The organism is Streptococcus thoraltensis DSM 12221 (assembly GCF_000380145.1).
Lineage (GTDB): Bacteria > Bacillota > Bacilli > Lactobacillales > Streptococcaceae > Streptococcus > Streptococcus thoraltensis.
This window is the reverse complement of the sequence record NZ_KB904586.1, coordinates 230,686-282,663: the sequence shown is the minus strand read 5'-3', so window position 1 is coordinate 282,663 and position 51,978 is coordinate 230,686. Positions and strand designations below refer to the sequence as shown.

The 51,978-nt window shown below is 38.3% G+C and carries 63 protein-coding genes, 2 pseudogenes and 1 other annotated feature (1 of these 66 only partly in view); of the genes and pseudogenes, 49 read left to right on the top strand and 16 right to left on the bottom strand.

Translation table 11 applies throughout. The features are described from left to right. A partial coding sequence (locus tag A3IA_RS0101460) for a transposase (protein WP_018379572.1) occupies positions 1 to 273 on the bottom strand: 273 nt, incomplete at its 3' end. 121 nt (positions 274 to 394) lie between these two features. Between A3IA_RS0101460 and A3IA_RS0101455 the strand changes: the two genes are divergently transcribed. The 6 genes from A3IA_RS0101455 (at position 395) to fni (ending at position 6,904) form a co-directional block, all read left to right on the top strand. After that, the gene (locus A3IA_RS0101455) at positions 395 to 1,666 is read left to right on the top strand and encodes a glycosyltransferase family 2 protein (protein WP_083902700.1); all 1,272 of its coding nucleotides are present in this window, start codon (positions 395 to 397) and stop codon (positions 1,664 to 1,666) included. A gap of 906 nt (positions 1,667 to 2,572) precedes the next feature. Then, complete coding sequence (mvk, locus tag A3IA_RS0101450) at positions 2,573 to 3,448, top strand: mevalonate kinase (RefSeq protein WP_018379569.1); 876 nt, start codon at positions 2,573 to 2,575, stop codon at positions 3,446 to 3,448. Further along, positions 3,430 to 4,362, top strand: coding sequence for a diphosphomevalonate decarboxylase (mvaD, locus tag A3IA_RS0101445; RefSeq protein WP_018379568.1), 933 nt, complete (start codon positions 3,430 to 3,432; stop codon positions 4,360 to 4,362). The genes mvk and mvaD overlap by 19 nt, the downstream gene beginning before the upstream one ends. 1 nt (position 4,363) lies before the next feature. Further along, a complete protein-coding gene (locus tag A3IA_RS0101440) occupies positions 4,364 to 5,359 on the top strand; it encodes a phosphomevalonate kinase (RefSeq protein WP_018379567.1) in 996 nt (331 codons plus the stop codon). A 2-nt stretch (positions 5,360 to 5,361) separates the two neighbouring features. Beyond that, positions 5,362 to 5,910, top strand: coding sequence for a GNAT family N-acetyltransferase (locus A3IA_RS0101435; protein ID WP_039827246.1), 549 nt, complete (start codon positions 5,362 to 5,364; stop codon positions 5,908 to 5,910). Continuing rightward, positions 5,894 to 6,904, top strand: coding sequence for a type 2 isopentenyl-diphosphate Delta-isomerase (gene fni, locus A3IA_RS0101430; protein WP_018379565.1), 1,011 nt, complete (start codon positions 5,894 to 5,896; stop codon positions 6,902 to 6,904). The genes A3IA_RS0101435 and fni overlap by 17 nt, the downstream gene beginning before the upstream one ends. Positions 6,905 to 7,277: 373 nt before the next feature. Here fni and A3IA_RS11600 read toward each other — a convergent pair whose 3' ends face one another. Next, a complete protein-coding gene (locus tag A3IA_RS11600; protein WP_018379564.1) occupies positions 7,278 to 11,849 on the bottom strand; it encodes a collagen-flanked surface repeat-containing protein in 4,572 nt (1,523 codons plus the stop codon). Between the two features lie 126 nt (positions 11,850 to 11,975). Continuing rightward, positions 11,976 to 12,110, bottom strand: a pseudogene (locus A3IA_RS12865) (IS982 family transposase); the annotation flags it as partial. A 185-nt stretch (positions 12,111 to 12,295) separates the two neighbouring features. Here A3IA_RS12865 and A3IA_RS0101415 point away from each other — a divergent pair. Beyond that, the gene (locus A3IA_RS0101415; protein ID WP_026217495.1) at positions 12,296 to 13,501 is read left to right on the top strand and encodes a YSIRK-targeted surface antigen transcriptional regulator; all 1,206 of its coding nucleotides are present in this window, start codon (positions 12,296 to 12,298) and stop codon (positions 13,499 to 13,501) included. A gap of 244 nt (positions 13,502 to 13,745) precedes the next feature. On the opposite strand, the pseudogene A3IA_RS13530 reads toward A3IA_RS0101415, so the two are convergent. The 3 genes and pseudogenes from A3IA_RS13530 to A3IA_RS0101400 all read right to left on the bottom strand — a co-directional run. Beyond that, positions 13,746 to 14,035 (bottom strand): annotated as a pseudogene (locus A3IA_RS13530) (transposase); the annotation flags it as partial. A 594-nt stretch (positions 14,036 to 14,629) separates the two neighbouring features. Continuing rightward, positions 14,630 to 15,910 (bottom strand): hydroxymethylglutaryl-CoA reductase, degradative, encoded by a 1,281-nt coding sequence (locus tag A3IA_RS0101405; protein ID WP_018379561.1) that lies wholly within the window; start codon positions 15,908 to 15,910, stop codon positions 14,630 to 14,632. After that, a complete protein-coding gene (locus A3IA_RS0101400; protein WP_018379560.1) occupies positions 15,903 to 17,078 on the bottom strand; it encodes a hydroxymethylglutaryl-CoA synthase in 1,176 nt (391 codons plus the stop codon). Before A3IA_RS0101400 ends, A3IA_RS0101405 begins: the two co-directional genes overlap by 8 nt. A gap of 200 nt (positions 17,079 to 17,278) precedes the next feature. On the opposite strand from A3IA_RS0101400, the gene A3IA_RS0101395 reads away from it, so the two are divergent. The 6 genes from A3IA_RS0101395 to A3IA_RS12845 all read left to right on the top strand — a co-directional run bounded on the left by A3IA_RS0101395 (position 17,279) and on the right by A3IA_RS12845 (position 21,795). Next, complete coding sequence (locus tag A3IA_RS0101395; protein WP_018379559.1) at positions 17,279 to 18,118, top strand: thymidylate synthase; 840 nt, start codon at positions 17,279 to 17,281, stop codon at positions 18,116 to 18,118. A gap of 69 nt (positions 18,119 to 18,187) precedes the next feature. Beyond that, the gene (locus tag A3IA_RS0101390; RefSeq protein WP_018379558.1) at positions 18,188 to 18,691 is read left to right on the top strand and encodes a dihydrofolate reductase; all 504 of its coding nucleotides are present in this window, start codon (positions 18,188 to 18,190) and stop codon (positions 18,689 to 18,691) included. Between the two features lie 189 nt (positions 18,692 to 18,880). Further along, the gene (gene clpX / locus A3IA_RS0101385) at positions 18,881 to 20,110 is read left to right on the top strand and encodes an ATP-dependent Clp protease ATP-binding subunit ClpX (protein WP_018379557.1); all 1,230 of its coding nucleotides are present in this window, start codon (positions 18,881 to 18,883) and stop codon (positions 20,108 to 20,110) included. A gap of 8 nt (positions 20,111 to 20,118) precedes the next feature. Next, a complete protein-coding gene (gene yihA, locus A3IA_RS0101380) occupies positions 20,119 to 20,718 on the top strand; it encodes a ribosome biogenesis GTP-binding protein YihA/YsxC (protein ID WP_018379556.1) in 600 nt (199 codons plus the stop codon). Positions 20,719 to 20,725: 7 nt separating this feature from the next. After that, entirely contained in the window at positions 20,726 to 21,370 is a 645-nt protein-coding gene (locus A3IA_RS0101375; protein ID WP_018379555.1) for a deoxynucleoside kinase, read from the top strand. A gap of 254 nt (positions 21,371 to 21,624) precedes the next feature. Further along, positions 21,625 to 21,795: a hypothetical protein gene (locus tag A3IA_RS12845; protein WP_018379554.1), complete on the top strand. Its 171-nt coding sequence runs from the start codon at positions 21,625 to 21,627 to the stop codon at positions 21,793 to 21,795. A gap of 100 nt (positions 21,796 to 21,895) precedes the next feature. On the opposite strand, the gene A3IA_RS0101365 is transcribed toward A3IA_RS12845, so the two are convergent. Then, positions 21,896 to 22,858 (bottom strand): NAD(P)H-dependent flavin oxidoreductase, encoded by a 963-nt coding sequence (locus A3IA_RS0101365; RefSeq protein WP_018379553.1) that lies wholly within the window; start codon positions 22,856 to 22,858, stop codon positions 21,896 to 21,898. 318 nt (positions 22,859 to 23,176) lie between these two features. Here A3IA_RS0101365 and A3IA_RS0101360 point away from each other — a divergent pair, with 318 nt between their 5' ends. The 3 genes from A3IA_RS0101360 to A3IA_RS0101350 all read left to right on the top strand — a co-directional run bounded on the left by A3IA_RS0101360 (position 23,177) and on the right by A3IA_RS0101350 (position 25,755). Continuing rightward, positions 23,177 to 23,608, top strand: a complete 432-nt coding sequence (locus A3IA_RS0101360) for an Rrf2 family transcriptional regulator (RefSeq protein ID WP_018379552.1) — start codon at positions 23,177 to 23,179, stop codon at positions 23,606 to 23,608. Between the two features lie 80 nt (positions 23,609 to 23,688). After that, on the top strand, positions 23,689 to 24,687 hold the full coding sequence (locus A3IA_RS0101355) for an NADP-dependent oxidoreductase (RefSeq protein WP_018379551.1): 999 nt from the start codon (positions 23,689 to 23,691) through the stop codon (positions 24,685 to 24,687). Positions 24,688 to 24,918: 231 nt separating this feature from the next. Further along, positions 24,919 to 25,755 carry an alpha/beta fold hydrolase gene (locus tag A3IA_RS0101350; RefSeq protein ID WP_018379550.1) on the top strand — a complete coding sequence of 279 codons (837 nt, stop codon included), beginning with the start codon at positions 24,919 to 24,921 and terminating at the stop codon, positions 25,753 to 25,755. A 421-nt stretch (positions 25,756 to 26,176) separates the two neighbouring features. Here A3IA_RS0101350 and A3IA_RS0101345 read toward each other — a convergent pair whose 3' ends face one another. After that, positions 26,177 to 26,548 (bottom strand): winged helix-turn-helix transcriptional regulator, encoded by a 372-nt coding sequence (locus tag A3IA_RS0101345; protein ID WP_018379549.1) that lies wholly within the window; start codon positions 26,546 to 26,548, stop codon positions 26,177 to 26,179. A 160-nt stretch (positions 26,549 to 26,708) separates the two neighbouring features. On the opposite strand from A3IA_RS0101345, the gene A3IA_RS0101340 reads away from it, so the two are divergent. The 4 genes from A3IA_RS0101340 to rplL all read left to right on the top strand — a co-directional run bounded on the left by A3IA_RS0101340 (position 26,709) and on the right by rplL (position 30,198). Continuing rightward, on the top strand, positions 26,709 to 28,037 hold the full coding sequence (locus tag A3IA_RS0101340) for an NtaA/DmoA family FMN-dependent monooxygenase (RefSeq protein ID WP_018379548.1): 1,329 nt from the start codon (positions 26,709 to 26,711) through the stop codon (positions 28,035 to 28,037). A 319-nt stretch (positions 28,038 to 28,356) separates the two neighbouring features. Further along, on the top strand, positions 28,357 to 28,968 hold the full coding sequence (locus A3IA_RS0101335; protein ID WP_018379547.1) for a CadD family cadmium resistance transporter: 612 nt from the start codon (positions 28,357 to 28,359) through the stop codon (positions 28,966 to 28,968). Positions 28,969 to 29,081: 113 nt separating this feature from the next. Then, positions 29,082 to 29,219: a sequence feature (ribosomal protein L10 leader region), on the top strand. Between the two features lie 32 nt (positions 29,220 to 29,251). Beyond that, positions 29,252 to 29,755 carry a 50S ribosomal protein L10 gene (gene rplJ / locus A3IA_RS0101330; RefSeq protein ID WP_018379546.1) on the top strand — a complete coding sequence of 168 codons (504 nt, stop codon included), beginning with the start codon at positions 29,252 to 29,254 and terminating at the stop codon, positions 29,753 to 29,755. Positions 29,756 to 29,829: 74 nt separating this feature from the next. Then, positions 29,830 to 30,198 (top strand): 50S ribosomal protein L7/L12, encoded by a 369-nt coding sequence (gene rplL, locus A3IA_RS0101325; protein WP_018379545.1) that lies wholly within the window; start codon positions 29,830 to 29,832, stop codon positions 30,196 to 30,198. 99 nt (positions 30,199 to 30,297) lie between these two features. Here the strand turns inward: rplL and A3IA_RS0101320 are convergent, their stop codons facing one another. After that, the gene (locus A3IA_RS0101320) at positions 30,298 to 31,449 is read right to left on the bottom strand and encodes a tyrosine-type recombinase/integrase (protein WP_018379544.1); all 1,152 of its coding nucleotides are present in this window, start codon (positions 31,447 to 31,449) and stop codon (positions 30,298 to 30,300) included. A 124-nt stretch (positions 31,450 to 31,573) separates the two neighbouring features. Next, positions 31,574 to 32,137, bottom strand: coding sequence for an Ltp family lipoprotein (locus A3IA_RS0101315; protein WP_018379543.1), 564 nt, complete (start codon positions 32,135 to 32,137; stop codon positions 31,574 to 31,576). A 247-nt stretch (positions 32,138 to 32,384) separates the two neighbouring features. On the opposite strand from A3IA_RS0101315, the gene A3IA_RS0101310 reads away from it, so the two are divergent. After that, positions 32,385 to 32,567, top strand: coding sequence for a hypothetical protein (locus A3IA_RS0101310; RefSeq protein ID WP_018379542.1), 183 nt, complete (start codon positions 32,385 to 32,387; stop codon positions 32,565 to 32,567). 10 nt (positions 32,568 to 32,577) lie between these two features. On the opposite strand, the gene A3IA_RS0101305 is transcribed toward A3IA_RS0101310, so the two are convergent. The 3 genes from A3IA_RS0101305 to A3IA_RS0101295 are packed head-to-tail and all read right to left on the bottom strand — an operon-like array spanning position 32,578 to position 34,457. Further along, positions 32,578 to 33,168: a TIR domain-containing protein gene (locus A3IA_RS0101305; protein WP_018379541.1), complete on the bottom strand. Its 591-nt coding sequence runs from the start codon at positions 33,166 to 33,168 to the stop codon at positions 32,578 to 32,580. Between the two features lie 2 nt (positions 33,169 to 33,170). Next, positions 33,171 to 33,599: a DUF4231 domain-containing protein gene (locus A3IA_RS0101300; RefSeq protein ID WP_018379540.1), complete on the bottom strand. Its 429-nt coding sequence runs from the start codon at positions 33,597 to 33,599 to the stop codon at positions 33,171 to 33,173. Positions 33,600 to 33,650: 51 nt separating this feature from the next. Beyond that, positions 33,651 to 34,457, bottom strand: coding sequence for an XRE family transcriptional regulator (locus tag A3IA_RS0101295; RefSeq protein ID WP_425314534.1), 807 nt, complete (start codon positions 34,455 to 34,457; stop codon positions 33,651 to 33,653). Positions 34,458 to 35,134: 677 nt separating this feature from the next. On the opposite strand from A3IA_RS0101295, the gene A3IA_RS0101285 reads away from it, so the two are divergent. The 7 genes from A3IA_RS0101285 (at position 35,135) to A3IA_RS0101250 (ending at position 37,674) form a co-directional block, all read left to right on the top strand. Beyond that, the gene (locus tag A3IA_RS0101285; RefSeq protein ID WP_018379538.1) at positions 35,135 to 35,332 is read left to right on the top strand and encodes a helix-turn-helix transcriptional regulator; all 198 of its coding nucleotides are present in this window, start codon (positions 35,135 to 35,137) and stop codon (positions 35,330 to 35,332) included. Between the two features lie 175 nt (positions 35,333 to 35,507). Beyond that, positions 35,508 to 35,645 (top strand): hypothetical protein, encoded by a 138-nt coding sequence (locus A3IA_RS12840; RefSeq protein WP_018379537.1) that lies wholly within the window; start codon positions 35,508 to 35,510, stop codon positions 35,643 to 35,645. Between the two features lie 172 nt (positions 35,646 to 35,817). Beyond that, positions 35,818 to 36,129, top strand: coding sequence for a hypothetical protein (locus A3IA_RS0101275; protein WP_018379536.1), 312 nt, complete (start codon positions 35,818 to 35,820; stop codon positions 36,127 to 36,129). A 3-nt stretch (positions 36,130 to 36,132) separates the two neighbouring features. After that, on the top strand, positions 36,133 to 36,273 hold the full coding sequence (locus tag A3IA_RS13200; RefSeq protein WP_018379535.1) for a hypothetical protein: 141 nt from the start codon (positions 36,133 to 36,135) through the stop codon (positions 36,271 to 36,273). Further along, the gene (locus A3IA_RS13195; protein ID WP_018379534.1) at positions 36,273 to 36,446 is read left to right on the top strand and encodes a hypothetical protein; all 174 of its coding nucleotides are present in this window, start codon (positions 36,273 to 36,275) and stop codon (positions 36,444 to 36,446) included. Before A3IA_RS13200 ends, A3IA_RS13195 begins: the two co-directional genes overlap by 1 nt. Positions 36,447 to 36,894: 448 nt before the next feature. Beyond that, positions 36,895 to 37,059: a hypothetical protein gene (locus A3IA_RS11585; protein ID WP_039827267.1), complete on the top strand. Its 165-nt coding sequence runs from the start codon at positions 36,895 to 36,897 to the stop codon at positions 37,057 to 37,059. Positions 37,060 to 37,233: 174 nt separating this feature from the next. Next, the gene (locus A3IA_RS0101250) at positions 37,234 to 37,674 is read left to right on the top strand and encodes a hypothetical protein (protein WP_018379531.1); all 441 of its coding nucleotides are present in this window, start codon (positions 37,234 to 37,236) and stop codon (positions 37,672 to 37,674) included. Positions 37,675 to 37,836: 162 nt separating this feature from the next. On the opposite strand, the gene A3IA_RS0101245 is transcribed toward A3IA_RS0101250, so the two are convergent. Beyond that, positions 37,837 to 38,028 carry a hypothetical protein gene (locus A3IA_RS0101245; protein ID WP_018379530.1) on the bottom strand — a complete coding sequence of 64 codons (192 nt, stop codon included), beginning with the start codon at positions 38,026 to 38,028 and terminating at the stop codon, positions 37,837 to 37,839. A 262-nt stretch (positions 38,029 to 38,290) separates the two neighbouring features. Here A3IA_RS0101245 and A3IA_RS0101235 point away from each other — a divergent pair, with 262 nt between their 5' ends. From A3IA_RS0101235 to A3IA_RS0101180, 11 genes are all read left to right on the top strand, one after another. Beyond that, complete coding sequence (locus A3IA_RS0101235) at positions 38,291 to 38,512, top strand: hypothetical protein (protein WP_018379528.1); 222 nt, start codon at positions 38,291 to 38,293, stop codon at positions 38,510 to 38,512. Next, positions 38,512 to 39,369, top strand: a complete 858-nt coding sequence (locus A3IA_RS12400) for a DnaD domain-containing protein (protein ID WP_018379527.1) — start codon at positions 38,512 to 38,514, stop codon at positions 39,367 to 39,369. Before A3IA_RS0101235 ends, A3IA_RS12400 begins: the two co-directional genes overlap by 1 nt. Beyond that, a complete protein-coding gene (locus A3IA_RS0101225) occupies positions 39,350 to 39,583 on the top strand; it encodes a hypothetical protein (RefSeq protein WP_018379526.1) in 234 nt (77 codons plus the stop codon). Before A3IA_RS12400 ends, A3IA_RS0101225 begins: the two co-directional genes overlap by 20 nt. Further along, the gene (locus A3IA_RS0101220; RefSeq protein WP_018379525.1) at positions 39,570 to 39,911 is read left to right on the top strand and encodes a hypothetical protein; all 342 of its coding nucleotides are present in this window, start codon (positions 39,570 to 39,572) and stop codon (positions 39,909 to 39,911) included. The genes A3IA_RS0101225 and A3IA_RS0101220 overlap by 14 nt, the downstream gene beginning before the upstream one ends. Then, positions 39,908 to 40,093, top strand: coding sequence for a hypothetical protein (locus A3IA_RS0101215; protein ID WP_018379524.1), 186 nt, complete (start codon positions 39,908 to 39,910; stop codon positions 40,091 to 40,093). The genes A3IA_RS0101220 and A3IA_RS0101215 overlap by 4 nt, the downstream gene beginning before the upstream one ends. Further along, the gene (locus A3IA_RS0101210) at positions 40,090 to 40,296 is read left to right on the top strand and encodes a hypothetical protein (protein ID WP_018379523.1); all 207 of its coding nucleotides are present in this window, start codon (positions 40,090 to 40,092) and stop codon (positions 40,294 to 40,296) included. The genes A3IA_RS0101215 and A3IA_RS0101210 overlap by 4 nt, the downstream gene beginning before the upstream one ends. A gap of 151 nt (positions 40,297 to 40,447) precedes the next feature. After that, on the top strand, positions 40,448 to 41,425 hold the full coding sequence (locus A3IA_RS0101200) for a recombinase RecT (protein WP_018379521.1): 978 nt from the start codon (positions 40,448 to 40,450) through the stop codon (positions 41,423 to 41,425). A gap of 6 nt (positions 41,426 to 41,431) precedes the next feature. Next, the gene (locus tag A3IA_RS0101195; RefSeq protein ID WP_018379520.1) at positions 41,432 to 42,262 is read left to right on the top strand and encodes a PD-(D/E)XK nuclease-like domain-containing protein; all 831 of its coding nucleotides are present in this window, start codon (positions 41,432 to 41,434) and stop codon (positions 42,260 to 42,262) included. 147 nt (positions 42,263 to 42,409) lie between these two features. Then, a complete protein-coding gene (locus tag A3IA_RS0101190; protein WP_018379519.1) occupies positions 42,410 to 42,796 on the top strand; it encodes a RusA family crossover junction endodeoxyribonuclease in 387 nt (128 codons plus the stop codon). Next, on the top strand, positions 42,796 to 43,005 hold the full coding sequence (locus tag A3IA_RS0101185) for a hypothetical protein (RefSeq protein ID WP_018379518.1): 210 nt from the start codon (positions 42,796 to 42,798) through the stop codon (positions 43,003 to 43,005). Before A3IA_RS0101190 ends, A3IA_RS0101185 begins: the two co-directional genes overlap by 1 nt. Continuing rightward, on the top strand, positions 42,995 to 43,303 hold the full coding sequence (locus A3IA_RS0101180; RefSeq protein WP_018379517.1) for a hypothetical protein: 309 nt from the start codon (positions 42,995 to 42,997) through the stop codon (positions 43,301 to 43,303). Before A3IA_RS0101185 ends, A3IA_RS0101180 begins: the two co-directional genes overlap by 11 nt. A gap of 19 nt (positions 43,304 to 43,322) precedes the next feature. Here A3IA_RS0101180 and A3IA_RS0101175 read toward each other — a convergent pair whose 3' ends face one another. Both A3IA_RS0101175 and mazE read right to left on the bottom strand, forming a co-directional pair. Next, positions 43,323 to 43,667, bottom strand: a complete 345-nt coding sequence (locus tag A3IA_RS0101175) for a type II toxin-antitoxin system PemK/MazF family toxin (protein ID WP_018379516.1) — start codon at positions 43,665 to 43,667, stop codon at positions 43,323 to 43,325. Next, positions 43,660 to 43,872: a type II toxin-antitoxin system PemI/MazE family antitoxin gene (gene mazE / locus A3IA_RS0101170; RefSeq protein WP_018379515.1), complete on the bottom strand. Its 213-nt coding sequence runs from the start codon at positions 43,870 to 43,872 to the stop codon at positions 43,660 to 43,662. Before mazE ends, A3IA_RS0101175 begins: the two co-directional genes overlap by 8 nt. 140 nt (positions 43,873 to 44,012) lie before the next feature. Here mazE and A3IA_RS0101165 point away from each other — a divergent pair, with 140 nt between their 5' ends. The 10 genes from A3IA_RS0101165 to A3IA_RS13185 all read left to right on the top strand — a co-directional run. Then, positions 44,013 to 44,441: a DUF1492 domain-containing protein gene (locus A3IA_RS0101165; protein ID WP_018379514.1), complete on the top strand. Its 429-nt coding sequence runs from the start codon at positions 44,013 to 44,015 to the stop codon at positions 44,439 to 44,441. Positions 44,442 to 44,788: 347 nt separating this feature from the next. Then, entirely contained in the window at positions 44,789 to 45,658 is an 870-nt protein-coding gene (locus A3IA_RS0101160; RefSeq protein WP_018379513.1) for a hypothetical protein, read from the top strand. Positions 45,659 to 45,716: 58 nt separating this feature from the next. Next, on the top strand, positions 45,717 to 46,247 hold the full coding sequence (locus A3IA_RS0101155) for a terminase small subunit (RefSeq protein WP_018379512.1): 531 nt from the start codon (positions 45,717 to 45,719) through the stop codon (positions 46,245 to 46,247). Beyond that, a complete protein-coding gene (locus A3IA_RS0101150; protein ID WP_018379511.1) occupies positions 46,231 to 47,505 on the top strand; it encodes a PBSX family phage terminase large subunit in 1,275 nt (424 codons plus the stop codon). The genes A3IA_RS0101155 and A3IA_RS0101150 overlap by 17 nt, the downstream gene beginning before the upstream one ends. Before the next feature lie 12 nt (positions 47,506 to 47,517). Further along, complete coding sequence (locus A3IA_RS0101145; RefSeq protein WP_018379510.1) at positions 47,518 to 49,029, top strand: phage portal protein; 1,512 nt, start codon at positions 47,518 to 47,520, stop codon at positions 49,027 to 49,029. Continuing rightward, the gene (locus A3IA_RS11575) at positions 49,010 to 50,377 is read left to right on the top strand and encodes a phage head morphogenesis protein (RefSeq protein WP_018379509.1); all 1,368 of its coding nucleotides are present in this window, start codon (positions 49,010 to 49,012) and stop codon (positions 50,375 to 50,377) included. Before A3IA_RS0101145 ends, A3IA_RS11575 begins: the two co-directional genes overlap by 20 nt. Positions 50,378 to 50,379: 2 nt before the next feature. Beyond that, a complete protein-coding gene (locus A3IA_RS0101135) occupies positions 50,380 to 50,622 on the top strand; it encodes a hypothetical protein (protein WP_018379508.1) in 243 nt (80 codons plus the stop codon). Positions 50,623 to 50,677: 55 nt separating this feature from the next. After that, entirely contained in the window at positions 50,678 to 50,929 is a 252-nt protein-coding gene (locus A3IA_RS0101130) for a hypothetical protein (protein ID WP_018379507.1), read from the top strand. 108 nt (positions 50,930 to 51,037) lie between these two features. Next, positions 51,038 to 51,619, top strand: coding sequence for a DUF4355 domain-containing protein (locus A3IA_RS13190; protein ID WP_018379506.1), 582 nt, complete (start codon positions 51,038 to 51,040; stop codon positions 51,617 to 51,619). Between the two features lie 6 nt (positions 51,620 to 51,625). Next, positions 51,626 to 51,978, top strand: partial view of a phage major capsid protein gene (locus A3IA_RS13185; RefSeq protein ID WP_018379505.1) — the 5' portion only. It continues 535 nt past the right edge of the window; only the first 353 of its 888 coding nucleotides appear in the window; it begins with the start codon at positions 51,626 to 51,628; its stop codon lies beyond the right edge, outside the window.

Below are 51,978 nucleotides of genomic sequence, written 5' to 3'. Positions count from 1 at the left end.
ATAAGCCGTATTGACTTCAATCTCTTTAATAGTTTGGCGCATGGAACGGATCCCATAGAAACATTGGATAAGAGGGATTTTGATGAGCATTACAGGGTCAAGACTGGGACGACCATTATCAGAACTATAGGTGTCTTCCACTAAATCATAGATGAAGTCAAAGTCAATCATNGCATCCACTTGACGAAGAAAGTGATCTTCTGGGACGAGCTGGTCAAGCGTGTAAAAGCCATATTGGTTACGGTTATAATCTGGTTTTTCTTTGTGAAACATAGCAACACCTCACAAGCGTTTTCTTTTATTATACTCCTAAAATAATCAAAAAGCCCTTAGAAAATGAATTCTAAGAGCTTTGTCTTCAATCTGAGCAAACTTAGCAGTTTGTTCTAGTGATATTGCTGTTTCTATTGTAGTTCCAGCCTATAATGAGGCATTGACCATTATCAGCTCAATTGATTCTTTACTCCATCTTGATTTTGACAACTATGAAATTATTGTGGTTGATGATGGTTCTAGTGATCAAACTCCAGAGTTATTAAAAGACTATTTTCACCTATCTCCTCATTCAAAAGACATCAACCAACACATTCTGACCAAGCCCTGTAAAGCAGTTTATAAAGGAGAAATCAATGGCATACAACTTACCTTAATCAGTAAGGAAAATGGTGGTAAGGGAGATGCTTTGAATATGGGGATTAATGCCTCTTGTTATGACTATTTTCTGTGTTTAGATGCAGATTCGATGTTGCAGGCAGATTCTTTAACCCAAATTGTGAAATTAGTCCGTCAAGACCCAACAGTGGTAGCAGTGGGTGGCTTAGTGCAGGTTGCTCAAGGGGTTAAAATTGAAAAAGGACAGGTGGTCTCTTACCATCTTCCTTGGCACATGATTCCTTGTGTTCAAGCGATTGAATATGATTCTTCATTTTTAGGGGCACGTATTTTCCTAGATTATTTGAAAGCTAATTTGATTATTTCGGGTGCCTTTGGTCTTTTCAAAAAAGATGTGGTAAAAGCTGTCGGAGGATATGATACCCAAACCTTGGGAGAAGATATGGAGTTGGTAATGAAACTACATTTTTTCTGTCGCAATAATCAGATTCCTTATCGCATTTGCTATGAGACAGATGCGATTTGCTGGAGTCAAGCGCCAACTAGTTTAGAAGATTTGAGAAAGCAGAGACGGCGGTGGTTTTTAGGTCTCTATCAATGTTTGAAAAAATATAAAAGCATTTTTGCCAATTATCGTTTTGGCGCAGTTGGGTCTATTTCCTACATGTATTATATTTTCTTTGAATTATTATCTCCTTTCTTTGAACTTTTTGGAATGGGGGTGGTTTTATTAGCCCTCATGTTTCACCAACTCAACGTTTCCTTCTTCTTTTCTCTAATTTCTCTTTATATTTTTTATTGTATTTTGATTACCCTAACATCTTTTTTGCACCGCGTTTATTCTCAAAAATTAATGATTGGAACCATGGATATCATCAAAGTCATCTATATAGCTATTTTCCGATACCTTGTTTTACATCCTATATTGACTTTAGTTAAAGTGGCTGGGCTTATTGGCTACCGTGAGCATAAGAATGTTTGGGGACAACTGAAACGAGAAATTCAGATGCAGGAATACGATAGGTCACCTTCCCAGAAAAGCTCAAAATTATAGAAGAAATAGGGCGAGTTTTTTTGAAAGGACTTCATAAAAAGCAACTCTATCTGTGAAAACATCCCTAAAACAAACACGCCAAATGCATGAAGTAAGTTTTGTTTTCAGAAATCGAAATAACATCAACCAAAGTAGTAAACTTAAAAGAAAGGTAACTACAATGATTGATGTTGTTTCTATAGAAGATATGTAAGCCCCCATAAGAAAGTATATTGAAAAGTTCCAAAGCCTTGCTTGACTCTGGAACTTTTTTCTATTGACAGTAGGAAGTAGTGTTTGTGGCAATAGTTTCTCTCGGCAAAAGTCATACAGGGGGTCGAAATGATACTGATACTCAATGCAAATCAAAAGCAGACTAGGCGACACAGATAGCCGATAGAACTGTCTTCATCAAATCAAGTCAACAACGTCTTCTTTTGATTTCCGAAGAGTATGACTAGATTTGATGTGCCAGTTAGCTAGTTCTTTCTAAGAAATAAACCGCAGTTGAGTGGATGACAGATTAGACCGTGATTTTCGCTTTCCCCCATAGGATATGAGGAAAAGCGAAGATAAATTTAGCAATAGGCACGAGTTTCTTAATGATGGTTGGCTTTGATTTAGAGAAGTCCAATCATGGATAGAAGGACAGACTGGTTAGTTGGGGAGGTTAGTGGAGATGATTAGAAAATAGATTGAAAGACAAGGGATTAATAATGGTTTTTTGGGAGGCAAGTAAAAATGATTATTTGAAAACAGTCTTACAGCACTTGAAACACGAGAACTGATAATGCCTCTAACATGTCATTTTAAAATTGTGAAGAAATTCGAGGTAACGAGAATGATTCTGTTAAGTATAAGTCGCATTTTCTTTAAAAATACGGTAAAATAGTTCTGTTACAAAACGTCAAAAGAAAAGATAAAGTTATGAAATCTATCGGAATAGGTAAGTCACATAGCAAGATTATTTTGATGGGAGAACATTCTGTTGTCTATGGTTTTCCAGCTATCGCCTTACCGTTAAAAAATATTGAAGTGATCTGCCAGTTGACACCAGCTGAACAGCCACTCAAAATGACCATTGCCAATCCCTTGATTACGGCGATTTTTGCTGCTCTAGAGTATTTGGAAATCTCTCAAGCAAAAATCAAGTATGAGATTACCTCATCCGTTCCACAAAGACGAGGTATGGGGTCATCAGCAGCAGTAGCCATTGCCGCTATTCGCTCTGTTTTTGATTACTATGAGCAGGATTTGGACAATCAAACCTTAGAGATATTAGTCAATCAGGCAGAAATCATTGCCCACACCAATCCAAGTGGCCTTGATGCTAAAACCTGTTTGAGTGATGAGGCAATCAAATTTATTCGAAACATCGGATTTTCAACCTTAGAAGTTGATTTGGGCGCCTATCTCGTCATTGCTGATACAGGCATTCATGGTCATACTAGAGAAGCTGTGGAAAAGGTCGAAGAACAAGAAGAAAAAGCCTTGCCACTACTACATGGACTCGGTCAGTTGGCCGATGCTTTTGAAGAAGCCCTTGCCGAAAAAAACTTAGAACGTATGGGCTTAGCTATGAACCATGCCCACGATTTACTAGATGGATTAGGTGTGTCAAGTCCAGAATCCAATCATCTGGTGCAGGTGGCTAGAGAAGAAAATGCTCTAGGTGCCAAAATGTCAGGTGGAGGTCTAGGAGGGTGTATCATCGCCCTCACCAACACAAAAGAAGGAGCTGAGCATTTGTCTCAAGTATTAGAAAAAGAAGGAGCTGTTAACACATGGATCGAAAACCTGTAAAGGTCAAGTCGTACGCCAATATTGCCATCATCAAATATTGGGGAAAAGCCGATGCTGATAAAATGATTCCTTCAACCAGTAGCATTTCGCTAACTTTGGAAAACATGTTCACCGAAACGCAGTTAACTCCCTTGGATAATGCCAGTTCAGATGAATTTTATATCGGAGATGTCAAACAAGGTGCTGATGAACTCAATAAAATGAGTAAGGTTCTTGACCTCTTTCGTCAAGACCCATCAGAATTTGTCAAAATTGAAACTTGGAATAACATGCCAACAGCAGCAGGTCTGTCATCGAGTTCCTCTGGTTTATCAGCCCTTGTAAAAGCAGCTAACGATTACTTTGAAGTTAATAAGTCACAAAGTGAGTTGGCCCAAATTGCTAAATTTGCCTCAGGCTCTTCATCACGTTCTTTCTTTGGGCCTTTATCAGCCTGGGATAAAAATACTGGAGACATTTATCGCGTTGAAACTGATCTCAAACTAGGCATGATTATGTTGGTTTTAAATGATCAAAAAAAAGCTGTCTCAAGTCGCGAGGGCATGAAGCGTGCTTCTGAAACCTCACCTTATTTCCAAGAATGGATCAAGCAGTCCGATCAAGATTACAAGGATATGCTGGATTATCTCAAGGCTAACGATTTTGAAAAAGTTGGGGAATTAACAGAAGCCAACGCTCTTCGCATGCATGAGACAAATCATCAGGCTCAGCCAGCCTTTTCTTATCTCACTGACAAAACTCAGGAAGCCATTGACTTGGTCAGAAACTTACGTCAATCTGGTGCAAAGTGCTACTTTACCATGGACGCAGGACCAAATGTTAAAGTGCTCTGCTTGGAAGAAGATATGGAAGACTTGGCGGCTATTTTCCAAGAACATTATCAAGTCATTACCTCATCAACAAAGGCTCTCTAAAATGAAAACAATTAGTGTTCAAACTGGCGGTAAGCTCTATCTTGCCGGAGAGTATGCAGTTTTGACTGCCGGAAAAACAGCGCTTATAAAAAATATCCCCATCTACATGACAGCTCAAGTGAGCCAAGCAACGCACCTGCAACTCAAGTCTGACATGTTTGATTATGCTGTAGATATGACAGCTGATAGGGGCTATGCTTTGATTCAAGAAAGTGTGCGTACTTTTGCCTGTTTTCTTGATAAAAAAGTGGAAAACTTGGCACCTTTTGAGTTGTCTATTTCAGGCAAGTTAGAAAAAAATGGCAAGAAATTTGGGATTGGCTCAAGCGGTAGTGTGACGGTTCTCACCATAAAAGCGCTAGCGACTTTCTTTGACATTGCCATCAGCACAGACCAGCTTTTTAAGTTAGCCTCCTATACCTTGCTCAAGATGGGAGATAATGGCTCCATGGGGGATATTGCCTGCATCGCCTACGACGACCTTGTCGCCTACACTTCCTTTGATCGCGATGCTATTTCAGCTTTGCTTTTGGAAAAATCCTTAACAACACTTTTAGATATGGATTGGGGATATGAGATTGTCACTCTAAAGCCCCAGCTAAAAGCTGATTTTTTAGTAGGATGGACAGCTCAGCCAGCCTTGTCTAGTCAAATGGTTAAAAATCTCAAAAGCCATATTTCAGCTAGCTTTCTAGAGGAAACACAAAAGCAAGTTTTACGCGCTAAAACAGCTTTAACAAAGGGTGATAAAGTTGCTTTAAAAACCTCTTTAGAGACAGTTAGCGATTTACTAGTTTCACTCAGCTCGGCTATATACACTGACAAATTATTGGCTCTCAAAGAAGCCAGTCAAGATTTGGATGGTGTCGCCAAGTCTTCAGGAGCAGGTGGTGGCGATTGTGGCATTGCCTTGTCTTTTAATTCTGAAGATACAGCCATCTTAAAAGAACGCTGGGAAAAATCTGGAATTGAGATTCTCTATCAAGAAAGTTGGTGATCATGACAGACTTAGTATTGATTAAACCCAATATAGACTATTTGGACATCATTACTGCCTATAAAAACGAATTTGCACAAGCAAATGAACCTATTTATGGTGGTGCGCATTTGGAAAATTATGTCGATTTAGTTGCTTGGATTGCCTACACTCAAGCCATCGAAACAGAAAGTGGTGTCAAAGAGGGGCGGGCACCATCGTCAACCTTTCTCTGTGTGCGTCAATCAGACCAAAAGATGGTCGGTATTTGTAATATCAGGCATCATCTGAAGCAAGATTTTTTAATTAATTTTGCCGGTCATATTGGTTACTCGATTTGTCCTAGCGAGCGGCGAAAACATTACGCCAAAAAACAATTAAAACTTGCTTTAGCTAAAGCCCACAATCTTGGCATCACAAAAGTCTTGGTAACCTGTGATGTGGATAATATTGCTTCTGAAAAAACCATTTTGGCTAATGGTGGGGTTTATGACAATACCTATGTCAACCCAGACGATCATTCCCAAACCAAACGATTCTGGATAGAGGTAAATCATGGAAACAAATCGTAAAGACGATCACATTAAATACGCCTTAAAGTACCAATCTCCTTACAATAGTTTTGACGATATGGAGTTGGTGCATCGTTCTCTGCCAGATTATGATTTGGTAGAGATTGATTTGTCAACGCAATTTTTGGGCATGGATTTTGACTTTCCTTTTTACATCAATGCCATGACTGGTGGTAGCCAAAAAGGGGCTGAAATTAATCAAAAATTAGCTCAGTTGGCAGAAGCAACAGGTATTACCATGGTGACAGGTTCCTATTCAGCAGCTTTAAAAGACCCAACGGATACCAGCTTTCAGGTCAAAAAAAATCATCCAAATCTCACCCTAGCAACCAACATTGGGATTGATAAAGACTATCAACTTGGGCTAAGAGCTGTTGAGGAGATGGAGCCTGCTTTTCTACAAGTTCACGTTAATCTTATGCAGGAACTCCTCATGCCAGAAGGAGAGAGAGAATTCCGCTCATGGAAGAAAAATCTTGCCAACTATGCCAAGCACATGCCAGTCCCCGTCATGCTAAAAGAAGTTGGGTTTGGCTTAGATTTAAAAACTATGGAAACGGCTTATGATTTAGGCTTTAGAGCCTTTGATATATCCGGTCGAGGAGGTACAAGTTTTGCCTATATCGAAAATGAGCGAGGGGGCGATCGTTCCTTTCTTAACGAATGGGGACAAACTACCGTACAAGCCCTTCTAAATGCCCAACCCATGATGGCTAAAGCCGATGTTTTAGCCTCTGGTGGTGTTCGCCATCCTTTAGATATGATTAAGTGTTTAGTTCTTGGCGCTAAAGCAGTGGGCTTATCAAAAACAGTCTTAGAATTGGTCGAAACAAAAACAATGGAAGAAGCTATTGCTACGGTTAATGGCTGGAAAGACGATTTACGCTTGATTATGTGCTCTCTAAACTGCCAAAAAGTATCGGACCTAACCAAGGTCGATTACATGCTTTATGGCAAGCTCAATCACCTTAAAAAAGAAGATATAAAAAACTAAAGTTAGCATGACTAACTTCAGTTCGGATTTAGCGACTTTAGTCTGTCTCGCTTCACAGATGCGAGACAGAGAACCCCGCTATGCAATAAAGGTGTTCAAACCTATTGTATAGCGAAAGACGAAAAAACATTCCAAAGTCAAGTTGACTCTGGAATGTTTTTTTAGTCTCTATAATTTCTGTAGTGGGTAAATTCCCATCGGAGATTAGGGCTCATTGTCAACCCACTACAGTTGACAATGAGCCCTTAAATCTAACTTTGGGGGTACAAGTCACTTTGTGGAGTTAGTACAGTCCTAGATTGACTCTGGAGTTTTTTCAACATACTCTGTTATTGGACGTTTACCTTATACCAAAATAGCTAAAAGAAATTTATTAATCTGTATCCCTTTTACGACTTACTATAAGCATTGCTGCGTTTGCAGCGAGAACACTACCTGCTAGAAGCGCAATATTTGTTTTACGCTCTCCTGTTTTTGGAAGTTGCTTTTCTTGCGATATGCTATTTTCTAATTTATCCGGAGTATTTGGTTTATCCGGAGTACTTGGTTTACCTGGAGTATTTGGTTTGTCCGGAGTATTTGGTTTATCCGGGGTATTTGGTTTATCTGGAGTACTTGGTTTATCTGGAGTATTTGGTTTATCCGGGGTATTTGGTTTATCCGGGGTATTTGGTTTATCTGGAGTACTTGGTTTATCTGGAGTACTTGGTTTATCTGGAGTATTTGGTTTATCCGGAGTATTTGGTTTGTCCGGAGTATTTGGTTTGTCCGGAGTATTTGGTTTATCTGGAGTACTTGGTTTACCTGGAGTATTTGGTTTATCCGGAGTACTTGGGTTGCATTCACAAGTACCGTATTTACCGTTAAGTCCATTGTCGCCCTTATCACCTTTATCGCCTTTGTCGCCTTTGGCGCCATCGTTCACGATAACAGAAGTCTTCTCGTTATCGGAAATAATGCCATCACCGTTTTTATCGCTTCCAGTGGTGATAGTCTTAGTGCCATCGCCGTTATCTTTGACATCAGCAAACGCAGCCACACCGTCCTTACCGTTAAGTCCGTTGTCGCCTTTATCGCCTTTATCACCTTTGGCTCCATCATTCACGATAACAGAAGTCTTCTCGTCATCGGAGATAATGCCATCACCGTTTTTATCTCTTCCGGTGGTGATAGTCTTAGTGCCATCGCCGTTATCTTTGACATCAGCAAACGCAGCCACACCGTCCTTACCGTTAAGTCCATTGTCGCCTTTATCGCCTTTATCGCCTTTATCGCCTTTATCGCCTTTGGCACCATCGTTCACGATAACAGAAGTCTTCTCGTCATCGGAGATAATGCCATCGCCATTTTTATCGCTTCCAGTGGTGATAGTCTTAGTGCCATTGCCGTTATCTTTGACATCAGCAAACGCAGCTACACCGTCCTTACCGTTAAGTCCATTGTCACCTTTGTCACCTTTGTCACCTTTATCGCCTTTGGCGCCATCATTCACGATAACAGAAGTCTTCTCGTTATCGGAGATAATGCCATCACCATTTTTATCGCTTCCAGTGGTGATAGTCTTAGTGCCATTGCCGTTATCTTTGACATCAGCAAACGCAGCTACACCGTCCTTACCGTTAAGTCCATTGTCGCCTTTGTCGCCTTTGTCGCCCTTATCACCTTTATCACCTTTATCGCCTTTGGCGCCATCGTTCACGATAACAGAAGTCTTCTCGTTATCGGAGATAATGCCATCACCATTTTTATCGCTTCCAGTGGTGATAGTCTTAGTGCCATCGCCGTTATCTTTGACATCAGCAAACGCAGCTACACCGTCCTTACCGTTAAGTCCATTATCACCTTTATCGCCTTTGGCGCCATCGTTCACGATAACAGAAGTCTTCTCGTCATCGGAGATAATGCCATCACCGTTTTTATCGCTTCCAGTGGTGATAGTCTTAGTGCCATCGCCGTTATCTTTGACATCAGCAAACGCAGCTACACCGTCCTTACCGTTAAGTCCATTGTCGCCTTTATCGCCTTTGGCGCCATCGTTCACGATAACAGAAGTCTTCTCGTTATCGGAGATAATGCCATCGCCGTTTTTATCGCTTCCAGTGGTGATAGTCTTAGTGCCATTGCCGTTATCTTTGACATCAGCAAATGCAGCTACACCGTCTTTACCGTTAAGTCCATTGTCGCCTTTATCGCCTTTGTCGCCTTTTTCACCTTTGATGGTTTTTATAGTGAACTCAGCATTTGATATTTGACCGAAAGCATCTACGTATTGTACGGTGTAAGTTCCGTTAGAATTTTCAACAATCTTTAACGAAGGTGGTCGTTTGTTAAGCGAGTAGGTGAAGACATTTCCGTTTTGTTCAATATTGAGACCATCACCTGCACGGAAGACTAACTTATCGCCACTATGAACTTTTTGATCACTTGGACCAGGGTTTGTCTCATGGACTGGATGTTGAGTACCAGTTCCGACAGTGCCAGATGTTGCTACCCAGTGAGAGTTTTTAGTTATCAGATGTAATTGAGAACCATTGATAGCATCTGTAGAGGTGTCAGAAATTTCACCCGCAGCTACATTTTTCAATTGTCGTTCTTGATCTTTAGAACCAATTGAAACTTGAGAGCCTTCTTCTCCTACTTTTCCAGCAAAGCCTGAATAGCTAATACCATTAATAGTTGCACTATCTACGGATTTTGCTGGAGCATCTGTTTTTGATTGTGCCCCCAGAGCGACTGAATTGTAGTAGCTAGCTTCAGAGTTAGCACCGACAGCAGTAGATAGTTCTTTTGCTTGGGCATTGCCTCCGATAGCAGTAGATAGATTTTCTTTAGCTTTGGCCCCGGGACCAATAGCTGAGGCATTATACCCATCAGCGTTGGCACTAGAACCTATAGCGGTAGCAAGAGTTTGCTTAGCTTTGGCTTGTCCCCCGATAGCAGTCGCGTACTCGCCTTCTGTTTTAGCGTAGTAGCCGATGTTGACACTAGAGTTACCATTTGCAGAACCTTGGTATCCGATATTGACAGCACCAACGCCATCTGCCTTGCCTCCAGCTGCGATTGCAGAATCTTTTTCAGCTGTTGTCGTGTTACCGATAGCAATAGTATTTTCACCCTTGGCTGTCGTAGACGTACCAAAGGCAATTGCACCACCTCTGTTAGAAACACCAACATTTGTTTTTGCGTTATAACCAATAGCTGTATCGTATTGGCTGGATGCTTCTGTGAGATCTCCCAACTTGAGTGTTCCAACAACACCGTCAGTAGTTTCCGGGGTTGTAGCAGCTCTAAAGGCTGAGCGTTTGAAACGAGTCGGTTGATTGCTAAGCAAGGCACGCGCAAGCGTGTTAGATGTAGCAGAAGGGAGTGTTTGTTCGGTCGTCGTATAGGTGTTTCCTGTTGTGATTATATTTTTAGGAACAACGACAGGCAGACCAGAATTTACTTGATCTGTGACGTATAAATTGCTCTCCGTTACATAGGTGATAGCACTAGAGGCAGTCATGCTTCCATCTGCCTTTGTAGCCAAACGACTAGCTTGTGAGAGAATCGTGTAGTTGCCCGGCTCAAGCGGCGTTCCTTCAATTTGTGTTGTTGCCGTATTATAGCTTAAACCAGTTGGTAACCCTGCTTGAGTAGTTGTTTGATTTTGAAGTGTCTTGGTATAGCTAAACGAGATCGCAATAGCATCTTTAGCTCCGTTGACTGTGATAGGTCTCATCAGGTGATCGGTAAAGATTGCTTGATCAGTTTTTGGCAATGCATTAATATCTAATTCAAATTTACCAGTATCTACAATAGCATTGTCAACAGTAGCCGTAACTTTTACAGTATACTGTCCAGGTTGATAAACAGTTCCTTCAATTTCTCCAGTTACGCTGTTGAATGTTAATCCAGCAGGTAACCCAGAAATTTCTTTCTCAATTCCTTGTTTCAAATAAGAAAAATTGAGAAGTGCTTGCTGTTCTGCTGAAGACTTACTTTGTTGAACAGTTACGCCTACTGGGCGAATAGCGGTAGATTCGTTAATAGATTGATAAGCTCTACCGATATTTAAGCTAAGATTTCCCTTAACACCATCACCTAGCTGTTTGATGTTTTTAGGTGTTAACTGTTCTTCTGGGTTAGTTGATACTATTGATGTTACTGCTGTAGAACCAATTCTTCTGACATAAAAATCAATATATTTAGTCTTCTTTAATTCAGAACCTAAGATAGTTTGTACATTTGACGTGCTATCGGTTAATTCATAACCATAAAGTGCCGTTTGGTTTAGATTCGCTGTTTCTGAAACGTACTTTTTAGCGGCTTCATTTTCATTTGACGGTAGAAGAAGTGCTTTAGCAGATGTTTGCGCTAAGGTTGTTACTGTACCGTCATTTTGTTGTTCGAGATAACGAACTTTATAAAAAATATGGTTATTGCTAGAACCAGTTTGTTCTGATAGGGCTACTTTTTCAGTTGTTTTAACTTCTTTTTCATTAGCAACAGTGGCTTTAGTAGCAGAAGGTTTATCAACGCTCTTTTCCACTGTGTTACTCAACTCAGCTAAGGAATGTGTTGTCTGGATATGGTTAGAGTCTTCTGGTAAATTGGCTGAGTCAGATTTGTCTGTTTTAGCTAATTCACCTTCTTTTTCGCTAGAACCATTGGTTTCTTGAATAGAAGGTAGTTCTTTCGTCAAAATAGCAGACATAGATTTGTCTGTTTCGCTATTGACTTGAGTGGTGAAACTTGCATCTGTAGGCCTACCTGCGACATTTGATGGCACAGTAGCCTCTACCTCTACTTGCGTAGCTGGTTGAAGTTGCTCTTGAGCAAGAGCAACGCTTGAAGTGAAGAGCCCAATACCGATTAATGCGGAGGCAGCCCCGAACTTAAACTTTCTGATTGAAAAGTATTGTTTCTTTTGCAAGGAATACTTGTTATGTTTGGGTTTATGCATAAAGTCCTTTGCCTTTCATAAAGATAGTGTTATAGAACCAGATAATGCTTCCAGCAGAGAAATTGCCATAGCCAGAAAGTTTTACCGTTCTATTATGTATATATTATAGATATCCTACCTATGGTGCTAGTTAATCTCAAAATAGCTTAAGTTATAGGCAAGTACTATTTGTTCGAGCCTCAACTGTAGTCCAGTTATTTCTTTTGCCAATGTTTGTTCAATATCAAATAGCCTGAAAGGGGATATCCTAATGTAAATAGTATCTCATTTATAGGGTATGATGGGAATATCTTTATTTTTTAAAAAAAAGCCTATTTAGTATTTTTTTAAAAAACAAGGTATCATATTTTATTTTTTCATTCAATTTTAATAAGTTTATTTACTTTTTTTAAAATAACTAATAAAATGTTTAATAAAATAATAAATAAACGAGAAAGAGAGTCTATATCATGGATTTGTTACTTTTAAAGTCTCTTCATAGCAGTTTAGGACTATCTGTTATCATTTTTGATAAGTCGTTTCGTATGATCAGCGAATTTTGCTCTGATAAAACAGGCTTGCTATATTACAACTACTACCAGATTTTAACTGAATTTAATCATACGGATTCTGATTTTTTATTCTACAGTGGTCCTTTTAATGAAATGTTGCTAGCCTATCAACTTCAGGAAAAATTTGTTATTATTGGTCCGTGGCGAAGCAACAATATTGATGAAACTTTTTTTAAAAACGAAATGGAAAGAGCAGAAATCTCATCAAAGGAGCAAAGCTACTTTTTTAAAAGTCTAAACACGCTTCCGTTCTTTTCTGGAGGTCAAATTAGGGAACTGCTTGTTTTAATTAACTTCTGCTTTACTGGCGTTGTAGAAGATAGATTATCTCAACCTTTACACGAATACACTGCTGGTTGGGTCAAAAGTTTTGATTTAGAGAAGATAAAACATTTTTCAAAAAATCATTACACAGCAGAATCTTATCTTTATGAATACGAATGTAAAATCATACAAGCGGTTCAAACAGGAGAACTTGAGCAGTTACAGGATGTTGTACGTTATTTAAGCAATGCCGTTGCTCCAAAGGTAAGTGGTGATATGTTACGCTCGGAGAAGAACTATTCCATAACAGTTTTTGATAGACTTTCACAAGTTGCTATTCAGTCTGGATTAGATGTTGAGACAGCCTACTTGTCACGGGACTCTTTTATCCGCGATAGTGAGCTGATGACATCGATCCCTGATGTCATCAAATTACGTGATGCATCCATTGTATTTTATACCACTAAGATTGGCGAAATCAAACAGAAGTTAGCCTCAAAGACTTCACCAACGATTATTGCTATTATCCAATATCTGGAGAATAACTTAGATAAAAATATAGAGACTTCTAAAGTGGCTGCAGTCTTTCACATGAGTGAATCTAAGATTCGAAAACTCTTTAAAACAGCAACAAACAGTACGATTCAGCAGTATGTTCTTGGTTTAAAAATAAAGCGAGCCAAAGTATTCTTAAAAGAAGGAGAACGTATTTCTGATATCGCGGACGTTCTTGGTTTTTCTAGTCCATCTAATTTCTCGCGTTCTTTTAAAAAGTTAGTTGGCGAAAGCCCCATAAAGTATAAACAAAAGTATCATACAGGCAATCACCAAGAATAAATCTACTCTCCGATACTTTATTTAAATGTGCTAAGAAATAATACTACAGGGAGTAAAAAAGCTCTTTTCTACCATTTGTCAAGTCTATCAAGGATTTAAGAGAAAAATATTTTCCAGACAGTAGCTATTTCGAGGCTGCTGTCTTATTTTTGACACTTATTTAGTTAAAAAAGGGCATGTCAAAACAACACCCTATGTTGGAAATGTTTTGATAAGGTGTTACCCTGCTAGGGCATAAACGACTTTAATGATTTTGGGTTGACGTATAATCGTAAAGTTTGTTATGCGTTAGGAGGTAATACATTGTCCTGATGAGGCGATGTATAGAGACAATTGCATGTGCTTAGTTGAAGTCATCTGCGATTGTCTTTTTCGTTTCTCATAGAAGTCTGCGATATTGTGAATACACTTGAACAGAATATAAGGGTTTTCACGTTTGGTGATGTGTTGCTTGGCAAGAAAATTCCCAGATTCATAGTGGCTAAGATCAATCCCGATAAAGGCGTTGATTTGATTGGCAGACTGAAAGCGACGCCTGTTGCTTCAAAGATAATTTCAGGATGTTGAACAGTTTTCAAATCGCCTAGCAGACGAGCAAAACCGATGGCATCACTAGGCATAGTGTAGCTATGAACTTTCTCACTATTAATCAAAATCGCTACCTCTGAACTTGCTTTACTCACAGCAATCCCAAATACTGCTTGCATGATCTTACCTCTTTTGTCTTGAATGATTCCTTGTTTTAGTGATGTCATTTTCAATACTCGACGTCAAGCGTCCCGCATACTTTGATAACATTCTCCCTGAAACAGATGTCTTGACAGTTTTTGTTACGACGTCAAGCGTCAAAAAGCCCCACGACTTAACAAGACACCTCTACTTTGACACAACGAAAAAGTAGTGAGTACTCTCTCCCGTCGAAGATTTCCTCACTACTAATCTTAGTATGTTTTTCTATATTCAAAAAGACTCCATAATCTCCGATGGGAATTTACCCACTACAGAAATTATAGAGCCTTTTTGTATAGTTTTTTGAATTAATACTCAATGAAAATCAAGTACTGTCCGCGTCTTTCGTTTCTTGTCTAAAAGTTAATTCATTTGACTATCTATTTAGATGGAAAAGACTTAGTTCATGGATTCTTGTCTCATTTTGCTGAGTAATTCTTCAGAAGTTGCCAAGTTCATGTGTTTCTCTTTTAAAAGTTCTTGGACTAATGGTCCGACTTCATTGTCTTTGGCGCCAGCTAGAAGTGCTAAGGATTTAGCATGTAATTTCATGTGTCCTGCTTGAATCCCTGTAGAGGTCAAGGCTTTTAGGGCGGCAAAGTTTTGCGCTAAACCAAGCGATACAATCAAGCCAGCGAGTTCTTTAGCGTCAGGGTTATCTAATAAATCGTAAGCGATTTGAACGGTTGGATTGAGACCTATTGAGCCACCGCGAGTGGCGATTGGCATTGGTAGGGTCATGTGTCCCTTGATAGTAGCAGCTTCTTCATCATAGCTCCAGTAGCTGAAGCCTCGATATTGACCATCTCGGCTAGCATAGGCATGAGCCCCAGCCTCAATCGCACGCCAGTCATTTCCAGTTGCTATGACTAAAGCATCAATCCCGTTAAAAATACCCTTATTATGGGTACTAGCACGGTAAGGATCGACTTGTGCTAGTTGACTAGCCATGACGAATTTTTGTGCTAGACGGTTAGCTTCATCCTTGTTACGGCTAAGGCTAGAAATACCAACCTCGCACTCAGCAGAAACTAGACTTTCTGTAGCATAGTTAGACAAGATTGCCATTAATGATTGTCCTTGAGATAATTCTTCTAAAGACGGTACTAAAGCTTCCATCATGGTGTTGACCATGTTGGCTCCCATGGCTTCTTGTGTATCAACTGAAACATAGGTAATAAGAAAGTTTTCTTTCTGCTCAAGCCATAAGTTCCGAGCCCCACCCCCGCGTTTGACGATGGAAGGGTACGCTTGATCAGCCAGATTAAGTAAAAATGCTTTTTGTTCTAAAATATTAGCGGTAGCCTTTTCAAAGTTAGGAACATCAAAGAGGGCAACTTGCCCAATCATTTGACGATTGTGGACAGTTGTCGTGAAACCTCCTGAACGTTTAATGATTTTAGCAGCGAAGCTAGCGGCAGCGACCACAGAGGGTTCCTCGGTCACCATGGGTAACTGATAGAATTTATCATTAACTAAAAAGTCAGGAGCGATAGCAAAGGGTAAAGATAGTTCAGAGACGACATTTTCTGCCATCTGATTAGCAATTTCCAAAGGTAAACCAATCTGTTTTTGCAGAATATCTTGACTCTCTTCTTCAAGTAAGCCAAATTCTCTAATCAGATCAATCCGTTCTTGTGGGCTTTTTTTGGCAAAGCCAGTCCATTTTAGATTAGTCATGTTGTTTTCTCATATAGATGCGTTGATGATTTTGGATATGTTCTAGGGCAAATCCCCCTGTATTATAAGTGTCAAATTTGGCGTTTCCTTCTTCGGTCAAATCAGCTTCCTCATAAAAGAGTTTTTCATACTCACCGATAGTAAGAGCCTGACGTTTCTCCAAGTCTGCCATGCGATTGTTGCGGAGCATTTTCCTAAAACCGTCTACCAATTGAAGAGAGAAGATTTCAGAAACGGCACCAGAACCGTATGAAAAGAGGCAAATATTGTCATTAGCTTTAAGTGTTTGACTGTTTTCTAGAAGTGAGAGCAGTCCTAAGTAGAGTGATCCCGTGTAGATATTGCCGACTTTTCGACTGTATAGGATTGAGATGTCAAAATTATCGGTCAAACGATTTTTTACCTGCTCATCCAAGTCTTTAGGCATGATTTTTTTGAGTCCTTTTAAGGCTAACTTAGGGTATGGCAAGTGGAAGCAGAAAGCAGCGAAATCAGCTAAATTAGACTGATGTCGCTTCTGGTACTCAGCCCAAGTTGTTTCTAGACTGTCTAAATATTGCTTGGTTGAGTAAATGCCATCAACAAAAGGTATTGTTGAATAGATTGGACGCCAGAAGTCATAGATGTCACGGGTTTGAGCCACGTTATCATCTGAAAAAGTGGCAATACGAGGATTTGAAGTCACCAACATGGCAACAGCTCCCGCTCCTTGAGTAGACTCGCCAGCAGATGCGATACCGTATTTAGCGATGTCACTTGCAATAACGAGAACTTTACTATCAGGATTTTTTTCAACATGCAATTTAGCATAATGTAGTCCTGCAGTTCCTGCGTAGCAAGCTTCTTTCATTTCTAAAGAACGAGCAAAGGGTTGAATTCCCAGTAGGTGATGGACATAGACACTGGCAGCCTTAGATTGGTCAATACCAGATTCAGTCGCTACGATGACCATATCAATAGACGTCTTATCCTCATCTGTCAAAATATCCTGGGCAGCCGAAGCAGCCATAGTAACGATGTCTTCTGTAATTGGCGTGATGCTCAAGGCATCAAGCATCAGACCTGTTTTGTATTTTTCAATTTTTTGCCCACGTGCTTGGGCTAATTCTTCTAAATTAAGAACGTATTGACTGGTCGCAAAACCAATCTTATCAATTCCGATGGCCATAAAATCCTTCCTTTATTATTGCTAAAAATTTTCAGGTAATTAGATTGTAACATAAAATGAAAGATTGATTGTCATTTTGATATATGATTTGATAAATCAAACTAATGGAATCGTCAATAATTATTTTTTCTAGTGGAAAAAAAGCGTAAAATTCGATAAACTATATTGGTTATAGAAAAATAAAAGAGGTGACCAAGTCCATGACAAAAGCGGATGATGTTTTTAAAGCCAATATTAAGCGTATCTTAGATGAGGGTGTCATGTCTGAACAGGCTCGTCCAAAGTATAAGAATGGGCAAACGGCTAATTCTAAGTATGTGACAGGGGTATTTGCGGAGTATGATCTAGCTAAGGGAGAATTTCCCATCACAACCTTACGCCCAATTCCTATAAAATCTGCCATTAAAGAGCTCCTCTGGATTTACCAAGATCAATCTAACAGCCTGAACGTGTTAGAAGATAAATACAATGTTCACTATTGGAATGACTGGGAAGTGGATGGAAGCCGTACTATTGGACAGCGCTATGGGGCTGTTGTCAAAAAACACGACATCATCAATAAAATCTTGAAACAATTGGAAGAAAACCCATGGAATCGTCGCAATGTCATCTCGCTTTGGGATTACGAGGCTTTTGAAGAGACAGGTGGGCTCTTACCATGTGCCTTTCAAACCATGTTTGACGTTCGCCGTGTGGACGGTGACATTTACTTGGATGCGACTCTTACCCAGCGTTCAAATGACATGTTGGTTGCTCACCATATCAATGCCATGCAATATGTCGCCCTTCAAATGATGATTGCCAAACATTTTGGCTGGAAGGTTGGAAAATTCTTCTATTTCATTAACAACCTTCATATCTATGATAATCAATTTGAACAAGCTAATGAGTTATTGAATCGTGAAGCTAGCACTTGTCAGCCACGCTTGGTATTAAATGTTCCAGATAAAACCAATTTCTTTGACATTAAAGCAGAAGATTTTGAACTAGTGGATTACGATCCAGTCAAGCCACAATTGAAATTTGATTTAGCTATCTAGTGATTTTATGTCAGCATTTTTGCTTAAATTTTGCTAGAATGATAATAGATATTAAAAAGTAGGAAGCAGATGAGCAAAGACATTATCGCCATATGGGCAGAAGATAAAAATCATTTAATTGGTCACAAGGACAGCTTACCATGGCGTCTACCAAAAGAATTAAAACACTTTAAAGAAACAACCATGGGTCAAGTATTGCTTATGGGGAGGGTGACCTTTGAAGGAATGAACCGTCGTGTTCTTCCTGGCAGACAGACTATCGTTTTAACTAGGGATAAAGATTATCAAGCTGAAGGGGTTATTGTCTTGCACTCAAAAGAGGAAGTGCTTGAATGGTTTGAAAATCAAGATAAAACCTTGTTCATTGTTGGTGGAGCTCGCATTTATCAGAGCTTTTTACCTGTATCCAATAAGTTATTGAAAACGGAAGTTGATGGTGTTTTTGAAGGAGATACCTATTTTCCTGATTATCCAGAAGCAGATTTTGAGTTAGTTTCTGAAAAATTTTTTGAAAAAGACGAAAAAAATGCATATAACTTTACGGTTAAAGAATTGATAAGAAAGGTGGCGTGAGACATGCAGCGTAGTTTATTTGGTGTTTTTACCGCATGTTTGGCGATTATCTGCTTTTTGTGCGCATTGCCAGCATTCAAAAAAAATCGATACGGCTTGGGCGTCATTTTTTTATTAAATGCCTTTACAAACCTAGTTAATACGATTCATGCCTTTTACGGCACATTATTTTAGGAGATAAGAAAAATCATGGTTGGAAATCGAACGAATGATACAATGGTTTATTGCTCTTTTTGTGGCAAAAACCAAGATGAAGTAAAAAAAATCATTGCAGGAAATGGTGTCTTCATCTGTGATGAATGTGTCGCCTTATCACAAGAAATTATTAAAGAAGAGTTGGCTGAAGAAGTTTTAGCTGACTTGACGGAAGTACCAAAGCCAAAAGAATTATTGGATATTTTAGACCAGTACGTTGTTGGTCAAGATCGTGCTAAACGTGCTTTGGCAGTAGCAGTCTACAACCACTATAAACGTATTAGTTTCACAGAAAGTCGTGATGAAGAAGATGTTGTTCTCCAAAAATCAAATATTTTGATGATTGGTCCAACAGGTTCAGGAAAAACATTCCTAGCTCAAACTTTGGCGAAAAGTCTCAATGTGCCATTTGCTATTGCTGATGCTACATCATTGACAGAAGCAGGTTATGTCGGAGAAGACGTTGAAAATATCCTTTTGAAACTGATTCAAGCGGCTGATTATAATGTAGAACGTGCTGAACGTGGTATTATCTACGTGGATGAAATCGATAAAATTGCTAAAAAAGGTGAGAATGTTTCCATCACACGTGACGTTTCAGGTGAAGGGGTACAACAAGCACTTCTCAAGATTATTGAAGGAACAGTTGCCAGTGTGCCACCACAAGGTGGACGTAAACACCCAAGTCAAGAAATGATTCAAATTGACACGAAAAATATTCTTTTCATTGTTGGTGGTGCATTTGATGGTATCGAAGAAATTGTTAAACAACGCCTTGGGGAAAAAATTATTGGATTTGGTCAAAATAATAAAAAAGTATCTGATGAGTCATCCTATATGCAGGAGATTATCGCTGAGGATATTCAAAAATTTGGACTTATTCCAGAATTTATTGGACGTTTGCCTGTTACAGCAGCACTTGAGCAGTTGACGGTTGATGATTTGATTATGATTTTGACAGAGCCTAAAAATGCGCTTGTTCGTCAATACGAAACCCTTTTGTCATACGATAACGTCGAATTAGCATTTGATCGTGAAGCCTTAGAAGCAATTGCAGCCAAAGCTATTGACCGTAAAACGGGTGCGCGTGGCTTGCGCTCAATCATTGAAGAAACGATGATGGACATCATGTTTGAAGTACCAAGTCAAGATGATGTGAAGCGTGTTCGTATTACCAAAGAAGCAGTAGATGGCACTGGTCAGCCTATTTTGGAAACGGCCTAGGAGGATTTATGGCTGAAGAACAGGTTTTAAATACCCACAATGCCTCAATTCTTTTGAGTGCTGCAAATAAGTCTCATTACCCACAGGACGATTTGCCAGAAGTTGCCCTAGCTGGTCGGTCGAACGTGGGTAAATCAAGCTTCATTAATACACTCTTGGGACGTAAGAATCTGGCACGTACGTCAGGCAAACCGGGAAAAACACAATTGCTAAATTTCTTCAATATCGATGATAAACTAAGATTTGTTGATGTTCCCGGATATGGCTATGCTAAGGTGTCGAAAAAAGAGCGTGCCAAATGGGGCAAGATGATTGAAGAATATCTGGTGACACGGGATAATTTAAGAGTGGTTGTGAGTTTAGTTGATTTACGTCACGACCCATCTCAAGATGATATTCAGATGTATGAGTTTCTCAAATACTATGAGATTCCTGTTATTGTTGTCGCGACAAAAGCAGATAAAATTCCTCGTGGTAAGTGGAACAAACACGAATCAGCGATTAAAAAAAAGCTGAATTTTGATAAAGATGATGCTTTTATCATTTTTTCATCAGTAACTCGTGAAGGTTTAGATGTTTCATGGGACACGATTTTAGATTACCTTTAGGAGAATTATGTTGATTGTATTAGCTGGAACCATTGGAGCTGGAAAAAGCTCTCTTGCCAAGGCTTTAGGAGAACATCTGGGAACAGATGTTTTTTATGAGGCTGTTGATAATAATCCTGTTTTGGATTTGTATTATGAGAATCCTAAAAAGTACGCCTTTCTTTTGCAAATCTATTTCTTAAACAAACGTTTTGAGTCTATCAAAGCCGCTTATAAAGATGATAATAATGTACTTGATCGTTCCATTTTTGAAGATGAATTATTCTTGACGTTGAACTATAAGCAAGGCAATGTGACGAAAACAGAACTCGATATTTATAAAGAATTGCTTGACAATATGATGGAAGAATTGGATGGCATGCCCAAAAAGCGTCCAGATCTTCTCATTTATATTGATGTTACTTTTGAAAAAATGTTGGAGCGAATAAAGAGACGTGGACGTTCTTTTGAACAAATTGATAGTCACCCAGAGCTATATGACTACTATCAATTAGTTCATGGAGAGTATCCAAAATGGTATGACAATTACGATTTTTCACCGAAGATGCGTATCACTGGAGATGAATTGGATTTTGTCAATTCAGAAGAAGACTTACAAACGGTTTTGAAGATGATTGAAGAAAAATTGACAAAACTTGATTTGAACAAATAAGAAAAAGCTACTGAGTTCACCTCGTAAGGGGTAATCAGTGGCTTTTTGTTTGACTATATATGGTTAACTTAACGGGTACGCATGGCAGGTATAATGTTTTGAATTAACTGTGATACACCGTCACTTCTTTCGACTTGCCGTACTCAAGTACTGTTCCGCGCCTTTCTGTTCCTTGTCCAAAAGTTAATTCATTTGACTATAAATATCAAAAATAGATTCTAGTCAACTTCTATGAACAAGTGATTGTATACTCAATGAAAATCAAAATTAAACGAGGCGATGCTGATGCAGATAGAACTGTCTTCATCAAATCAAGTCAACAAGGTTTGAATGAGATTTTAAACGAGTATGGAGTCAAACCAATGCAATTGAGTGATTTTCTGCAGTTTGCCAATCGCTCCATCAATAACAATGAAAATGATTAGGTTGAAAAACAAGTCCATCTTGGATAATTTCCCCAACCTTTTTAGGTTTCTTTGATTTTTCTATTGTTTAGAGGGGTTGTCTACATTCTGGAATGTTTGACTAATCTTTAAAATCCTGCATGAAATCATCGATGACTTCCTTGACTGTTCGAATAGCAGTTATAGGAGCAATGCCAGTACCGACAGAAATGAAACCCGCTTCACCGTTTCCCAAAACCATACCATTCAGCATGCCTACCCCACCGTTTTGTTTTTTAGCTAATTCGTCACGACTAGCACCAGCCTCATCCATGGCAACAATCTCTTTGGCTAAGCCTGTAGGGAATGAGCGATAGTAGGCTGGTAGTGTTCTAAATAGTAGTAAATCTTCAGCAGTTCCTTTGACAATCAAGTCTTTAACAGATTGGTGAGAAGGACTTTCTTTAGTAGCTAGGAAAGCCGACCCAACAAAAACGCCTTCAGCACCAAGTGCCAATGCTGCTCGAACCCCACGAACATCTCCAACCCCACCAGCAGCCATAACGGGAATGGCAATACTATCTACAATCATGGGAACAATAGAGAAAGTTCCGATTACCTTTTCAGGGACAGTTCCACCTTCATCGAATCCAGTTGCGACATAAATATCTACTCCAAAAGCCTCAGCGGCTTTAGCATCTTCAATGGTAGGATTACCAGGACGATAAACAATTTTAATACCATGCTCCTTAAGAGGGGTAAAAATCTTGTCATCTAAAATACCATTGATTAACACCACTGGCACTTTCTCTTCAATAACGACTTGAAGGATTGGCCATGTATAGGTTAAATCTGCTGACACTACCAAAGTAGAACCAAAAGGTTTATTGGTCAGTGATTTTACTGTTTGAATTTCACGACGCATCCGTTCAGCTGTTTCTTGAGGGTCACGGGTAATGGTTGTTTGCCCAGCATTTGGTCCTAGAATACCAAGCCCTCCGGCTTCACTGACTGCCGCAACAAATTCAGCATTAGTTAACCAAGCCATGGGACCTTGGATAATGGGGTATTTAATCCCTAGTATTTTTGTAATACGATTGCTCATAATCGTCTCCTTTTATTGAATGATAGTTTTAGTGTAATCTAGAAGCTACCAAAATGGAAGACGGCACTTTTTTGAGAGTAAGTACACATTTATGTACTCATTTTATAGCTTTTGTTTAAGGTGATCCTTAAACCTCTTTTAAGTAGGCGAAAAGCAATTAGTAGAATAGAAGATAGTCATTTGACTATAGATAATCAATACCGATCGTTTGATTTTTTCTTAGTAAGATTTTCCAATAAGAACAAAAGACTTGCGAGGAGCTGTTAGTTATGCTAAACTTGTTCTTGTATCAGATACAGGAATACAAAGGAGCCTTCTATGGATACAAAATTTTCTGTCGCCCTTCATATTCTAACCATGATTAGCGAAAGCAAGGAAGTGTTAAGTTCGCAAGCCTTGGCGATAAGCGTTGGGACAAATCCGAGTTATATTCGGAAAGTCATTGCCCTGTTGAAAAATGCTGGACTGATTACTTCCCACCAAGGGAAGTCGGGCTACCAGCTCAGCAAGTCTCCCAAGGAAATATCTTTGCTAGAGATTTACTATGCGACGCAGGAAGTGGACCACATCCGTCTCTTTCAAATGCATCAACATGCCAATCAGGAATGCCCTGTTGGACAGCATATCGAAGGAGCAGTAGCCCCCATTTTTACAAGTGTGGAGCAACAACTTGAAAAAGCCTTGGCAGACCAAACGCTAGAGCAGGTGATTGACAATCTCTATCAAGCAGCCAAGCAAGCTCGTATCTGACAAAATCGTCAGATTTTCTTAAAGCAAACCTATACTTGATACAGATACAAGTACAACAAAATAAAGAAAAGGAAGAAAAGATGAAAGCAGCACAACATACAACCTATAACAAAAACAATATCGCATTAACAATGGTAGACATTGCAAAACCAACAATTGCCCAAGATCAAGTGCTTATCAAGGTCAAAGTAGCAGGGGTCAATCCACTTGATAACATGATTAGCCGTGGTGAGGTGAAGATGATTGTTCCTTATAAATTGCCACAGACGGCGGGAAATGAGGTCGTTGGTGTGGTGGAAGAAGTAGGCTCAAGCGTCAAGCAATTTGCAGTGGGCGACCGTGTCTTTGGGCGTTTGCCACTTGATCATATTGGTGCTTTTGCCGAGTATGTCGCAGTAGACGCTGAGGCTCTTGCGAAGGTGCCAGAGTATTTGACAGATGTGGAAGCAGCTGCTGTTCCTCTTACGGCTCTTACCATCATGCAGGCGCTTGACTTGATGGGGGCTCAAGCAGGCAAGACTATCTTCATTTCTGGAGGTACTGGCGGTGTCGGTGGAATGGCGATTCCTATCGCAAAAGCCAAAGGCTTAACCGTCATGACGAACGGTGATGGAGCCAATGCGGAGCGTGTCCTAGCCTTGGGGGCGGATCGCTTTATCGACTACAAGACAGAAGACTATACCAAGCTCATCAAGGACGTCGATTATGTCTTAGACACACTTGGTGGGGCAGAGACTGAAAAGCAAATGTCCATTATGAAAAAAGGTGGGCACTTGGTATCCCTTCGGGCCATGCCAAATGGCGCTTTTGCCAAACGCATGAACTTGCCAAAATGGAAACAGTTCTTGTTTGGACTGGTTGGTCGCCAGTTTGACAAGTTGGCTACGAAATACGGTGTGCATTACCATTTCATCTTTGTGGAAAGCAATGGTCAGCAGTTGCAAGAAGTGGCGGACATTTTCACGAAACTCGAAATCAAGCCGTCTATTGATACTGTTTATCCATTTGAAGAAGTCAATGCAGCCCTTGATAAGGTAGCCAACGGTCGTTCACGTGGAAAAACAGTTCTCAGTTTTTAAGAGTTATAGTCAAATGAATGAACTTTCAGACGAGGAACGCAAGACGCCGGATAGTACTTGTTACTCTTCGAAAATCAACAGCAGACCTTGTTGACTTGATTTGATGAAGACAGTTCTATCTGCTATCTGTGTCGCCTAGTCTGCTTTTGATTTTCATTGACTATGAGTACGGCAAGTCGAAAGTGACGATGTATCAAAATTCATTCAAAAGACTATAGTTAGGAGAAAATGATGTCTTATATTACAACCAAAAATAACTATATACAGCTAGCAGGCAATCAGATTGCTTATCGAGAGCTTGGCAAGGGAAAGTCAGACTTGCCACTTGTGATGTTGGTGCATTTAGCAGCAACCTTGGACAATTGGGATCCAAGATTACTCGATTTGATTGCGGAAAAGCAACACTTGATTGTGCTTGATTTGCCCGGTGTCGGAGCTAGTCAAGGCAAGGTCGCACCTACCATTCCTGGTATGGCAGAGCAGGCGATTGCCATTGTGAAAGCTTTGGGTTACGAGCGGATTAACCTACTTGGATTGTCTATGGGCGGGATGATTGCGCAGGAAATGGTTCGTCTAGATAGCCGCTTGGTCAATCGCTTGATTTTAGCAGGGACAGGCCCTCGTGGGGGTAAAGAAGTCGATAAGGTGACTGGAAAGACCTTTCGCTATATGCTAAGAGCAGCTCTTGAGCGGACTGATCCGAAGCGTTATATCTTCTATAATCATGATGAACAAGGTCGTATCGAAGCAGAGAAGGTCTTGGGACGCATGGGAATGAGAAGTGCTGCTCATGCCGACAAGGAGATGAAGGTGCTTGGTTTCCTCACACAGCTAAAAGCCATTAAGCGTTGGGGGAAAGCCGCTGTAGATGACTTAAGCTATATCACGCAACCAACCTTGATTGTCAATGGGGACAAGGACATGCAGGTTCCGACTGAAAATTCTTATGATATGCATGAGAAAATCAAAGGAAGTAAACTGATCATCTATCCGAATGCGGGTCATGGCTCTATTTTCCAATATGCCGATGAATTTTCAAAAGAATTGCTAGCTTTTTTGGCAGCCTAAAGCGGACAAAATAATGCTGACATTTCCTCAAAATGAATTTTTGAAATCTACTGTTGATGAATGTTACTAGTAGATGGTAAGTCGTACCATCTGGTTTAATTGATTAGTGATGGGCCACTAGCAGTAATACTCAAAACAAATAAGAAGTCTGGGACAAGAAGATTTTTATTTTATAAACTCTTTCCTATCTATATGAGGTTGATAGGGCTATAAAAAAAGCGAACAAGATAGTTTTTTCTCTTGGACAGAATGCTATCTTGCTCGTTTTTTATGTTTTGTGTCAGGCATTTATCTTTGGCTTACAGCTTTTACTCAAATCTTCTCGTCTCAAGTGGGGACACGATTCTGGATTAGATTGCATATTACTATCAGTCAAAAACATTAACAGCTTGTCCTTAACAGTTGCTATTTTTAGCGGCTGCTATTTATTCTTGAGCATTTTAGTATTAGTGTATTTTTCACCATAAGCAACCATCAATTCTAAAATGGGTAAAAGGTCTCTTCCTTTATCAGTTAGTGAATATTCCACTCTAGGTGGTACTTCTGGATAGACACAACGGTTAATCAATTGATCGTGTTCCATCTCTTTGAGTTGTTTAGTGAGTGACCCTTGGGATAGCCCTCCGAGATGGCGCTGAATGTCACTAAAGCGTTTATCTTCATCTGTTAGATAATCTAAAATCATCAATTTCCAGCGTCCCGTCATGATATTTTGCGTATATAACAGATGAAAAATGGGTGTTGGATTTTCTAAATCTTCTTCATGAAATCCTTTTGGACAGATTTTAGCCATAGCATACCTCAATAATCGTTAATTAACCTGATTGGTTGAAAGCCTGAAAGGAATGATTTCAACACAAAAGTGTACCTGGTCGTAAAATATTGCCGTCTTCACAACTAATCAGGTCGGTGATAGACTTATTTTATCAAAAAAAGAGAAAAGAGAATAAAAAATGACTTCACAAAAACAAATGAAAATTGTCTTACAAATGGTATCAGGCTATGGTGGTGAATTTAAAACTTGGCGATTACCCAAAGCTAAGGCAGATGCCTACTCGGATATGGATCTCTATGTTGAATTGGCGCAATTAGCTGAAAAAGGGAAAATTCATGCGCTTTTTATGGCTGATACTCCAGCTTTAGTTAATGACTTAGAGACGAACACGCCCATGCATTCAATGGATCCGTTGATTGCAATGACGTCTGTAGCGCGTGCTACGTCACATATCGGATTAGTGGGAACCTTTTCGACAACTTTTAATGAACCCTATAATCTAGCTCGACATTTAAAAGCCTTAGATGTTATTAGTCATGGCCGAGTGGGGTGGAATGCCGTTACAACTTCGACTCCTCAAACAGCAGCGAATTTTGGAACCCACATTGCTAATCGTGCCGAGCGTTATGAGAGGGCTCATGAAATGATTGAAGCTGTTCAATCATTATGGGGCTCATGGGGAGAGAATGCCTATAAACATGATAAGGAAACAGGGCAATTTGCAGATAGCTCACAGATTAAACCAGTTCACTATCAAGGGCAACACCTTTCAACAATGGGACCTTTGCCAATTCCACCATCTGAACAAGGACAGCCAGCTATTTTTCAAGCTGGGCCAAGTGGTGAGGGGATAAGACTTGCGGGCCGTTTTGCTTCAGGGGTTTATGCTAATCCATTTACGGTTGAAGAATCACGTGAATATCGGGAAATACTCCGTCAAAGCGCTGTCGATCACGGTCGTTCAGCCGATGATATTAACATATTTACAGGATTTATGTTTACCATTGCCGACACACGTGAGGAGGCTTTGGCACGTCGTCGTCAACTGATGGCTTTTGACCCAGAAGAAACGAAGCAGCGTTTAGACTACTTGTCAGCTATGGTTGGTATCAATCTCAAGAGTTTGGATGTTGAGCGTCCCCTTCCACAAGGCGTTAAAGAGATGTTGCAGGCACATTGGCAAGACCCTCGTTCTAAAAGAGCAGTTGAATTGCTTAGAGAGGGGTACTCTCCAATGGATACCTTAGCTATGGGAGTAATCAACTATCATCCTGTTGTTGTTGGTACAGCAAAGGATGTCGCAGATTTTCTACAAGAATGGTTTGAATCAGGTGCAACAGACGGTTTCTCTATTGTCCCCGATTTAGCGCATGATGGAGTGAAACGTTTTGTAGAAGAGGTTGTTCCAATTTTACAGGAACGTGGTATTTTCCATAAAGATTATGAAGGAGCGACACTTCGTGAGAATTTGGACTTGCCTTATCAGTATGGCTTGAGAGAAGAATAGAATTTCAAAAAGGTAAGAGAGTTAGATCTTTTATCTTTTTTCATTTGTTGACTTTGTAAAAAATCTTTCATATAGTTGTAGTATAGTCAACTGAATTAACTTTCAGAACGAGGGACAGAAAAACGTGGACAGCACTTGATACTCTTCGAAAAATAAAAGCAGACCTTGTTGACTTGATTTGCTGAAGACAGTTCTATCTGTATTGGTGTTGCCTAGTCTGCTTTTGCTTTTCATTGAGCATGCGTACGGCAAGTCGAAAGTGACTATGTATCAAAGTTAATTCAAAAAACTATAACTAAACAAAGTCATGGGAGAGCATATGTTTCAAACTCTTTTTTCAGCTTTGGCTGTCTTTATATCGACAAGTATTGATTATGTTGTCTTACTCCTCATTGTTTTTGCTAGTTTGGGACGAAAGCAGTTTTTGAAGGTTCTCATTGGGCAATATATTGGCATTTCATTGCTTGTGATTGTCAGTCTTGTAATTGCCTATCTGTTTCATTTTATTCCAGAAGATTGGATGATTGGGTTGTTGGGGCTTATTCCTATTGCCTTAGGTATTCGCTTTGCTATGATTGATAAAGATGAAAATGATGATGAGACAGAAGAAGTAATGGCTCAGCTTCATCGAGGGAAGTATTTAGCAGTGACTGTGACAAGTCTAACTCTTGCAGCTGGTGGTGATAATCTGGGTGTCTATATTCCATATTTTTCGGGTATGTCCTCTCAAGAGGTTAGCCTAGTAATACTGGTATTTATAGTAGCCATCTTCATTTTAAATTGGCTCACTTATCAAGTGGCAGCTACATCGCTAATGAGTCGGATAGTAGAAAATCTGGAAAAATGGTTCCTGCCACTAGTTTTCATAGGACTAGGAATTTATATCCTAATCGAAAATGGTACGATTCAGCATTTTTTGGAAATCCTTTAAACAGAAGAAAAATACCAAATCCTTTGACCACTTGAAGCTAGCGAATTGCAAAAAATCAAAAAAATCGTAGAAAAGTCTTGCATTAACTTGTCAATCATGATAATATAGATGAGGTTTTAAGATAAAACTGACCTAAGACAGCAGGGGAGTTCAACTCATAAGCATCCTGCCGAGGCACAAAACGTCACTAAGATTTTTGTAACGTATTGTACTTTCGTGTCTAGGTTTAGGTGCGATTTTTTTGTGCCTAGCCCAAAAAATAAAAACGGAGGTAAAACTACTAATGAGTGAAGCAATTATTGCTAAAAAGGCTGAACAAGTCTCAGTTGTTGCTGAGAAAATGAAAGCTGCAGCATCTATCGTGGTTGTAGATTCTCGTGGACTTACAGTTGATCAAGATACTGTACTTCGTCGTAATCTTCGTGAAAGCGATGTTGAGTTTAAAGTGATTAAAAACTCAATCTTGTCACGTGCTGCTGAAGAAGCTGGACTTTCAGAACTTAAAGAACTTTTTGTTGGACCATCTGCTGTAGCATTTTCAAACGAAGATGTTATTGCTCCAGCTAAAGTTATCAGCGAATTCGCTAAAGATGCAGAAGCTCTTGAAATTAAAGGTGGTGTTGTTGATGGTTCGTTCACATCTGTGGAAGAAATCAACGCTCTTGCATCACTTCCAAACAAAGAAGGTATGCTATCTATGCTCCTTTCTGTTCTTCAAGCGCCAGTTCGCAACGTTGCATATGCTGTCAAAGCTGTTGCAGAAAAAGACGAAGACGGTGCTGCATAAGCATCTCTTCGCAACTCGTAGCCTAAGGTTACAAACATACTATATTATATCATCTATACTTGGAGGAAATTACAATGGCATTGAACATTGAAAACATTATTGCTGAAATTAAAGAAGCTACTATTCTTGAACTTAACGATCTTGTAAAAGCTATCGAAGAAGAATTTGGTGTAACTGCTGCTGCTCCTGTAGCTGCTGCAGCTGCTGGTGGTGCTGACGCAGGTGCTGCTAAAGATTCATTCGACGTTGAATTGACATCTGCTGGCGACAAAAAAGTTGGCGTTATCAAAGTTGTTCGTGAAATCACAGGCGAAGGACTTAAAGAAGCTAAAGCTATCGTTGATGGCGCACCATCAGTTATCAAAGAAGGTGCTTCAGAAGCAGAAGCTAACGAAATCAAAGAAAAACTTGAAGCAGCAGGTGCTTCAGTTACTCTTAAATAATCATTTTTATAGCCCACCAGCTTAAAAATATGATTAAACCGCTATTCTCATGAGTAGCGGTTTTTTATTTTACCTGAAAAGGGGCAAAAAAGGGGCAAACTATTGATAAAGTTTATCGAGAACATCAACGACTTGCGATTTAATATTTTTAGTAACATGGGTATAGATTTCCATAGTTGTTTTTCCGTTGTCCTTGTGTCCTACACGTTGCGTTATCGCTTTTAGGGGGATATTATGCTCAGCCAATGTACTAATTAGTGTGTGGCGTAAAATATGGGGGTGTAGAGGCTTTTTTATTGGTTCATCTAATGTTTCGTTGGCTTTTTTCATCAAGATATTTAAAGATGATTTGCCGATAGGAATACCATTCGATGAGACAAATATGAAGCCCATGTCTTTGTAGTTTGGATTAGTATGTTTTCTTAAATCATGTAGTTGGATAAACTCTTCTATGATTTCAATTTCTTTGTTGGTAAGGTCGATTACACGGATAGAGGCAGCAGTCTTAGGTGTTGATTTTACACCTTCAGAACCTTTTCTAGTCGGATCAAGAGTGCCATTTATTGTTATAGTACGGTTTTCTTTATCGTAGTTTTCAAACTTAAGAGCGCCAGCTTCACCAACACGGCATCCGTTTAGAGACATAAATTCAGCCATGCGGGCAACATAATAGCCACGGTTATAGTTTTTCATAGCTTCAAGTAATCTTTGTAGTTCCTCTTGCTCTAGATACTTGTCTTCGATACGTTCCATTTCTTCGTATGTGATTACTTTTTTAGGTAATCTTACACGTTCTATTGGATTGGAAAGAATCAACTCTAAATCTAAAGCGTAATTAAATACCATGCTTAGCACGGATTTATGCTTTCTTAATTTAATAAGATTATATGCTGAATTTGTAAAGTACTGCTGAGTATATTTAGGAGTAATATTTTTTATTTTGATTCCAGGAGCGAAATTTTTTCTGACTTCATTTACAGCGTAGATCATTGTTTTTTCAGTTGATGGCTTTATAGATTTTTTATGTAGATTCCACCAATCATCAATGATATTTTCAAACAGTAAATCAGTGGTTGTCAGATTTTGCAGTTTTTCAGCAATTTTTTCTTCTAATAGTTTTTGGGCTTCTTTTTTAGCTCTTGATGTTCTACTGTCTAAAGTGATAGATACTTTTTTCCATTTTTCTGTATAAGGGTCTTTGTATCTTTCAAAATATTTGTATTTACCGTTGGATAGTTCTTCAATCCACATTGCTTTTTACCTCATTTCTATGTTAAAATGGGTACAATAAAGAGGGCTTTTTAATGCCTGTCTTTATTGTACGATTTATTCCCTACACTCAAGCTTGCCGGCCGAGAGTGTGGGGATTTTTTGTTTATTCTTCTAAATTGTCGACAGCGTACTGAGCTTCTTCCTCGGTAAATTTATCACCATATTCAGAAATTAGTTGATCGTAAATGGCATCTGTAGACATAGCCATATTTTTTTGATAACTTTTAGCTGATTTTAGGGCATTCTTTTTATAGTCAACCTTTAGTTTGTCAACAGCGTACTGAGCTTCTTCTTCGGTAAATTTATCACCAGCATCCGAAATAAGTTGGTCGTAGATGCCTTGCTTAGACATATGCATGGTCTTAGAATAACTTTTAGCTGACTTCAAAGCATTCTTTTTATAGTTAACTTTAATGTTATCAACAGCATATTGAGCATCCTCTTCAGAAAATTTATCAAATTCTGATGTTAATTGATCATAGATGCGTTGCTTAGACATGTGCATCGTTTTAGCGTAGCTTTTAGCAGAACGAACAGCATTCTTTTGTTCTTTAGTCGCTGCATAAACAACCGTTTGTGGTTGCGAAAAAGGAATATCAACATGTGCAATAGAAGCTGTTCCTAAAAGAACGGCTGTACCTAAAATAACAAAATGTTTCTTTTTCATAACATTTCCTTTCTAGTTAGCTTTTAACGTGGATCAAACTGTTGCACATTTATTTTTTTAATTAGTCCCAAGAATTCTCTTTCCCATCACTTTATCAGCGATGTTTTTTAGTTATCCGAATATTTTCCAACAACTTCACCAATAATTCTAAAATCGCTGTCTTTCAGCTTTGGTCGGTGAGAGTTTGGGGATTTTTTGCTTTAAATTATGCTATAATATAATCAAAAATAGTAGGCAGGTGATTGATATGGTGAAAGTTAGAAAGATTCCGGTAGTTGTTGAAGCAGAGCAAGCTGATGAAGTTCAATACATCGAAACCTTAGAAGGAACGATGAAAGCATCCGCAGGCGATTGGATTATCACTGGTGTTAACGGCGAGCGCTACCCTGTAAAACCAGATATTTTTTCTAAAACTTATGAAATTCTTTAAGGTTAGACCGTTAGGGTCTGACCTTTATTTTTTTTGTAATCTCAGAGAATCGTTTATCATAGGCTTGATTAATATATTCATTAGGGGCTTTTATGAAATCACTCCATTTAACAAGCACACAGTATCTATCTTCTTCTGACCAAACATGCTTGTCATTGTCTAATGGTAAGTAGTAATTATAGCTAAATTCACTAACGGTAGTACTGTCATTTATTGCTACTACACTATGATTGTTTCCGCAAGTGAAACATGCTTGCTCTCCTCTATAAACTTCATCATACAAATCTGGTAAAATGACACCTAGAATTCCGTTCCTACCTCCAGCACTTGTGTTTGAAAGAGAGGCTTGCAATTCTCTTTTGATATAATTTTGATTAACCCAGCTATTTTCTGCACTATATTGTCCAATAAGATGTATTGTAACCGTAGAGTCTTTTAAGTAGTCTTCTCGTATTTTTCTCATGATATAGTCTTCATCATAAGATTGGATAGGTTCGTTTAAAGATTTATCAATCATATCTACATTCAGGTGATTTTGGATATATTCTTTGTATACGATATCTTGAGATTTAAACGAGATGAAACATTTATGTTTTGTCACTTTTACTCCTTTCTTTGGGCGGTATCTGTTTGTAAATTTGCCCAATTTATATTTTCACTAGAAATAATCGTTTCTGCTCTTTCAACCAATAATGCAAAAGCATCTGGTTCGTTTTTATAGACGCCTGTCTTGGTTAAAAACATATGTTTTTCTTGTTTCAAAAGCTCTGCAGTTCTCCGATAATCAATCCAGTTGTCGCGATGTTTTGATATGGATATGAAACTTTCACAAAGCAACATTCCTCCAGCACAAAGTGCAGATAGAATTTCAAAAAATGGAAACCTTGCAGTAGTCAAGATAGGGATGATAAAGCCTAAAATGACTTCAATCCTTTTAAGGCATTTATATCGTTTTTGATGATCTTGGCTTTTGGTATCGTACCATTTTATTTGGTCGTAAAGCCTTGATTCAAGATATTCTTGTTCATCCAATAGGACTCCCTCCTTACATCCCCATAATATCCCTAAATCCTTCTTTCACCATCACTTCATCAGCGATGGTTTTTCTTTTTCCGAGTAGCTTCCAACAACTTCACCGATAATTCTAAAGTCGCTGTCTTTGTCGATTGGTATATCGTCGTAGTTTTTGTTTAGACTGTGTAGAAATGCGCTATTTTCGTTGATAACTAACTGTTTGATATATGCGTCACCGTAGTATTCAAAGACACCTATGTCGCCGTCTATGAGGTCAACAGATAGTTTTACGAAAACATAATCGCCAGAATGATAGTCAGGCTCCATAGAATCACCGTATATAGGCACGACAAAATCAGCGTCAATATCTACTGGCAATTCAATTTGTTCCACTTGAACATTGTTTAGATATTGACCTGTACCAGCAGATAGTGCTTGGTCGTAGTAGTCGTAGGTGTAGTAGATGGTAGGTTCGTCTACTGTATCCGTACTGTTTTCTACTGTGTTTTGTTGGTTTAATTGCTCCGTGGTATACTCTAGAACGTTTTTCTGGCGCTCAGGGTGCAATTGTACTACTTTGTCCTTTATTGCCTGTACGGTGGCGTTATTTGCGTCTGGTGAGGTGGATAATTCTGTTAACGTTTCGCCTAGTAATGTAGATTTGGCTATTCCGAATATACTTGCCATGTGTTCTATATTATCCATGAGAGGTTTGTTACGTCCCAATTCCCAAGCTGATACAGCTGTCGGAGCAATGCCGAGTTTTGTAGCCAATTCTTTTTGGGTAAGCTTCGTTTGTTTCCTATATAGTTTAATGTTTTCAGCTACGGTGGCGTTATTTACGTGTGGTGAGGTTTCTGGCTTTGAAGAATACAATTCTACTAAATCAGACTTTTCAACTCCGAAGAAGTTAGCCATGATTTCAATTTTATCAATTCTAGGATACGTTTTAGCATTAACCCAGTCTAAAACTGTACTATATTTAAAATCTAATATCTTTGAAAAATCTTTTACATTTAATCCAAGGCTATCTAAGTGTCTTCTGATATTGCTAGCCATTATTTCTTTATTTCCTAGTGAACCGCTCATTTCTTTCACCTCCTGTGTGTTTACATTATAACGTTTAAACCGTGTTTTTGTCAAAAAATATATAAAAAAAGAAAAAAATCATTGTTTTTGTATTGACAACACGGTTAAACCGTGTTATAATTATCTTGTAAGGTTGAGAAAGGCAATCTTAGACAAGGAAACTAACAGAAAGGATTAATTAATGAAAAGTCGCCGAAGCAAAAAGAAAAAGCTTAGCAACGAACAATTGATAAACTTGATAATCGCACTCATCAACTTAATCATAACGTTACTAAACTTAATCGAAAAATTATTCAAATAGTAGACGGGGCGAAAGCCCCTAACTACTATATGCTTGTTTTCATTATACAATAAGAGGTATCAACAATGCAAGATAAAACTTATAAAGTCACTTTTTGGTCTTTGATTGCCTTGACTATCGCCGTTATCATTATCACTTTCTTAGTGTAGGAAGGAGGGCAAAATTGGAGAAGATAACATTGAAAATCTTACGTATTAAAGCAGGAATGACACAGGAAGACGTTGCTAAAAAGCTGAAAATTTCTCCCTCAACATGGAGTAAATGGGAAAATGGCAAGAGTTATCCTGATGTCCCTCAAATTGATAAAATAGAACTTTTATTTAATGTCAGTTATGCTGATATTAAATTTTTGCCAAACTAACACGGTTTAACCGCGTTAGTTGAGTTTATTCAAATAATACTAGGTTCATCAAAATTACCAAGGATGAGTAACAAAACGTTTGAAAATCGTTTATATACTACGCATATAAAAAGTTTAATCTTTTCTCTTGACAAAAGATTAAACTTATTAACCCCAGATAGGAAAGGAGAATGATATGCAGCGTATGACGATGTTTACGTTTAAGCTACCGAGTGACTTGCTAGAACGCTTGAGAGCTGAAAGCAGTAAGCGCGGTATCACTGTTGCGGGCTATATTCGTATGGTCTTGTTGCAGGAGTTAGAAGAGGAGTAGAAAAGATACACATAAATGAAAAAAAGAAAAGCTAGCTGAAGATGGTGCTAGCTTGATAGTATAAGTAATTCTTTTAGTAGTTTTTATGCTTATTATAACAAAAAGTCCGACTGCAATCGGACTCTAAACAAAAAAATATTTACTTAATTATATCACAGATTGGAGGTAAGAAATGCCAAAAGCAGAAATTACTTATAGACCTGTTGACATCAACGAAAAGGCAACACATGGTGATTACAAACATCTTTGTCAGATTTGGGAGGGTTTGACGGTTGGGACAGCTAAACAATGGGCTGCAGAAATGAGAGAGCATCCAGATTTTAGACAGTTCGTACTCAACCCAACCCACAAAATTGTCTTTATTGATTACGAGGGTTTCAAATTATTCATTAAATGGAAATCACGCAACAGATACAAATCTAGAAAAGAAACACTAGCTGAAATGTTAGAAAATATCAAATTTGAAAATCAAATAGGAGTATAAAACATGTTTAACAAAAAAACTAGAGTACAAAAGGCATTTATGCTTATTTCAAAATTTATCGACAAAGCAGATATTTCGGAACAAGAAAAAACACGTTTAAAAAATCTATTGCTTAATGTCAAGACTTATTCAGGAGTGATGTGATGAACACACAAGAATTGATTAGCGACAACAACTTTCTTCGTGATGAAAATCAACGTTTGACACAGGAGTATAACGAGTTGTACGACAAAGCAGAACGATACGACTTGCTTATCAAGTGGGGATTGGTTACGAAGACGACGTTAGATAAATTGGATGAAGCAGTTGGTTTGTAAATAAGATTTAGATAGTCCTTTGACAATTGAATATGGGTGCGTTGGAAGAAAAAAATAAAAAAATCCGTGCAAAAGTATTGACTTAATGCACGGAATAAAGTATAATAAAATCATGGTTAAGAAATTAACCAAATCCAACAGAAAGGAAGTGGAGCTATGCGAAGTCGAAAAGACAAGCGAAAAGAAAAACTCTCAACCAGTGATAAGATAAGTTTGATAATTGTCATCATCGAACTTATCAAATTGGTTAAAGAGTTCCTCGAATAAGCTTAGGACGAGACCTGAGGGCGAAAGCCCTCGGTAGTTTCGTATACTTTGATTATAGCATAGCTCCAAGCAGAATAACAATGGATAAAGATAAACGGTCATTGATTATCGCAAGTATTGCTTTAGCATTAAGTATTATAAATCTGCTACTTGATTTATTTAGGTGACAGATTTGGCAAAAATGGGGCGACCAATAAAAGCCGGTGAAAAACGTGAAAAACGCATTGAGTTCCGCTTGACACAAAAAGAATTAGACATGATAAACAAAACGGCTGAAAAAGCTGACATGACTAGAGTTGATTTGGTAGTAAAAGCGGTTGAAGAATTTGCCGACCGATTGAGGTAAAAAAAATAAAACTCTATATAACCTTCCCTCGCCAAAGTTTAGGTTATACAGAGTGCATCGCACCCATATTCATAACAAATACGAGCACGTTTTTATTATATAAAGCGTACTCTTATTTGTCAAACACACATATCAAAGAGTGCGCTTTTTGTGTACTCAAAATTGGAGGAACACATGACTAAAACTTACACATTAACTGAAGAAGAACTAGACCAATTAATTAAAGAACGTATGGCAGAAAAGCCCATCACTGAAGCGAGTCTTTTTAACACAGTTAGCTTTAATACGGATTTGTTGGAGCCTATCAATGCTAAGTATCCAGAAGTTGTTAAAAAGTTAGATAACAACACAATTCGCTATAATCCACACCCTTTGAAATCGGTATTTACTAACGTTCCAGTAACTAATGAAGTAACAAAAGAAACTAAGTATTGTAAAGTTTATCATGGTGAGATTCATAATAACATCAGACACTTAGTATTGAACATTTTTGGAAAAAAACTCAATAAAGAACTAACTAGAGACGAGTATGATTTAGCACAAGAATTCTATACCAATTTCAAGAACCTATTTTTAGAAAGCTACGATAAACGATTGGAGGAATTGACGAGATGAGACCTAAAAAATACCCTTATTCACAAAAGCGACCCTCTCCTAGCCGAGAAAGAGTCGCTAATTACAGAATCGCAATTGAAGATTTGAATGCTTTATTGCCTTCATCTTCAGATTTGCTTAAAGAAAAAATAGAAGAAACTAAGCAACGACACTTAGCATTTCTCAAACCTTGGGATTTTGAGTTTGCTCAAGACGAGCTAGAATCTCAGCTTCATGCTGAATAAGAATTTTTTGAATGTGTTCTTGGACTTCACGAACTCTCACAGGTTCGAACTTGCTACGGTCACGAACTAATTCAATGATTTCATCAATTTCCCTTTGAATGTATTGACCAGGGATGTAAGGGTCAAGCATGTGGGGCACCTCCTTTACTTTTTAATAAGGATATTATAACTAAAGAAAGTGATTTTAGAGATATGATTCAAGAACTCAATTTAAGCCCATTTTGGCTCACTGTCGTGATTTTGATAACTCTATGGCTAATGTATCAGCTCGTCAAAATACCGAGCCAAATCGACACAGAAAATACAGTAGAAAACAGTAAGAATACAGTAGAAACACCAAAATATCTAGAAAGATATGGAGCGGTGATTCAAATGCGGGGGAGATAGGAATTATGGATAACACCAAAGATAGCTATAAAAAGTACAATAAACGAAATCCTATGGTGAGGATGGAGCGCGATGTTTATGATAGATTAGTTGATTTTTGCAATGAAAATGACCTCGTCATTAGCTCAACTATTAGTCGCTTTATCAATTATTCTTTAAATAACGTTGAGATTAAGGAGGTATCTGTTCCGACTGAAGAACTCTTCATTGGGAACGAAAAACTTTAATGGCACAGAGAAGAATGTTTAGCAAAGAAATTACAACTAGCGACAAATTTGTAGATATGCCCCAATCGACTAGATTGCTCTATTACGATTTAGGAATGGAAGCTGATGACGAGGGTTTTATTGGGAATGCTCGCATGTTGAGTCGTGCTTATGGAGCCAATATTGATGATTTGAAACTACTTCAAGCTAAAGGATTCATCATTATTTTCGAAAGTGGTGTGACTGTTGTTAAAGATTGGAACGTTAACAATAAAATTCGCAAAGATAGGATTAAACCAACAATCTATACTGATGAGAGAAGCCTGCTATCCCTTGATAATAATGGTGTTTACCAACTTGACAACCAAGTGACGACCAAGTGGCAACCAAATGACAACCAAATGTCCGCCCAGTATAGGATAGGTAAGGATAGGATAGGTAAGGATAGGATAGGTGAGGATAGTGGAGGATATAATCCACCACCAAAATCAAATCTCAACTTTGGTCAATTTATCAGAGCTGAAGGACTAAAAGCAAATGACAACCACATCCAAAGATTACTTGACTATATTGGACTTGAGGGAATGGATATGGATTTGGTAAAGCTAGCAGTTATTAGAACAACCGAACAAGGAATTGTAGCGCCAGCTTATACTTTTAGCATTCTGGATAACTGGAAGAAAAAAGGTTTTACAACAGTCGAACAAGCTAACAAAGAGCAAGAAGAGTTTGAACAACAAAAATCCAAAACATCAACCACTGCTCCACAAAAAACTAACGTCCCTGAATGGTCAAATCCTGATTACAAAGCCCCAGATTTGGATAGCTTGAAAGTAGAAGTTACGGAGGATTATTCCGATGACCCAACAGCTTTTTGAAGACTATCACCGTATTATCAAAAAACATTATGGCAGGACAGCAACACAAGAGACGTTTAACAAATTTGTGGAATACACAAAAAAAGGAGAAGTTGTCGATGGTGTTAAGCCAATCATGAACCCGATTAATTTATATGCTCATGGTATTGGGATCACATCAAAAGAAGCGACAGATATTTTATTTGAAAGAGTATTAAGTAATGACAGAAACTAGAGAAATGACAGCAGTAGAAGCGAATGTACTGAACATGATTGTTAACAAAGGCACGTTTGAAGAACCAGTCAAAGCTAAACGAATTAAAGAGAAGATTGGCTTATCAAAGCGTGGACTAGAAGAAATCATTGAGACTTTGAGAGTGTTTTACAAACATCCGATTGTAGCGAAGAAAACGCAACCAAGCGGATACTATATCCCACGGAATGAGGACGAGCGCATGGCAGGTACAGCACCATATCGTAAGCAGATTTTGACAGAGCAGAATAATCTTGCAGCAGTTATGAGTGTTGACCTTAGCGAGTATTGGAAAGGTGAGACAGCATGAAAGACTTAGATTTGGTTGAGTACATGGATAAATTTCTGGACGTGAATGAGATGATTAATGAAGCTATTTTGCATTTAAGTCTAGAGAACGAAAGCGAGTTAGTGAGCGAACTTAAAGAGGTGAAAACCTTTATAAAAGAACTACACGATTACAGACTTGAAGAGGGGTGGGTGCAATTATGATTTTAGTAAATTTAGATGGGAATTACATCAATCCAGACCACATCAGAGGATTGAGCGAAAGAAACAACCATTATGGAAAAACTATTACACTTCTGTCGTTTAACACTACCGATGACAGTGAAGCTATTATCAGATTGGACATGTCGCTTGAAGATGCGCTTGAAAAACTACAAAAAGCTGAGAAAGTGAAAATTATCCGATGATGGAAATGGCAATACGAGAATACTTTGAGTTGATGGAGGAACTTGGAGACGTGATCAATCAACAAGCAGATAAAATCGCAATGCTAAGTAAGAGAAACAAAGAACTAACTGCTGAAAATTGGAGACTTAGGAAGATGAAGGGACGAATAAAATGACTAATGAATTGACTCAAAAACAAGTCACATCAAATGTGGCAACAAGAATCCAAGCAATGAGAGGTGAGGGGTTGCTAATTGCCCCTAATTACAGTGTGAGTAACGCTCTCAGCTCAGCTTACTACGCTTTAAAAAATTCTGGTAGCGGGAACTTGCTTGAAACATGTACATCAGAAAGTATTTATAACGCTTTATTAGATATGGTGACACAGGGGCTTAGTCCAGCTAAAACGCAGTGTTATTTTATCCCTTACGGTAATACAGTGAAACTTAATCGCTCATATTTTGGAACAATGAAAGTGGTGAAACAACTTCCAGAGGTTAAAGATATTTTTGCGGAAGTTATTTACGAAGGTGATGATTTTAAAATCAAAAATGAAAATGGTCGAAAAGTATTTGTCAGTCATGATACAGATTGGATGAACGCAGACAATGCTATCATCGGTGCTTATTGCATTATCGAAAAAGTGGATGGGGAAAAAATCTTAACAGTTATGACCAAAAAGGAAATCGACAAATCTTGGGCGCAAGCTAAAACAAAGAACGTCCAAAATAATTTTCCTCAAGAAATGGCAAAGCGTACAGTCATCAACCGTGCTGCTAAACAATTCTTTAATACCAGCGACGATAATGACTTGTTCATCGATGCAGTTAATAGGACAACAGAAAACGAGTACGAGGAAGACCGTCAAACTAAAGATGTGACACCGACTGAACCAGTTGAGACGCTGGGTGCTATCCTTGGAGATCCGATTGAAAACCAATCTAAACCAACTGAACTAGTTGAGGTTAAGGAAGAACCAAAAACATCTCCTAAAGATGTGACACCAGTTGAGGAATCAATTCCAACCAGTGAAGAAATGACGGAAGAAGGTTATTCAACTGATGAGGTTCCCAACTTTGAACAAGAAACTAGTGAAGTTTACGAAGAAATGAGCTTTTTTGAAGGAAATACAACTCAAATTAAGGAATAATCGACGATGAAACAACTAACACAGGAAAATTATTATCAAGATACGTCTTATCTGACTAACTCCCGCTTCAAGCGATACCAACAATGCCAAGCTAAAGCATATGCCGTGGACAATGGTAGCTGGACAGAAAATCGTGACGAGACACCGCTTTTGCTTGGCAATTATGTCCACAGCTATTTCGAAAGCCCCGAAGCTCACGAAGCTTTTTTAGCAGAAAATGGCGACAAGTTGCTTGCTAAAACTGGAAAAAACAAAGGTCATCTAAAAGCAGATTTTGTGATTGCAGAGGAGATGATTTATTCCTTAAAAACAGATGATGGGTTTAGCAGTTTATATCATGGGTATCATGGTGACGATGTCAAAAAAGAAATGATTGTCTTTGGTGACATCGAAGGCGTGCCAGTTAAAGGTAAGTTAGATAGTGTAAATCTCAGTCGTGGTTATTTTGTGGATTTGAAAACCATGAAATCTCTCTATGCCGAAGAATGGAACAATGACATAAGGAAACGTGTTCCAGCGGCAGTTAACAATATCCTTAATTTTGGCTATCACGGTCAACTCGGGCTGTATCGTGACCTGTTGAAGCAAATGACAGGGAAAGATTTCCGACCGTACATCGTTGCGGTCAGTAAGGAAAACGTTCCTGACAAGGATATTTTGAAGATAGACGACGAATGGCTAGAAGAAGGTCTAAATAAGCTGAAAGCTGACATCGTGGAAGTTTGGGATGTTATCCAAGACAAGCAGAAACCGAAAACATGTGGACGTTGCGATTATTGCAGAAGCAAGAAAAGATTGAATGCAGTAATCAGCTTGAATGATTTGATTAATAAATAACGTGCCGTGAATCACGAAAAAAGCGAACTAGAAAACGATTTGTAGTTAACGATTAAATCGAATGCTATAAGGATTTCACAAGCCCCGTCTTAGCCATATTCTCACACAATTAAAGGCGGGCTTGATTTTGATTTGAAAATGAAATTAATGAAGTTTGAGTATATCTTATCAAACACTAAACAACATAAACAGATGCTGAACTCAAATGACCGATTGCACTATTACAAGCAAGCTAAGATAACCAAGCAATTGAAATATCTAGCTAAAGCAGACATACGACCAGAAGACAAGGGTAGTTTTTCCGAGAGCTGTCCTTGTCAAGTAGTCGTAACAGTATTTAGTCCGACAAGACGACGGTTAGACCCACCAAATTTATATCCAACTGTTAAAGCTTTGATTGACGGCTATACAGAGGGCGGTCTTTGGATAGATGATAATTACAAGATTATACAACGTTTGTCTTTTGAGTATGGTGGATTGAGTGGTATCAAAGGAAAATATCGGATTGAAATTGACATTGAGGAGGTAGAGTGATGAAAGTTTATCATGGGAACGATGAGTCTCGCACATTGATTGGCGAGTGTCAGACGGACAAAGAAGCTTTTGACATCGTTGAAAAGCATATAGAGTGGACACTGCATTATTATCACTTTTGGCATAGTAACGGTGAACTTGTCATTGATTATGGTAGCTATCGCAATTTCTATTATGTTGATTTTGAGGAGTTAGAAAATGAAACATAAACCTTTTAATTTAAACCCTCTAATCCAAGCTATTTTAATCGCCTGTACGCTTTTAAGCCTATGGGTGGCACTATCTACCACAAAAGCAAACAAGGGGCTTAGAGAAGAAAATAAACGCCTTTCCGAACGTGTCACAAAATTACCTGAAGCATTTGGAGGTGTGGGGTATATTTCAGCAGTTGGCGAGGATTATATTGATGTTGTCGGCTATGGACGATTTTTGATTAACGAAGACGAAGCGCAGTTTTTGGATAAGGGCGATAAGGTGCCACAGTATATTTTGGAGAGGGGACAATAAAAAGCCAGCAAATACTGACTTATTCAAATATGAAATTGTAAAGTTGGACGACTTTTTGAAAGCTCCAAGTATCTAGTTGTGTAATTTTACTGGCGTTTCTAGCTCTATAGTCAAAGGTGTATAGCTGCATGGGATTGACAGAACCATCCACTTTATCGGATGTGATGGGAACGGAAAGTCCTCGTCTTTCTAATGCTTTTGCGCCATGAGTGATTGGACAGACAGCGACAAAACCTGTCGTTTTACTATACTTATAGCTAGAAACAACAAGAGCTGGACGGCGTTTTCGAATCTCTTTGCCAACAGCGGGGTCAAAATCAATCCAAATGATGTCTTGCTTTTGTGGGATGTACTTATCATTCATTTTCAAGCAGTGTTACCCCTTCAAAGTCATTTTCCATGATGAACGGTTCCATGTTGTCAAATGGGTTTGGGATTTTAGGTGCTAATACAATAACGCCATCAATGCCCTTGTAGACAACAAATTCTTTACCTTCATCAATCCCTAGTTCTTTAGGTATGGTAACAGCTAGTGAATTGCCGACTTTACGTGTTTTTACAGTATTCATGAGTATCCCTCCTTGCGTATACACTTAGTATACACCTTTGGAATCAAAAAAGCAAATAGTAAAAAAGACCAGCACTGGCCGGTCTCCGTGTTAATGAACATTAGCACTATTATTATATCACGATATCACGGAGGTTGAAGGTGAGTAAAGATCAAACTAGAGCAGAAGAATTATTAAATGAATTGAGAATTATTCCTAAGATCATCAAGACGCTTGCTGAAGATTCTGAGGCTATCAGAGGGGCTTTGCTAACGGCTCCGCAGTGGTCAGATATGCGAGTTACGGGAGGATTGAGACAATCGCAAGAGGATAAAAATATCAAAGTCATTGATAAAACAGAGTATCATCAAGCAGAGATTGATAAATTAATCAAACGCAGAGAAGAAATTACAAGTATTATTATGCAGTTGCCTATGATACAAGCACACATCTTAAATGTCACTTACTTAAAATGTGACAATTACGATGAAGCTATGGATTATCTAGATATCAGAAATAGAAATAAGTACTTTAAAAATCTAAGAATTGCTAAAGAAAAGCTGAATTTGATACTAGAAAATACTGAATAAATACTTAATTGATACCTCTATGGTACAAATAAGTCTGCTATTATAGTATTATCGAAATAGCGAGAAGCAACAATGGTTGAATCAGCGTATTTATTTACAGCAAAGTTTTATATTAGTCAAACCCGCTATTTTAGGAACATGAGCCATGATTGGAAAATGGCGAGGGTAGCGCCCTGAGCAAGTACGTGTGACGTCCACGTCGATACGCTATGTGCAGGTTCGATTCCTGCTGTTCCTATTGCACTTATTGCAAACTTCATATTTTATCAAAAAGCCTATTATACCCTATTGTATAAGGGCTTCTTTAATAGTATTATTAAAGAGATAAAATATAGGAGAATATTTGAATGGAATATAATGGTGAAAAGAGAATTGAGTTGCATATTTCTGGAGATGCAATGGATGATGAAAAAGGCTATGAATTAAAATATCTTATAAGAGCATTACAAAACTTTGAAAAAATATCAGAAAAAACTTATTTATTTTTGACCAGTCAGAACAAAATGACAACATCTAATAATGAGGATTTTAAAGTTTATATAACTGACATTAGAGCAGGTTCTTTTAAAGCAGATATTATCCTTTTTACTCAAACGTATATTTTACCTTTAGTTCCAGTTGTAGGAGAACATGGCGATTTAGTTTGGGAATGCGTATTAAATTCATTTAATTTTGTCAAAACTATTGCTAAAGCTAAGAAAGAAGGGAAAAGTGTGGATATATCAAACATAGGAGATAAGGCAATTGTTATAATTAATAATGGTAATGATGTTACTATTAATCAGGAATTTCCTTCGTATGTTACAGAACTAGGGCAAGAATTGGCTCCTCACTTTGGGGATATGGCTAAGTCAGTTGACCAAAAAGTAAATTCCATAAATTTCGGGACCGAAGAGGACGATTTGACTCTAAATTTAGAAAATGCCGACTTATTTAAACAGAGAACCTATCTAACGGATGAAGTATTTGAAGTAACTGGTGAAATTACTGTTTTAAATTCACATAATTACACAGGGAAAATAAAAATATCCGATAGTGAGTCGTTTAATAATGCTGAATATAAGTTTGAGGTAGCAAAAGATTTACATTATCCTGAATTCTTAAAATCGGGGGTCTTACATAAAGTTAAATATATCTGTAAAAAAAGAGTGATTTTTGATCCCACTAGTCCATTAAGTGAAAAAGTCATTGGTGTAAAAATTTTAGAAAAAGTTTGATACAAAAAATGTCACGTTTTAGAATGTGGCTTTTTATTATGTCTGAAAGGAGGTAGCGATGTCACAACAAAATCAAAAATTAATCGACGAGCTTAAAACTTATGCTTTGGATTTAATGTCGGACTGGTCTACCTCTAGAAGTAGACAGAAATCATTTATCTTAAATTATATGGCTAATGGTTTTTCAAACGCTGCTGAAGCTGCTAAAGAGGCTGGTTTTAGCGAGAAAAGTGCTCATACAACAGCGCATAAGATGTTGGGTGGGTCTGAAAAGTTCCTACATATTCCACCAGTCGTTGAAAAATTAAAATTGGCCTTTGATGAACGACAAACAGAATTATCAATTTTATCGAATTTGGAAATTGAACAGTTCTGGGCTGATGTTGTTCGTGGGAAAATCAAAGATGTTAAATTAGTTGGCGTTGGCGAAGGCGAACAGGTCGTAAAGGAAGTGCCAGCAGACTTATCTATCCGTCTGAATGCTGCTGACAAGGCGGCTAGATCTAAAGGGATGTATCAAACTAATATCGACATCACACAGCGTAATATTGATATTAAAGTAGGTGATTGGGATGCTGATGAAGACTAAGTCAAAAATCAATATTACCATTGAGTACCCTAGCCGAGTATTTAACAAGCATATTTACGATAAACTCTATGACTATGACACATTCACGGAAGTCCATTATGGCGGAGCTTCAAGTGGTAAAAGTCATGGCGTGATTCAGAAAATTGTCTTTAAATCGTGTCAAGACTGGAAGCACCTTCGCAAGGTGCTTTTTTTGCGTAAGGTTGGTTCAACCGTCTATGATTCAATCTTTGAGGACGTGAAGCAATGTCTTAGTGTTTGGGGGTTGCTAGACAAGTGCAAAGTTAATAATTCAGCGTACAGGATTGAGTTGCCAAATGGCGCTCAGTTTATTTTTAAAGGGCTTGACAACCCAGAGAAAATCAAATCTATCAAAGGCATATCAGATGTCGTCATGGAAGAAGCGTCTGAATTTACCTTAGATGATTACACGCAGTTAACGCTTCGTCTGCGTGATCGCAAGCATAAGCAAAAGCAAATCTACTTGATGTTTAACCCAGTCTCTAAAGTCAACTGGACTTATAATGCTTTCTTTGTAAAATCTCCTAAAAATACTGTTGTCTATCATACGTCTTACAAAGATAATCGCTTTTTGGATGAAGTGACTAAAGAGAATATCGAGGAGTTGGCAAACAGGAACGAAGCTTATTACAAAATCTATGCCCTGGGCGAATTTGCTACCCTTGACAAGCTGGTCTTTCCAAAGTATGAGAAAAGACTACTTAACAAGGACAAGCTGGCGCATTTGCCGTCTTACTTTGGTCTGGACTACGGTTTTATCAATGACCCTTCAGCCTTTATGCACATCAAGATTGATGATGAAAATAAGCAACTCTACATCATGGAGGAGTACGTTAGAAAGAACCTGACAAATGACAAAATAGCCGAAGCTATCAAAAGTTTAGGATATGCCAAAGAGGAAATCAGGGGAGATTCTGCTGAAAAGAAATCGAATCAGGAGTTGCGTAATTTAGGTATACCTAGAATGATTGATGTCCAGAAAGGACCAGGAACTGTTATGCAAGGCATTCAGTATCTTTTGCAGTATGACATTGTCGTTGATGAACGGTGTGTGAAGACTATTGAGGAACTGGAAAACTATACTTGGCAAAAAGATAAGAAAACGAATGAGTACATCAACAAGCCAGTAGATAGTTACAACCATTGCATAGATGCAATTAGGTACGCTGCACAGGATAGGATTTTTCAAAACAAATCCGTTAGAAAAAGGATGGAAAATGCTAAATATTATTTTTAAAGGTGACTACTTATGGAAGTGAATTTTTTAAAAGGTACACGTTTCAGTCCCCAATCCAATGATCAAATCATCATGAGAACCGAAGACTACGAGATTGTTGATTTTGAATCAGAAAAATGGATTGAGCAACTTAAACGCTATGTATCAAGGCATAAAACACAACTCGAACGATTGAAAGAGTTGAAACGATATTATCTTGGCGATAACAATATCAAGTATAGACCCGACAAGACAGATCAATTTGCAGCTGATAATCGAATTGCTAGTGATTTTGCTAAATATATTACGATTTTCGAACAAGGGTATATGCTAGGGAATCCTGTAGAGTACAAAAATGAGGATGCCGTTATTCAACAGAAAATCGAAGAATTTAGCTCAGTCACAAATGAGGAATATCACAACATTGAGTTGATGACAGATTTATCGATTTATGGTCGTGCTTATGAGTTGCTGGCTACTTACAAACAGGAAGAATCCAGTCCAGTTCAAATCAAATTATATAAGCTTGATCCGCAACAAACATTTGTTGTTTATGATGATACTCACGAAAGAAATTCGCTTTTTGGTGTTAATTATTACACAGTCGATTATGGTGATGGCCATAAAAAAGAGGTGTATGTGGTTTACACTTCTGGTGAGATTTATACTTACACTGATGATAATCAAGAAGAGCTAGGAATGCACCTAGTAGATGACGAAGAACATTTCTTCAATGGTGTGCCTATCAACGAATATAGCAATAATAGCGATCGTACAGGAGCATTTGAGAACGTATTAGATGCTATGGATGCTTATGATTTATCACAATCTGAATTGGCTAACTTCCAGCAAGATAGCAATGATGCCATTTTGGTAATTACTGGCAATCCATACACTGGTGCTGAGGAAAAAGATTTTCTGGAAGATGGTCGTATTAATCCAAATGGTCGTTTGGCTATTTCAATTGGTTATAAAAAGGCTAAGGTGCTTATTCTTGATGATAATCCTAACCCAAATGGTGCTAAACCTGATGCCTACTATCTCAAGAAAGAATACGATGCTACGGGTGCCGAAGCTTACAAGAATAGATTGGTCAAAGATATCTTACGTTTTACTTTTACGCCAGATAGCACCGATGAAAGTTTTGCAGGTACACAAACTGGTGAAGCTATGAAGTATAAACTTATGGCATCGGATAATTACAGAGCTAAAAGGGAGAGGCTCTTTAAAAGGGGGCTGATGAGACGACTAAGGCTTGCTGTCAATATTTGGAAGATAAAAGGTAGTGATTCTGTCGCTTACGACGCTATTAATCGTACATCCATTGTCTTTACGCCAAATATTCCGAAAAATAACAATGATTTAGTAACGATTGCTAAAACATTGTATGGAATGGTGAGTGATCAGACTATCTTCGAAATACTAAATCTGGTAACTGGTGTTGATGCAGAAAAAGAGATGCAGCGCTTGAAAGACCAAGAAGGCAAGAAAGAAGAACCTAGCCCTAGACTAGGAGGTTTTAGATATGTCCATGAAACGCCTTGATTACTGGCAAAATCGTATAGTTGATATTTTACGTTATGTAGATCAGACTGATTTTGATTTTTTTGCAGAACTGACTAAATTATATGCTGATGAATCAGCCCAGATTCAAAAAGAGCTTTATGCTTTTTACGGTTTATATGCTAATGAAAATGGATTAGCAGTAGAGCGAGCCATGGAACGTTTGAGAAATGAAGATTTATCTGATTATCAATCGAACGCTCAAAAATACTTTAAACAGGCTGAAAAAGACCCTGAATTATTAGAACGACTTAATGAGCAATACACATCGGCTAAAGCAACGCGTTTAGAGATGTTAAACTTGGAGTTAACGTATCGTATTGGAATACTAAATAGCAAACTACAAAAAAGTTTTGGAAGTTATTTAAAAGGTGTTGCTAAATATGCTTATCGAAAAGCAATGGGAGGTCATGCGGTCGGTATTAATACTCCAGCTATCGAAGAATTAGCAAGAACTCCGATAAATGGTCGTAATTATTCAGAAGATTTGTGGAAGCATACTGATAACTTAGCAAAGGATTTAAAAGAAACTTTGCGCCGAGGTTTCATCCGAGGTGAGAATCCTCGGACGATGGCGCAGGCTATTGCTAGTAAATATAACGTAGCGAAAAGTCGGGCTCAAACGTTAGTGCGAACTGATGGCACAGCAGTCATTGCTAATTCAGTGGCTAGACGTTATCAAGATGCAGGATTGAAATATTATCGCATTATGGTTCATCTAGATGAAAGGACAACTGAAACTTGTCGTGCAATTGCTGAAGAGGACAAGCGTTATGAGTTGTCTGAATTTAAGGCTGGTGTAACAGCTCCACCTTTTCACTATAATTGTCGGTCAGGAATTATCCCTGATGACGATGAATTGGATGCTGCATCGCTTGATTCTGTGGAAGAAAAGTCGTATAATCAAGGCATGAAGGGCAGTGGCGCCATATCTTCCAAAAGGGGAGATATTAAAAAACAACAAGATGAATTTGCTGAACGTTATTATAATCAGTTACGTAACTCGAAAAGAAATTTGGTTGTTTCTAAAATATCAAAACGTAGCGGAGTAAATAAAGAAACAGTCTATACTGCTTTAGAACATATTCTAGATAATCAGTATATGTTATGGGATAGTGAGGAATTTGAATATCGAATGAGAACTTTTTATCCTCATTACGACATGGCATTATCTCTTCAGCGTTTGATGATTGGCGATATTGTTGAGAATGATACAACGATGCTTAAACACGAAGCTTTAGAGCACTATTATATGAATGTTTTTAAAATGGCCTATGACGATGCCCACAAATTAGCTAACCAAAAATATAACTACGAGGAAGGTGATTAACTATGGCTAAAATTGATGCTCAAATGATTTCACTTTATAAAATTAAAGATACTGATAAGGAACGGCAATATTCAGCTATTAGTGGAACCAGCAAAGGAATCGCTACTGTTGATAAAACGACCTCTGTTTATAGTTATGATGGGGATAACCTTGGTAAATTCTCAGATTTTGTAAAAGATACTTTAACTCTAAGCGTCTTAAAAGGAAAAACACTACCTGACAAAATTGTCCACGGCTTTGGTTGATAATTATTTCAAGCACCATTTGGTGCTTTTTTTGTACCTAAATTAGGAGGTAATAATGAATAAACGTATTAAAAAGAAATATGCTCTTGAAAACAAGGTGGCGCAGTTAACTGCTACAAATGTGCTGCTTATGGATGCTGTCAAACGGCACACCAAATTGATTGAAAAGCTTTATCAAACCAACTCACGAAATGTTAAAGCTACTAATGAGCGATTCGACGCTGTAGAGACCTATCAGAAAATCCTTGAAGATGATATTGCTGATCTTAAGAAAAGCAGGAAAAAGAAATTTTTGAAACGTAAATAACTAACCGTATGTGATTCCATACGGTTTTCTTTTTGTCCAAAACGTGCTGACGACATAAAAAGCTGGATGGAATAGTCAGACATGACTTAAAACAAGGAGGACTGTCTTATGGCAGAAGAAACTAACAATACAGAAGTAGTCGAAAATGGAACAGTCGACACTCCAGAGACGACTACTGAAGAAAGCAAGACGTTTACTCAGAAAGAGTTAGATGATATTGTAGAAGCTCGTGTTGCTCGTGCTGTTAAGAAGGCACAAAAATATGCAGAAGAACAAATTCAAAAGGCTCAGTCGGAAGGTGAGCGTCTTGCGAAACTCTCTAAGGATGAGCGTAACAAAGAGGAACAGGCTAAACGTCTATCTGAATTGGAAAAACGTGAGCATGATTTAGCAATGAAAGAGCTAAGAATCGAGGCACGTTCGCTATTATCTGAAGAAGGCTTGCCTGCAGAGTTTTTAGATATCGTCATGGCTGATACTGCAGAATCAGTTAAGGATAATATCTCTAATCTCCGCACAGTGTTTGATGAAGCAGTTGAGAAACGTGTTGATGAACGATTAACGCAGTCTAGAGTTAAGACGGGCTCAACTGCCGGTGCAATGTCTAAACAGGACATTATGGCTATCTCTGATACAAATGAACGTCAGCGTTTGATTGCAGAGAACATGCATTTATTTAAGAAAGGATGATAGAACATGGCAGAAACTAATCTTACAACCATGAATGATTTAGGAGAAATTAAATCAATTGATTTTGTTAATAAATTCTCCACCAACATCAATGAACTTTTACAACTTTTAGGAGTGACACGTCGTGAAGCATTGTCTAGCGACATGAAAATCAAAACGTATAAATGGACTACAACTGTAGATGAATCTTCAGTTGCTGAGGGTGAAACAATTCCGCTTTCAAAAGTTACCTACGCTCCAGATAAGGAATACGAAGTAGCTTGGATTAAGAAACGTCGAGCAGTATCGGCTGAAGCTATCGCTCGCCATGGTGCTTCTATGGCTATTGATCAAGCAGACGCTAAATTGATGCGTGAAAT

Excerpts from the sequence above, each read along its gene's own strand:
- mvk (WP_018379569.1), top strand. The coding sequence starts at position 2,573 with ATGAAATCTATCGGAATAGGTAAGTCACATAGCAAGATTATTTTGATG.
- mvaD (WP_018379568.1), top strand. The coding sequence starts at position 3,430 with ATGGATCGAAAACCTGTAAAGGTCAAGTCGTACGCCAATATTGCCATC.
- A3IA_RS0101440 (WP_018379567.1), top strand. The coding sequence starts at position 4,364 with ATGAAAACAATTAGTGTTCAAACTGGCGGTAAGCTCTATCTTGCCGGA.
- A3IA_RS0101435 (WP_039827246.1), top strand. The coding sequence starts at position 5,362 with ATGACAGACTTAGTATTGATTAAACCCAATATAGACTATTTGGACATC.
- fni (WP_018379565.1), top strand. The coding sequence starts at position 5,894 with ATGGAAACAAATCGTAAAGACGATCACATTAAATACGCCTTAAAGTAC.
- A3IA_RS11600 (WP_018379564.1), bottom strand. The coding sequence starts at position 11,849 with ATGCATAAACCCAAACATAACAAGTATTCCTTGCAAAAGAAACAATAC.
- A3IA_RS0101405 (WP_018379561.1), bottom strand. The coding sequence starts at position 15,910 with ATGACTAATCTAAAATGGACTGGCTTTGCCAAAAAAAGCCCACAAGAA.
- A3IA_RS0101400 (WP_018379560.1), bottom strand. The coding sequence starts at position 17,078 with ATGGCCATCGGAATTGATAAGATTGGTTTTGCGACCAGTCAATACGTT.
- A3IA_RS0101395 (WP_018379559.1), top strand. The coding sequence starts at position 17,279 with ATGACAAAAGCGGATGATGTTTTTAAAGCCAATATTAAGCGTATCTTA.
- A3IA_RS0101390 (WP_018379558.1), top strand. The coding sequence starts at position 18,188 with ATGAGCAAAGACATTATCGCCATATGGGCAGAAGATAAAAATCATTTA.
- clpX (WP_018379557.1), top strand. The coding sequence starts at position 18,881 with ATGGTTGGAAATCGAACGAATGATACAATGGTTTATTGCTCTTTTTGT.
- yihA (WP_018379556.1), top strand. The coding sequence starts at position 20,119 with ATGGCTGAAGAACAGGTTTTAAATACCCACAATGCCTCAATTCTTTTG.
- A3IA_RS0101375 (WP_018379555.1), top strand. The coding sequence starts at position 20,726 with ATGTTGATTGTATTAGCTGGAACCATTGGAGCTGGAAAAAGCTCTCTT.
- A3IA_RS12845 (WP_018379554.1), top strand. The coding sequence starts at position 21,625 with ATGAAAATCAAAATTAAACGAGGCGATGCTGATGCAGATAGAACTGTC.
- A3IA_RS0101365 (WP_018379553.1), bottom strand. The coding sequence starts at position 22,858 with ATGAGCAATCGTATTACAAAAATACTAGGGATTAAATACCCCATTATC.
- A3IA_RS0101360 (WP_018379552.1), top strand. The coding sequence starts at position 23,177 with ATGGATACAAAATTTTCTGTCGCCCTTCATATTCTAACCATGATTAGC.
- A3IA_RS0101355 (WP_018379551.1), top strand. The coding sequence starts at position 23,689 with ATGAAAGCAGCACAACATACAACCTATAACAAAAACAATATCGCATTA.
- A3IA_RS0101350 (WP_018379550.1), top strand. The coding sequence starts at position 24,919 with ATGTCTTATATTACAACCAAAAATAACTATATACAGCTAGCAGGCAAT.
- A3IA_RS0101345 (WP_018379549.1), bottom strand. The coding sequence starts at position 26,548 with ATGGCTAAAATCTGTCCAAAAGGATTTCATGAAGAAGATTTAGAAAAT.
- A3IA_RS0101340 (WP_018379548.1), top strand. The coding sequence starts at position 26,709 with ATGACTTCACAAAAACAAATGAAAATTGTCTTACAAATGGTATCAGGC.
- A3IA_RS0101335 (WP_018379547.1), top strand. The coding sequence starts at position 28,357 with ATGTTTCAAACTCTTTTTTCAGCTTTGGCTGTCTTTATATCGACAAGT.
- rplJ (WP_018379546.1), top strand. The coding sequence starts at position 29,252 with ATGAGTGAAGCAATTATTGCTAAAAAGGCTGAACAAGTCTCAGTTGTT.
- rplL (WP_018379545.1), top strand. The coding sequence starts at position 29,830 with ATGGCATTGAACATTGAAAACATTATTGCTGAAATTAAAGAAGCTACT.
- A3IA_RS0101320 (WP_018379544.1), bottom strand. The coding sequence starts at position 31,449 with ATGTGGATTGAAGAACTATCCAACGGTAAATACAAATATTTTGAAAGA.
- A3IA_RS0101315 (WP_018379543.1), bottom strand. The coding sequence starts at position 32,137 with ATGAAAAAGAAACATTTTGTTATTTTAGGTACAGCCGTTCTTTTAGGA.
- A3IA_RS0101310 (WP_018379542.1), top strand. The coding sequence starts at position 32,385 with ATGGTGAAAGTTAGAAAGATTCCGGTAGTTGTTGAAGCAGAGCAAGCT.
- A3IA_RS12840 (WP_018379537.1), top strand. The coding sequence starts at position 35,508 with ATGCAGCGTATGACGATGTTTACGTTTAAGCTACCGAGTGACTTGCTA.
- A3IA_RS0101275 (WP_018379536.1), top strand. The coding sequence starts at position 35,818 with ATGCCAAAAGCAGAAATTACTTATAGACCTGTTGACATCAACGAAAAG.
- A3IA_RS13200 (WP_018379535.1), top strand. The coding sequence starts at position 36,133 with ATGTTTAACAAAAAAACTAGAGTACAAAAGGCATTTATGCTTATTTCA.
- A3IA_RS13195 (WP_018379534.1), top strand. The coding sequence starts at position 36,273 with ATGAACACACAAGAATTGATTAGCGACAACAACTTTCTTCGTGATGAA.
- A3IA_RS11585 (WP_039827267.1), top strand. The coding sequence starts at position 36,895 with ATGGGGCGACCAATAAAAGCCGGTGAAAAACGTGAAAAACGCATTGAG.
- A3IA_RS0101250 (WP_018379531.1), top strand. The coding sequence starts at position 37,234 with ATGACTAAAACTTACACATTAACTGAAGAAGAACTAGACCAATTAATT.
- A3IA_RS0101245 (WP_018379530.1), bottom strand. The coding sequence starts at position 38,028 with ATGCTTGACCCTTACATCCCTGGTCAATACATTCAAAGGGAAATTGAT.
- A3IA_RS0101235 (WP_018379528.1), top strand. The coding sequence starts at position 38,291 with ATGGATAACACCAAAGATAGCTATAAAAAGTACAATAAACGAAATCCT.
- A3IA_RS12400 (WP_018379527.1), top strand. The coding sequence starts at position 38,512 with ATGGCACAGAGAAGAATGTTTAGCAAAGAAATTACAACTAGCGACAAA.
- A3IA_RS0101225 (WP_018379526.1), top strand. The coding sequence starts at position 39,350 with ATGACCCAACAGCTTTTTGAAGACTATCACCGTATTATCAAAAAACAT.
- A3IA_RS0101220 (WP_018379525.1), top strand. The coding sequence starts at position 39,570 with ATGACAGAAACTAGAGAAATGACAGCAGTAGAAGCGAATGTACTGAAC.
- A3IA_RS0101215 (WP_018379524.1), top strand. The coding sequence starts at position 39,908 with ATGAAAGACTTAGATTTGGTTGAGTACATGGATAAATTTCTGGACGTG.
- A3IA_RS0101210 (WP_018379523.1), top strand. The coding sequence starts at position 40,090 with ATGATTTTAGTAAATTTAGATGGGAATTACATCAATCCAGACCACATC.
- A3IA_RS0101200 (WP_018379521.1), top strand. The coding sequence starts at position 40,448 with ATGACTAATGAATTGACTCAAAAACAAGTCACATCAAATGTGGCAACA.
- A3IA_RS0101195 (WP_018379520.1), top strand. The coding sequence starts at position 41,432 with ATGAAACAACTAACACAGGAAAATTATTATCAAGATACGTCTTATCTG.
- A3IA_RS0101190 (WP_018379519.1), top strand. The coding sequence starts at position 42,410 with ATGAAGTTTGAGTATATCTTATCAAACACTAAACAACATAAACAGATG.
- A3IA_RS0101185 (WP_018379518.1), top strand. The coding sequence starts at position 42,796 with ATGAAAGTTTATCATGGGAACGATGAGTCTCGCACATTGATTGGCGAG.
- A3IA_RS0101180 (WP_018379517.1), top strand. The coding sequence starts at position 42,995 with ATGAAACATAAACCTTTTAATTTAAACCCTCTAATCCAAGCTATTTTA.
- A3IA_RS0101175 (WP_018379516.1), bottom strand. The coding sequence starts at position 43,667 with ATGAATGATAAGTACATCCCACAAAAGCAAGACATCATTTGGATTGAT.
- mazE (WP_018379515.1), bottom strand. The coding sequence starts at position 43,872 with ATGAATACTGTAAAAACACGTAAAGTCGGCAATTCACTAGCTGTTACC.
- A3IA_RS0101160 (WP_018379513.1), top strand. The coding sequence starts at position 44,789 with ATGGAATATAATGGTGAAAAGAGAATTGAGTTGCATATTTCTGGAGAT.
- A3IA_RS0101155 (WP_018379512.1), top strand. The coding sequence starts at position 45,717 with ATGTCACAACAAAATCAAAAATTAATCGACGAGCTTAAAACTTATGCT.
- A3IA_RS0101150 (WP_018379511.1), top strand. The coding sequence starts at position 46,231 with ATGCTGATGAAGACTAAGTCAAAAATCAATATTACCATTGAGTACCCT.
- A3IA_RS0101145 (WP_018379510.1), top strand. The coding sequence starts at position 47,518 with ATGGAAGTGAATTTTTTAAAAGGTACACGTTTCAGTCCCCAATCCAAT.
- A3IA_RS11575 (WP_018379509.1), top strand. The coding sequence starts at position 49,010 with ATGTCCATGAAACGCCTTGATTACTGGCAAAATCGTATAGTTGATATT.
- A3IA_RS0101135 (WP_018379508.1), top strand. The coding sequence starts at position 50,380 with ATGGCTAAAATTGATGCTCAAATGATTTCACTTTATAAAATTAAAGAT.
- A3IA_RS0101130 (WP_018379507.1), top strand. The coding sequence starts at position 50,678 with ATGAATAAACGTATTAAAAAGAAATATGCTCTTGAAAACAAGGTGGCG.
- A3IA_RS13190 (WP_018379506.1), top strand. The coding sequence starts at position 51,038 with ATGGCAGAAGAAACTAACAATACAGAAGTAGTCGAAAATGGAACAGTC.